This is a genomic window from Nocardia sp. NBC_00511 (assembly GCF_045161165.1).
Classification (GTDB): domain Bacteria; phylum Actinomycetota; class Actinomycetes; order Mycobacteriales; family Mycobacteriaceae; genus Nocardia.
Genome location: NZ_CP107849.1, coordinates 170953 through 228344, shown reverse-complemented (window position 1 = coordinate 228344; position 57392 = coordinate 170953). Strand labels below are relative to the sequence as shown.

Genomic DNA, 57392 nt, shown 5'->3' with positions numbered 1-57392 from the left:
TGGCCGACCGGCGAAATCGGCGGCATGGGCCTGGAAGGCGCGGTGCGCCTTGGCTTCGCGAAGGAACTCGCCGCCATCGAGGACCCCGAACACCGGCAAGCCGCCTTCGACCACCTGGTCAAGGCCGCCTACGACGCGGGCAAAGCCCTCACCGCCGCAACGGTTCTCGAACTCGACGACGTCATCGATCCCGCCGACACCCGCCGCTGGCTGCGGACCCTGTGCTGAAACGCTGAGCTACCCCCGGTAACTCAGCGCTCCCGCATCTTCCGGTAGGCGGCCCACGCCAGGGTCAGCACCGCCACCCCGCCCAGGGAACCGCCGGCGCTCAGATAGCGCAGGGGGTGGCGGCGCTTGCGGCCCGCCCGCTCCCGCACCCGCAGCCGCTCCTCGGTGAGATCGCAGTAGCGGCTGGGCAGGAAGGTGTCGAAGTACTCGGACAGGAAATTGTCGGTGCGCCGCACCGGCAATCCCATGTCCCCCATCAGCTCGTCGATGTGATGGGAGAGGTAGGGGCCGACGTAGTAGCCCTCCGGGCGGCCGGGCATCACCTCGGCCACCCATTTGCCGACGCGGGTGATCTCCGCCTGCATGGCATCGGGTGACGGCAGGTCCAACTCACCCCGGAACTGCTGGGCCAGCCAGTGCGCCGACACCTCGGCCGTGAGCTGGCAGGCGGTGGACGCCCCGTAGCCGATGAACCCCAGCCGCGGCAGGCTCGGCGGCAGGATGTGCCGGTAGAGCCGGAACCGGCCCTCCTCGAGCACGGCCGCGCGCAGCTCCGGACTCAAGAAGGTCAGCGACTGCCGCCAACCAGTCGCGAACACCACGACATCCGCGGCAATCCGGTCACCGCTGTGCAATTCGAGCTGTGCCTCCCCCGAACACGAGGCGATACTGCCGCGCCGCAATCGGATCGCGCCGCGGCGCGCGCTGCGATAGAAGTCCTCGCACAGCCCGGCGTGCTCGACGCCGTTGGGCAGCGGTTCATCGGGGACCATGACCTTCGGCATCCGCAGCGACAGCCGCATCCCGGCGCCCACCGTGCGCCAGAACCGGTCCCGGATCGGCGCACCGGACCCGTGCAGGAACCGTTCGACCCGATTGAGCCGGTGATAGCGGAAGAACGCCTCGTAGAACCGATTCTGCGTGTACTGATCCGACGGGACCCCGAAGATGTAGCGCGGCATCATCGGATACGGCTTGCGGAACACCAGCGTGCAGTCACGCGCGTGCTCACCCGCGTAGTCGGCGCAGTCCAGCGCGGATTTACCCGCGCCGACCACCACGACTCGCTTACCGGTGAACAACTCCGGATCGGTGGCCTGGCTGGAATGCAGCAGCTTGCCACCGAAACGCTCACTGCCCTTGATGAACGGAATGTTCGGTTCGGAGAAGGTGCCCGCGCACACCACCAGGAAGTCGACCCGCTCGGTCCCGACCCCCTCCGGACCACTGACCTGCAACTCGAACCCGTTGTCCGCCTCGGAAACCCGCAGGATCTCGGTCGACAGTCGCAGATACGGGGTCAAACCGAACCTGTCGATATAGGACGAAAGGTATTCCCGTACCTGCCCTGCCGTTGGAAACACGTCCGCCGACTCCGCGTACGGATGATCGGAGAAGGCGTACGTGTCCCGGGAGTTGTTGGTGCGCAGACCCGGATACGTGCGCGACTCGATCCAGACGCCGCCCGGGGCGGCCTCCTTCTCGAACACCACGACCCGAAACCCGTCGTCGCGCAACACCTTCGCGGTCACCAGCCCCGCGATTCCGGCCCCGATGACCCCGACCAGATTCCCGCGTTCAGCCGTCACGTCAGCTCTACCCCTCTGCGACCTGCGTGTTTTCGCACCGAACGGTACGGCAGGGGCAGTGGTCCGGGGTGAACATTCGATCAACTTCACAGGCCCCGGACCGGAGTGTCGCTACGGCGTTTCTAAACGGCGGGCAGCTCCGGGATCCGGGTGGCGCGCGCGTACACGGTCTCGCCCTCGGCCAGATGCAGCGCCTCGGCGTCACCTCGGGTCACCTGAGCGGTGAAAAGGTCACCGGTCGCGGCATTGCGGAGCTCGACGCGAACCTCGAAACCCAGATGCACGATGCGCTCCACCGTGGCCCGGGTGACACCCGCGGACTGCGCGGTGCCCTCGTGCTTGGCCAGCGCCATGCTCGGATCGCGGCCGACGCGAATATCGTGCGGGCGCACCAAATGTCCGTTCAGCTTGGCGACCGCGCCCAGGAACGACATCACGAACTCGTTGGCGGGCTTGTCGTACACGTCCGACGGGCTGCCGACCTGCTCGATGCGACCCTTGTTCATCACCGCGATCCGGTCGGCCACGTCGAGGGCCTCCTCCTGGTCATGGGTGACCAGAACGGTGGTGACGTGCACCTCCTCGTGCAGGCGGCGCAGCCAGGTGCGCAGGTCCGCACGGACCTTCGCGTCCAGCGCGCCGAACGGCTCGTCCAGCAGCAGCACCTGCGGATCCACCGCGAGCGCGCGAGCCAGCGCCATGCGCTGGCGCTGACCACCGGAAAGCTGTGCGGGATAACGGTGCTGGAAACCGTCCAGGCCGACGATCTCGAGCAGGTCGTCGACCTTCTTCTTGATCTCCGGCTTGGGCCGCTTGCGGATCTTCAACCCGAAGGCCACATTGTCGCGCACGGTCATGTGCTTGAACGCCGCGTAATGCTGGAACACGAAACCGATATCGCGCTTCTGCGGCGACACATTGGTGACATCGCGCTCGGCGATGGTGACGATGCCGCTGTCGAGGGTCTCCAGACCCGCGATCGAACGCAGCAGCGTGGACTTGCCCGAACCCGACGGCCCCAGCAGCGCGGTCAGCTCACCGGACGGAATGTCCAGGCTGACATCGTCGAGGGCCGCGAAGGTGCCGTAGCGCTTGTTCGCGTTGGTCACGGTGATCATTTGGCAGTGCCCCGTTTGCGTTCGAGGAGGGTCATCAACAGGAGTACAACGATGGCGATGCCCATCAGCAGGGTCGCCGCGCAGTAAGCGCCGAAGGTGTTGTGGTCGTTCACGTACCGCCCGTTCACGAGCAGCGTCAGCGTCTGCGACTTACCGGGCAGACCCGTGGACACCATGATCACCGCGCCGAACTCGCCCAGCGAGCGGGCCACCGTCAGCACCACGCCGTAGGTCAGGCCCCAGCGGATGGCGGGCAGCGTGATCCGCCAGAACGTCTGCCACCGGGACGCGCCCAGGGTGGCCGCGGCCTGCTCCTGATCGTCGCCGATCTCGTGCAGCACCGGCTCCACCTCGCGCACCACGAACGGCAGCGTCACGAAGATGGTGGCCAGCACCATGCCCGGCAGATTGAAGATCACCTTCAGGCCGTGATGCTCCAGCCCGCCGAACCAGCCGTTCACACCCCACAGCAGGATCAGCGAAACACCCACCACCACAGGCGAAATCGCGAACGGCAGATCCACCAGACCCTGAAGCAGGTTGCGGCCGGGGAACTTTCCGCGCACCAGCGCCAGCGCCGTCATGACACCGAAGACGACGTTCACCGGTACCACGATCGCCACGATCAGCATCGTCAGCTGGAACGCCGACTGCGCCGCGGGCGTGCTGATCGAATCGAAGAACTCGCCGATCCCCTGCCCGAAGGTGCGCCACAGGATGATGCCCAGCGGCAGCAGCAACAGGATGAACAGGTACGCCAGCGCGATGGTGCGCAGCGAAATCCGGGTTCCCGCAGAGAGTTTCATCGTGACTCCTGTTCCCGGCGCGCGGTGCGGTCGGCGAAGATCCGCAGCACCAGCAGGGTCAGGAACGAGATCACCAGCAGCGCCACCGACACCGCGGCCGCGTTCACCGGACGATCCACCTCGATCTGCTGCTGAATGTACTGCGAGGCCATCTGCGTCTTCTTCGGGATGCCGCCACCGATCAGCACCACCGAACCGTATTCACCGATGGCGCGGGCGAACGCGAGCCCCGCGCCGCTGATGATGGCCGGACCCAGCGTCGGCAACAGGATGGTGCGGAAGGTGGTCCAGTTGTCGGCGCCCAGTGACGCGGCCGCCTGCTCCACCTCCCGGTCCACCTCGATCAGCACCGGCTGCACCGAACGCACCACGAACGGCAGCGTCACGAACGCCAGCGCCACCACCAGACCCGGCTGGGTGGCATTGAGGTGGATGCCGATCGGCGACTCCGGTCCGTAGAGGGCCAGCAGCACGATCGAGGCCACGATGGTGGGCAGCGCGAACGGCAGATCGATCAGCGCGTTCACGAAACCCTTGCCCGGGAACTCGTCTCGCACCAGCACCCAGGCCACCAGGGTGCCCATCACCACGTTGATCAGCGTGACCACGATCGAGACCAGCACGGTCACCTTCAGCGAATCCAGCGCCGAGGGCGCGGTCACCGCGTCCCAGAAACCGGACCAGCCGTTCTCGAAGGATTTCACTGTCAACGCCGCCAAGGGCAGCAGCACGATGAGGCTGAGCCACAACACGGCGGTACCGATGCCGAGCGGACCCACCGAGCCGGTCACGCGCAGCCAGGACCGGGCCCGGCTCGCGCGCGGCGGCTGGCGCGGTTTGTCGTCTATCGAAACGCCGGGACCGTCTCCGGTCCCGGCGTCCGAGATGCTGTCACTCACAGGTCTGAGTATCGCTTGTGTCGCAGGTCACCCGACTACTTGGTGGCCTTGTCGTACAGCTGCGCGACCGCACCGGTGTTCGGGGTGAACAGGTCCTTGTCCACGGTCTTCCAGCCACCCAGGTCATTGATGGTGTACAGCTTGGCCGGGGTCGGGAAGTCCTTGCTGTAGTTCGCGGCGACCTTCGGGTCGACCGGACGGAAACCGGCGTCCGCGAACGCCTTCTGGCCGTCGGCGGTGTAGAGGAAGTCGCGGAAAGCGGTGGCCTGCTTCAGGTTCTTGGCGTTCTTGAGCACCGCGACCGGGTTGTCGATGCGGAAGGTGGTGTCCGGGACGAAGTGCTCGATCGGGTCGCCCTTGCGCTCCGAGAAGATGGCCTCGTTCTCGTAGCTGATCAGCACGTCACCGGTGCCCTGCAGGAAGGTGTCGGTGGCCTCACGGCCCGACTTGGGCTGCACGTGCACGTGGGTCAGCAGCTGGCCCAGGTAGTCGAGCCCGGCCTGCGGGTTCTTGCCACCCTCGCTCTTGGCGGCGTACGGCGCCAACAGGTTCCACTTGGCCGAACCCGAGGAGAACGGGTTGGGGGTGACGACCTCGATGCCCGGCTTGAGCAGGTCGTCCCAGGTCTTGATGCCCTTCGGGTTGCCCTTGCGGACCGCGATGGCCACCACGGAACCGAACGGGACACCCTTGTTGGCGTCGGAGTTCCAGCTCGGGTCGATCTGGCCGGAATCCACCAGGCGGGTGATGTCGGGCTCGACGGAGAAGCTCACGAAGTCGGCGTCCGCGCCGTCCTTCACCTTGCGGGACTGATCGCCCGACGGGCCGTAGGAGGCCTGGAACTGCACGCCCTTACCGGCGTCGGTCTTGTTGAAGACCGGGGTCACCTGGTCGTAGGCGGCCTTGGCGACGGAGTAGCCGTACAGGTTGACGGTGCCGCCACCGCTCGCGGCCGGGCCGCTGTCCTTGGTGTCGCTCGAGCCACCGCTGCAGGCGGTGAGCACGACAGCGGTCACCGCGGTGAGCGCGACGGCGAACGTAGATCGGCGGGAGAGGCGGAAAGACATCGGCGTGGACCTTTCAGAAGATCCGCCGGAGGGGACGTCATTCCGGCGGAAACAGCAACTGCCGTAGACCCGTCACGAAGATTTTTCGGGACGGTGGCGCTCCGGCCCGAAGGCCGCCGGGGGGACGAACACGAACTGCGAAAGATAACGCGCGCCAAGTCTACTCAGACGTGCAGCAGTGCCCGATCAGCGATCAGCGACAGTGAATGTCAGCGACCACGAGGCAGCCCACCGCGATCAACGCCAATTCATGGCGGACCTGGGGCACAACACTCGACGACACGGGGCAAACTGTAACAGAGCGTCACAGAACCGGACTAATCACCGAAAAAGTCCACGTCAGCAATCACCTATGGGGGAAAACCATGACCACACCCGCTCGTCTGCGCCGGGAATTTCCGGGCATCTCCACCCGAGCCTGGGAACACCCCGCCGACCGCACCGCCCTGGTCGGCCTGCGTCAGCTCAGCGGATTCGACACCCTGCTGCGGGCGCTGTCGGGTCTGCTGCAGGAACGCCAGCACCGGCTGATGTACCTCGCCACCTCGGTTCGGGTGGACGACAAGCAGTTCCGCGATATCCATCACCTGCGCGCGGACGCGGTGCGCATCCTCGACAGCCAGATCACCCCCGAGATGTTCGTGCTGCAGTCGCCCGGCGCGAACGCCTTCACCATCGGCATGGACCGGCCGTTCATCGTCCTCACCACCGGGCTGCTGGACCTGCTCGACCACGAGGAGCTGCGCTTCGTGGTCGGCCACGAACTCGGGCACGCACTGTCCGGGCACGCCGTCTACCGGACCATGCTCATGCACCTGATGCGGCTGGCCGCCAATATCGGCTGGATGCCGGTGGGCGGCTGGGCATTACGCGCGATCGTGGCCGCGCTGATGGAGTGGAGCCGCAAATCCGAACTCTCCGGCGACCGGGCCGGACTGCTGGTCGGCCAGGACGTGGACGCCTCGGTGCGGGTGCACATGAAGCTCGCGGGCGGCTCGCGCGTGGACGAGATGAGCCACGCGGCGTTCCTGGCCCAGGCCGACGACTACGACCGGGCGGGCGACCTGCGCGACGGGGTGCTCAAACTGCTGAACCTGGAACTGCAGACGCACCCGTTCTCGGTGCTGCGGGCCGCGGAACTGCGGCGCTGGATCGCCAGCGGGGAATACGACCGGGTGCTCGACGGGCAGTACCCGCGCCGGGATCAGGACCACACGGTGCGGATCAGCGACGAGGTCAAGAACGCGGCGCGCAGCTATCGGGAGAACTTCGATTCCTCCGAGGACCCCCTGATCCGCACCGTGCGCAACCTCGGCCGCGATGTCGGGGCCGCGGTCAGCACGGTGGGTCAGGAGGTCAGCGACACATTCTCCAAGCTGGGCAAGAGAATTCGCGGATCGGACGACTGAACCTACGGAACTGCTACTCGTCGCCTTCGACGACCGGCGGGGTTTCCAGGATGTCGAGGATCCACTCCTCGGTGGCCGACTCGGCATCCTCCTCGTCGGGGCGAATGCGGTTGCTCAGGCGCACGCCCAGGCCCAGCAGCTGCGCCGCCTTCACCATCTCGAGCGCCTCGTCGGGCCCGCACAGGTGCGTGGCGATAAGCCGGGGATCGTCCTCGAAGTCCTCTTCGGACAACAGGGTCTCCAGTTCCAAGCCTTCATCGGTTGACATGGTGCTGCACAGTACGCCCAGAATTCGCCGCAGCGGTACCGAACCCGCGCGTCCCCGATGAACTCCGCGAATCAGCGGGTGAACAACCAGGCCACGAGGACCAGCAGCAGCAGCGCGATCAGGGCGAGCTGCACCCGTGAGCGCGGCATCAGGCGGCTTCCTTGCGCACCCGGCGCGACTGCGCGGCCGGTGCGGCGACCTCCGCGGCGACCATCCGGTCGCGGCCCAGCGCCCGCAGCGCTACCCGCAGCGTCCGGTCGAGCAGGAACGCGATGGCCAGGCAGACCGGCACCATGGCGGCCAGCACCACCGCGAACTGGGGAACGAAGGGCAGCCCGGCTACCCACAGTTCGACGCCATCCCACCATCCAGCGATCGCATGCACGACACCAGCCTAGGCCGCGCACGCAATGGTGGACGATCCGGGCCGTTCGGACAGATCATGGTGGCATGGAGTCGTACGACGAACCGGAAAAATTCGACCGCCCGCTCGGGACCGGTCCCGAGGATTTCACCGAGGATCCCACCGGCCTGTACGACAGTCCGGTCGACAAGGCCGACAGCGAGCTCTCCGGCGACTATCTGCCGTCCCTCGGCGGCGGGACCCACAAATCGGTGTATCCGCCCATCGACGACTACGCCTTCCTGTCCGACTGCGAGACCAACTGCCTGATCGCCCGTGACGGCTCGGTGGAGTGGATGTGCGTGCCGCGCCCGGACTCTCCCAGCGTCTTCGGATCCATGCTGGACCGCAGCGCCGGGCACTTCCGCCTCGGACCCTACGGCCGCAAGGTGCCCGCCGCCCGCCGCTACCTGCCCGGCGGGCTCATCGTCGAAACCACCTGGCAGACCGAGACCGGCTGGATCATCGTGCGCGACGCCCTGGTGATGGGCCCCTGGCACAACAACCGCTCGCGCAGTCGGACCCACCGGCGCACCCCGATGGACTGGGACGCCGAACACATCCTGTTGCGCACCGTGAAATGCGTGAACGGCGTCGTCGAACTCGAGATGAGCTGCGAACCCGCCTTCGACTACCACCGCGGCGCGGCCAACTGGGTCTACAGCGGCGACGTCTACGAGCAGGCCACCGCCACCACCGAGATCGAGGGCTGCCCGGCCCTCACCATCACCACCAACCTGCGACTGGGCCTGGAGGGCCGGGAGGCCCGCACCCGCACCCGCATGAAGGAGGGCGACGAGGCGTTCGTGGCGCTGTCCTGGTCGGATCTGCCCGCACCGCGCACCTTCGAGGAGGCCGCGCAGAAGATGTGGCAGACCACCGAATGCTGGCGGCAGTGGATCACGCTGGGCCGCTTCCCCGATCACCCGTGGCGCGGCTATCTGCAGCGCAGCGCGCTCACCCTCAAGGGCCTCACCTACGCGCCCACCGGCGCGCTGCTCGCCGCCGCCACCACGTCGCTGCCGGAAACACCCGGCGGCGAACGCAATTGGGACTACCGCTACACCTGGGTGCGCGACTCCAGCTTCGCGCTGTGGGGCCTCTACACGCTCGGCCTGGACCGTGAGGCCGACGACTTCTTCGCCTTCCTGCACGACGTCGCCAGCGACGGCAACGGGAAAGCCGTTCCGCTGCAGGTGCTCTACGGCATCGGCGGCGAACGCGAGATCACCGAATCCGAACTGCCGCACCTGTCCGGCTACGACGGCGCGCAACCCGTGCGCATCGGCAACGGGGCCTACAACCAGGACCAGCACGATATCTGGGGCACCCTGCTGGATTCGGTGTACCTGCACGTGAAATCGCGCCAGCAGGTCCCGGAAACGTTGTGGCCCTTGCTCGAACGGCAGGTGCAGGCCGCGATCGACAACTGGCGCAACCCCGATCGCGGCATCTGGGAAGTGCGTGGCGAACCACAGCACTTCACCTCCTCCAAGGTGATGTGCTGGGTCGCTCTGGATCGTGGTGCGCGCCTGGCCGAACTGCACGGGGAATACGACTACGCCAAGAAGTGGCACGAGATCGCCGACGACATCCGCGCCGACATCCTCGATCACGGCGTCAACTCCGAGGGCGTGTTCACCCAGACCTACGGCGGCGACACCCTCGACGCCTCCCTGCTGCTGGTGGTGCTGCTGCGATTCCTGCCGCCCACCGACCACCGGGTGCGCGCCACCGTGCTCGCCATCGCCGACGATCTCACCGAGAACGGCCTGGTGCTGCGCTATCGCACCGACACCACCGACGACGGGCTGTCCGGCGCGGAGGGCTCGTTCACCATCTGCTCGTTCTGGCTGGTCTCCGCACTGGTCGAGATCGGCGAACTACAGCGCGGCCGCCAGCTGTGCGAGCGGCTGCTCGGCTTCGCCAGCCCGCTCAAGCTCTACGCCGAGGAGATCGACTCCACCACCGGACGGCATCTGGGCAACTTCCCGCAGGCGTTCACGCACCTGGCGCTCATCAACGCGGTCATGCACGTGATCCGCGCGGAGGAGAACCATCAGGCCGGAAACTTCCACCCGGCGCACATCGGTCGCTGAGCACCGTTCCGACGCAAGAGAATTCGCCGCCGCCCGGACCTGCGGGCGGCGGCGAATTGCTTGTTCGGGGACGAAACCCCGTCAGTACGAAGAGTTCTCGCCGATGGCGTCGGCCCGCTCACGCAGATCGCGCAGCCGCACCTGGGCGCGCTCGATCTCGGTGAGACGCGCCTCGCGGCCCGCACCGGAGTGCACGGCGGCGGCATCCTCGGCGGCACGCAGCGACGCGTCCACCGAACGCAGTGTGGCGGTGGCGATCTCGGTGAAATGGTCACGCAGGCTGCGCTGCACCGCGCGCAGGCGGTAGCGGGACTCCTTGCTCACCTGGAAGATCACATCGTCCATCAGGCGACCGACCGCCACCTTGCCCTCGGCCTGACGACGCTGCCGCCGCATGCGGCGGTCGTCCCACAGCGCGTTCACGCCCAGCAGCAGACCCGCGCCACCGGAGTACCAGTTGACCAGCGACATGCCCAGCAGGCTGGTCGCCAGACCGACCATCAGGATGCCGCCGTAGGAACCGCGCAGGGCGCTCAAAGCCTGTTGTGTGACACTGACTTTCGCGCTGTCGAGCGAGTCGAGCGCGGTCACCGGCTCCAGCACCTCGCCGACATCGCCCGGGTTGTCCAGCTTCAGATCGGGCGTCGGGATGCCGCTGTCGGGGAACTTGGCCGCCACCTGCTCGGCCAGCTCGACCGAACGGTAGTGGGCGATGACGAAGTTCTCCTCCACCGCCTCACAGATCTTGGCGTCCAGCTCCGCGCCGAACTCCGTCCAGCGCCGGGCCGGATCGCGCTTCATGATGTCGGCCTCGGCGTCGCGGATCAGGCTGCGCAGCCGGTGCCGCAGATCGTGTTCGGTGTCGGCCATCAGCTCGGCCGCGCCGTCGGCGAGGGTGACCTGCCAGTTGGCGCTGCGCTGACGCAGTTGCTCGGCGTCCTCGCGGGTGCGGCGCAGCTGCTCGGTGATCACGGTGTAGCGGCGCGGATCCCGCAGCGTCTCCGCCTCACTGCGCAGCGCCAGCCCCAGATGGTCGGTGATGAGCCGGACATCGCGGACCGCGGCCTCGGCGGCCACCGCGTCCGCGCGACCCAGCACGTAGGCGCGCAGATGGTCGAGTAGTTGCGGCACACCGGATTCCAGATCCAGCTGCTGATCGCCGGTGGAGACGGCGTGCTCGTGCAGTCGCGCCGAGGCGGGGGCCACCGCGAAGGCCAGTCCGGCCTCGTCGAGCAGTCGCCGGTCGTGCTGCTGCACCTGCGGCCAGTGCCCGTACTGGTCGATCTTGTTGAGCACGCAGATCACCGTCGGGCAGACCTGCCGGATGCGCTGCAGCTGTTCGATCTGCGCCGGGGTGAACGGCGCGGCCGCGTCGGCCACGTAGAGCACGGCGTCGGCGGCGGCGATCAGCGACCAGGTGGCCGGGGTCTCGGCGGGCGAACCGGGCGCGTCCAGCACCACGAAACCCTCCGCCAGCAACGGCGAGGGCTGGGTGAATTCGGCGCGGATCACGCTGCCCGACACCAGTTCCGACACCGCCAGCTGCGGATCCACCGAGGTGCGCTCGGCGGCGCCGCCGGCGTTCATGGTCACCAGCGTCGCGGTGGCCTGCGGGCCGTACTCGGCGATGACCGGCACGCTGGGCTGCCCGTCGGTGGCGCTGACCGCGGCCCCGACCAGGCTGTTGACCAGCGAGCTCATCCCGCTCTTGGATTCGCCCACCACCACCAGGCGCACCCGCGGATCGGCGATCCGAGCGCGCGCGATGCCCAGCCGGCCCGCCAGGTCGGCGCGACCGGCGGCATGGGTCAGGTCGAGCAGCTGGTCGAGCAGCTCGAGCAGCGGACCCATCGCATCCGGGTTCTTCACCACGATCCGGGAATCCGTCGCGGTCACAGCATCAGCATGTGATCGCCCGAAATGTGCACGGGGGTATGGGAATCGGCGAATCCGTGATCCGGCAGCAGGCTCGGCATCAGACCACCGTCGTGCAGCAGCAGCCCGGCATCGTGCGCCAGCAGCGGGTGCAGTGCCGAATCATCGGTGATCGGCAGCAGGTGGTTGCTCGAATCATAGTGATCGGCAATGGGTTTCGCCTGCTGCGGCGGGCTGGCCTGCGGCACCGGCACGATCGTCGTCGGCGCGACGGGCACCGGCGGCTGGGTCGTCAGCGGAACCGTGGGCTGCTGGTTGCCGTGCGGCAGATCCGGCTGCGTCGGCGCGACCGTGGGGACGGGCACGTCCGGCTGATGCGTGGGCACGGTCGGATGGGTCGGCTCGGTCTCGTCGGTCGGCGGGGCGATGGTGACACCGCCGTGGGTGTCGCCGTCGTCGCTCGGCGTGTGCGGCCGGGTGGTGGGCACCGGGGCCGTGGTGCCGGGCACGGTGGTCACCGGGACCTTGGTGAGATCGGTGTCCGAGTTCGGCACCTTCACCGGCGGCACCGTCGGCACCACGGTGAGCGTGGGCATCGGAGCGATGGTGGTCGGCACGCTGATCTGCGGAGCCGTGGTCGGGATGGCGGTCGACGGCAGCGGCTTGTCCACCAGCGTCGGGTGCTCGGGCGGGTTGGGGTGACCGGTGGCCAGCGCGGGCTGCCGGGCGTGGTCGAACAGCACCGGCGCGGCCGCGGCGGGCACGGTCAGCGGCGAGGGACCACCGTGCGTGGACAGCAGGTTCGCGATCGGCTGGTTGGCGGCATCGGGCTGAATGGTGGTCTGCAACGGCGTGGCCACCACCGGCTGCGCCACCGCGACGGGGGCGACGGGCGCGGGAATACTGGGCGGAGCCACGGCGGCGACAACCGGCGAGATCGACACCGGCGCAACCGCGGTCGTGGGAACGGCGCCCAAAGTCGGTGCGGCGGTACCGACCGGCGAGGGCAGACCGCTCACCGGCGACGCCGCGCCACCGACCGGAGACCCGGACGCGCCCGCGGGCGAACCCGAGGTACCCGCCGGAGCACCGGTCGCGCCCGGTGCGCCGGGCAGCGTCATGGCACCCGGCAAGCCTTCTGCGCCAACGGCATTGCCCGCCGGGCCGGCAGCGGCATGCCCGTTGGGATCCAGCGAGATCGGGTTACCGGTGCTCGGCGCGGGCGGGCCCGGAATATGCGAGATCCCTTGTCCCAGTTGCTGGTTGTAGGCATCGAGCTCATTGCCGACATGACCGGCGGCGACGTTCACCGAGAGGTTGGAGTGGAACCACACGCCGTCCAGGCCGATATGCGCGTCGGCCGACCAGCTGGTCCCGACGAACAGACCGGTGCCGCCCGAGTCGACCGCGCCCGGATCGAATCCGTGGCCCGCCTCCGGCCCGAACCCGTGGCCCGCGCCGACGCCGTCGAAGAAGTTGTGGTTCAGGTTGGACAGGTCCACGCCGGAACCGAAGCCGCCACCCGGCAGCCCGCCACCCAGACCGGGCAGATGGAAGCCGTCGAGGCCGGGCAGGTGGAAGCCGGGCACGCCGGTGCCGTCGGGCGCGGTGGGGATGCTGAACTGCGGGTCCGGCGCGGGAGCGGGCACGGACGGCTGACCGGGTGCGGGCTGCGCGTCGTCGGTGTCGAGCGGGAGTCCCCAGCCGGGTTGCGGCCCGTAGTGGTTCGACAGCACGGGGGCGGTGGTGTCGGGCAGGCCGATGCCCTGGAAGCCGGACGGCGAATCGTGCTGCGGTCCACCGTCGTAGGAGTTGGGGAACATGCCCGCGTCGGTGCCGTGCCAGTCGGCGCCGGGACCGAACAGCGGCGCGCCGACCGGCGAGATGCCCGGTGCGCTGAAGTGCTGCGGCGTCGCTTCGGTGAGATCGGGGAAGGTGACGGTGGGGCTGGGCACGTCCGGCTGCGGATCGTTCTGCGACCAGCCGACATTCTTGCTGTCGTGGGTGATCGCGGGAGCGTTGCCGCCACGGTTGGCGCTGCCTGCGATGAGCGCGCCGCCGGTGACATACGCCCCTGCCCGCGCTACGCGCGCGACACCGTTGGCAACGCGATACGCGGCGTCTCCGCTGGTCTCGTCGGCATCGGAGTCGTCGAAGGGCAGATCACGTGTCATACAGGCTCCGCTCTCAGGGCTTCGCGCGGCCGTTGTTCACGGTCGCGCGAACCAAACTCATTTCACACCCTATTTCCGGATAACCGGTCTGTCACATCCACCAGGTAGGCGGCAGTGTGCACAAAGGTGCGTCACATAGCTTGACACCCGGCATATCAGGACGGAAGCCCCATTTTCCGCCTGCATAACGAACCCCGCGCCCGACCGGCCGGACGCCCCACCGCGAAGCTCGAACTCTAACCCCACCACCCCGAACACACCACCCACCCGACCAGAGCGGACCCGCCCGCAGTCGACGTCGGCTACACCGACCCTCCCCTATTCAGCACCGTGCCCCGCTGCCACAGGCAGCGGGGCACGGGAACCCGAAGAGTTCGTCCTACTTCTTTTTTTCGGTGCCCGAGTCCGTCGACAGCGCGGCCACGAAGGCTTCCTGCGGGACCTCGACGCGGCCGATGGTCTTCATCCGCTTCTTGCCTTCCTTCTGCTTCTCGAGCAGCTTGCGCTTACGGCTGATGTCACCGCCGTAGCACTTGGCCAGCACGTCCTTGCGGATCGCCCGAATGTTCTCGCGCGCAATGACTCTGGAGCCGATGGCGGCCTGGATCGGCACCTCGAACTGCTGACGCGGGATGAGCTCGCGCAGCTTGACGGTCATCTTGTTGCCGTAGGCCTGGGCGGCGTCCTTGTGCACGATGGCCGAGAACGCGTCGACGGCCTCGCCCTGCAGCAGGATGTCGACCTTGACCAGCTCGGACTGCTGTTCGCCGACCTCCTCGTAATCGAGGGAGGCGTAGCCGCGGGTGCGCGACTTCAGCGAGTCGAAGAAGTCGAAGATGATCTCCGCCATGGGCAGCGTGTACCGCATCTCCACGCGGGTCTCCGACAGATAGTCCATGCCGAGCAGTTCACCGCGACGCGACTGGCACAGCTCCATGATGGTGCCGATGAATTCGCTCGGCGCGATCACGGTGCACTTGGTGATCGGCTCGAAGATCTGGCGGACCTTGCCCTCGGGCCAGAACGACGGGTTGGTGACGACGTGCTCGGTGGCGTCCTCCATGACGACGCGGTAGATCACGTTGGGTGCGGTGGAGATCAGGTCGAGCCCGAACTCACGCTCCAGGCGCTCACGGGTGATCTCCATGTGCAGCAGTCCGAGGAAGCCGCAGCGGAAGCCGAAGCCAAGGGCCACAGACGTTTCCGGCACATAGGTGAGCGCCGCGTCGTTGAGCTGGAGCTTGTCGAGGGCGTCGCGCAGGTTCGGGTAGTCCGAACCGTCGACGGGGTAGAGGCCGGAGTAGACCATGGGCCGCGGCTCGCGGTATCCGGTCAGCGCCTCGGTCGCGCCGTCGCGGGCGCTGGTGATGGTGTCACCGACCTTGGACTGCCGCACGTCCTTCACACCGGTGATGAGGTAGCCGACCTCGCCGACGCCCAGGCCCTGGGTGGGCTTGGGTTCGGGCGACACGATGCCGATCTCGAGCAGTTCGTGGGTCGCGCCGGTGGACATCATCTTGATCTTCTGGCGCGGGGTGAGCTTGCCGTCCACCACACGCACGTAGGTGACGACGCCGCGGTAGGTGTCGTACACCGAGTCGAAGATCATGGCGCGCGCGGGCGCGTCGGCGTCACCGACGGGTGCCGGGACCACGCGGACCGCCTCGTTGAGCAGTTCGGCCACGCCGACGCCGGTCTTGCCGGAGACCCGCAGCACGTCCTCGGGCTCGCAGCCCACGATGTGCGCGATCTCGGCGGCGTAGCGGTCCGGGTCGGCGGCCGGGAGGTCGATCTTGTTGAGGACCGGAATGATGGTCAGGTCCTTCTCGAGCGCCAGGTACAGGTTGGCCAGCGTCTGCGCCTCGATGCCCTGCGCGGCGTCGACCAGCAGGATCGCGCCCTCGCAGGCTTCCAGCGCGCGCGACACCTCGTAGGTGAAGTCGACGTGGCCGGGGGTGTCGATCAGGTGCAGGACGTAGTCCACCCCGTCGACCTGCCACGGCAGCCGCACGTTCTGCGCCTTGATGGTGATGCCGCGTTCCCGCTCGATATCCATGCGGTCCAGGTACTGGGCGCGCATGGCCCGCTCCTCGACCACTCCGGTGAGTTGCAGCATACGGTCGGCCAGGGTCGATTTCCCGTGGTCGATGTGCGCGATGATGCAGAAGTTCCTGATCTTGCTGGGATCGGTGAACGTCTTGTCGGCGAAGCTGCTAATCGGAGTCTCTCCTCGGGCACGGCGAAACAGCGGCGTGTCTTCTGTGGACGCTGCCTTGGTGGACGCTGCAACCCGCGAGTCTACGGTGTCGCGACGCAGCTCCTCGCCCCGGCGCACCCCAGCGACCAACGCCCCATCGGCACAGGCGAATCCGGCCCGGATGAGATTCCGCGGCCGCGCCGTTAGGCTGCCGACATGGCAGGCAGGTGGAACGCGCTGGGGAAGCAGTTGGGGCTCGTGGCCAAGGAGCAGGGATCTCACCTGGTCAAGGATCAGGCGCCGAAACTGATCGGGCGGGTACAGCAGTCGTCGCTGTGGGATCGGGCGCTGCGCGCGGTGGGGACGCCGCGGCCGGGGCCGGGCGTCAACGTACGGCCCACGTCCTCGGCGGGGGTGCCCTCGCACGAGCGGGCGCGGCTCATCGTCTACAGCCCGCAGTTGGACGGGCGTGCCGATCCGGGCGAGATCGTCTGGACCTGGGTGCCCTACGAGGAGGATCCGGACAACGGCAAGGACCGCCCGGTGCTGGTGGTCGGCCGCGAGGGCCCGACGCTGCTCGGGTTGATGCTGTCGTCGAATGTCGAACACGCGCACCACCACAACTGGGTTGGCATCGGCTCGGGACCCTGGGATCACGCGGGCCGCGACAGCTGGGTGCGATTGGATCGGGTGCTCGACGTGCCCGAGATGGGCATCCGGCGCGAGGGCGCGATCCTGGAGCGCAAGACCTTCGATCGGGTGGCGCACCGGCTGTGCGCCGAATACCACTGGCACTGAACGAGACCGGCCCCCGCTCCGGATCGGAACGGGGGCCGGGTCGCAGGCACGCTCAGCTGATCATGTTGCGCGAGCGCCCGAACATCATTCCGTAGACCAGGGATCCGAGCACGCCGCCGATCAGCGGGAACACGATGAACACCCACAGCTGCGGGCCCGCGCCGTTCTGATAGAACGCCACCGCCAGGCTGCGCGCCGGGTTCACCGAGGTGTTGTCGACCGGGATCGAGATGAGGTGGATTACGGTCAGCGTGAAGCCGATCGACAGCCCCGCCAGCGGCACATCCGAGAGCTGGTCGGTGGAGGCCAGCACCACGAACACCAGCAGCGCGGTCAGGATCACCTCGACCGTGATGGCCGCGGCCAGCCCGTACCCGTTGGTGGTGACATCACCGAGCGCGACCGCGGACGGGCTGTGGGCACCCCAACCGTTCGCACCCAGACCGTCTTTCGCGCGGTCGTAGGAGGGCAGGTTCTTGGCGACCGCGTAGATCACCGCGCCGCCGGCCAGGCCGCCGATCACCTGCGCCACCCAGTAGGCGGCCGCGGTCACGATGTTCACCCGGCCCAGCAGCAGCTGACCGACGGTCACGGCGGGATTCACATGGCAGCCGGAGATCGGCCCGATCGAGTACACCAGGAACAGCAGGGTGAGGCCGAAGGCCAGCGCGACGCCCAGTGCGCCGACCCGGCTGCCCGCCAGCACCGCGGTGCCGACACCGCCGAGTACCAGTACGAAGGTGCCGAGTGCCTCGGCGAAGACCTTGCGGCCCAGGGTGGGCGGTTGTAGGTCGGTGAGATCTTCGGCGACTTCCTGAGCTGTGGGTGACATCGGTAACCTTCCGCTGGCTTGGCGCACGCACCGTCGAGGACCCGGCCCGAGCCGCTCACGCGAGGCGCGTAACCTCCACCACCACCTCGAGATCGGTCGAGCCGCTTCCGCTGAAGATACCTTTCAGGGGCGGCACATCCGCGTAATCACGTCCGACTCCGACGGATACGTGTTGCTCGGTGATCGGGATGTTGTTGGTCGGGTCGTAGCCCCACCATTCGCCGGTCCAGGCCTCCACCCAGGCGTGCATCTGACCGGCCACGGTCTTGCCGACCTCGGCGGCCGGGTCCGGGTGCAGATAGCCGGAGACGTAGCGGCTGGGAATTCCCATGCCGCGCAACAGCAGCAGTGTCAGATGCGCGTAATCCTGGCAGACGCCCTGCCGTTCGGCGAAGGCCTGCACCGCGGAGGTGTGCACGGACGTGGTCCCGGCCAGGTAGCTCATTTCGCGATGCACCCATTCCGCGCCCCGCACAACGGCTTTCGCGGGTGGCACGCCCCGGGCCAGCTGCCGGGCGATGGTGGCCAGCCGGCGTTCGCGCGGCACGTAGTCGGTGGGTTGCAGCAGTTCGTCGAAGCGATCGGCGATCCGGTCGCTGCGCAGTTCCTCCCACGACAGCTCCTCGGCGGGGGCCGAGAACGGTTCGGTCTCCACCACCGACGCGCTGGTGACCTCCAATTCGGTGTGCGGAGCGTGCAGGTCGAAGGCCGTGACCGCGGTGCCCCAGTAGTCGGTATAGCGGAACGACCGTGTGGAGGGCACGGTGTCGACCCGGTTGAGAATCACGTTCTGCCTGCTGTCGGCGCACGGCGTGAGCCGGGCCTCGTTGAACGACCGGGTGACCGGCGCGTCGTACACATATCCGGTGGTGTGCACCACCCGCATCCGCCAACTCACGCTGTGATCTCCTCGACCGTCAGACTGTCGCGGCCGTGCAGACCGGTCCAGGCCACCCAGGATTCGGCGTGGAAATACTGCAGCGCCACCGCCTCCCCCACTTCCCGGCAGGTCTGCTGCAACCACAGCAGCCGCGCCGGCAGATCCTCTAGCAGCACCGCCGACGGCAGGAACTCCAGTTCGCTGCGCGCCCGGCCCAGCAGCCGGTGCGCCTCGTGCCGGGCCGCGAACCGGCTGTTGGGGCGCTGATCCAATTCCTGCAGGCAGGCCTCGGCGACCCGCAGCGAATGGAACACCGATCGCGGGAAGAGCCGGTCCAGCAGGATGAAGTCGGCGATCTGATTGGCGTCGAGCACCCCGCGGTGGGTGCGCAGATACGGATCGTGCGCACCCGCGGAACGCAGCACGGTCACCCACGCCGGGGACGAGGTGCGATCCCCGGCACGGGAATGCAGTAGTCGCACAGTCATATCGATGCGTTCGATGGATTTTCCGAGCAGCAGGAACCGATAACCGTCGTCGCGGCTCAGGGTGGAATCCGAGAGTCCGGCGAACATGGCCGCCCGGTCGGTGATGTAGTGGCAGAACTCGTGCGGCCCCAGCGCCCGCGCCGCCCGTTCGGCCGCGGCCAAACCGTTGTAGGTGGAATTGAGGCACTCCCACATTTCGGTGGAGGTGACTTCCCTTGCCCCGCGCGCGTTTTCACGCGCCCGCCCGATGGAATCGACGATGGACCCGCCACGCTCGGGGCTGAACGCCACCAGCTCGGTCACCGACCAGACATCCAATTCTTCTTCCGGTGGCTCGATTCCGAGCACCAGCAGCAGCACCCGGGATGTTCGATCGGAATCCACCGTCGCGTCCTCGAGCAATTGGTGAACCGCGACATCGAGGATGCGCGCCGTGTACTCGGCGCGTTCCACGTAACGTCCGATCCAGAAAAGGGATTCGGCATTGCGCGCCAACATGATGCTCTGCCTATCTGCCTCCGCTTCGCTCCGGCGGGTTCACGGCCCCGAAGGTCCCGTTCTTCCCTCCTCCACTCCTCCGCTTCGCTCCCCCGTTCAAGGCGGAGGCCTATCAAGCCTCAGTCCAGAACGGGACGGGCCGCGAACCACAAGAGTTGAGCCAGTTGGGGGCTGTTGTATCTATTGCTGTTGTTGGTTGGCCCGCTTCGATGAGGGTTCTCGAGACTGGTCCATTTCCGATGTAATCTGCAGCTCGCTGACCAGTTGCGAGCCCGACAATTCCCGCTGTGCCGCAGAGGTTCTCGCGGCCAGCACCCAGGTGTCCTTGCTGCCGCCGCCCTGACTGGAGTTGACCACCAGCGAGTCTTTCGGCAGCGCCACCCGCGTCAATCCGCCCGGCAGCACCCAGATGTCGTCGCCGTCGTTGACCGCGAACGGGCGCAGGTCGACATGGCGTGGTGCGAGGAAGCCGTCGATCTTGCTGGGCACGGTGGACAGTTGCACCACCGGCTGACCGATCCAGCCGCGCGGATCGGCCCGCACCTTGCGCCGAATCGATTCCAGCTCACGGGGACTCGCGTCCGGGCCGATCACGATGCCGTACCCGCCGGAGCCCTCCACCGGTTTCACCACCAGTTCGGCGACCCGGTCGAGCACCTCGTCGCGTTCGTCGCGCTCCCAGCAGCGGAACGAATCCACGTTCGGCAGAATCGGTTTCTCGCCCAGGTAGTACTCGATGAAGGCCGGTACATAGGTGTAGACCAGCTTGTCGTCGCCGACCCCGTTGCCGACCGCGTTGGCCAGCACCACCGAACCCGAGCGGGCCGCGTTCAGCAGTCCGGCCACGCCCAGCATCGAATCCGGCCGGAACTGCATGGGATCGAGGAAGGTGTCGTCGATGCGGCGGTAGATGACGTCCACCTGCCGCTCCCCCGCGGTGGTGAGCATGTAGACGACGTTGTCGCGGCAGAACAGATCGCGGCCCTCGACGAGTTCGACGCCCATCTGCCGAGCCAGCAGGGAATGTTCGAAGTAGGCGGAGTTGTAGACGCCCGGGGTGAGCACCACCACGGTCGGGTCGGCCTCGTTCGGGGCGGCCGCGGCGCGCAGGGCGCGCAGCAGGTTGGTCGGATAGTCGCCGACCGCCCGCACCCGATGCGAGGCGAACAGGTCCGGGAACACCCGGGCCATGGTGCGGCGGTTCTCCATCACATAGGAGACGCCGGACGGCGATCGCAGATTGTCCTCGAGGACCCGGAAGTCCCCGTGCTCGTCGCGCACCAGGTCGATGCCCGCGACATGGATGCGCACCCCGTTGGGCGGCACCAGGCCGCAGGCCTCGCGATGGAAGTGCGCGCACGAGGTGACCAGGCGACGGGGTATCACCCCGTCACGCAGGATGGTCTGTTCGCCGTAGACGTCGGCGAGGAACGCCTCGAGGGCGCGCACCCGCTGTTTGATGCCGCGTTCGAGTTTGGCCCATTCGGTGGCGGCGATCACCCTGGGCACCAGGTCGAGCGGGAAGGGCCGCTCCTGCCCGGACAGTGAGAAGGTAATGCCCTGATCGACGAAGGCGCGGTCCAGCGCTTCGGCGCGGGCGGCCAGGTCGGAGGCGTCGATGGCGGCCAGAGCGTTGAAGATTCCGCGGTACGGTGCACGTGCCCGTCCCGCCGGATCGAACATCTCGTCATATGCCCGGTCGTAGCGACCCGGGCGGTAGCCGGCGAAGACGCCCGTTTTATCCGGTGCGGTTGCGGCGGGGGTCATCACAAAATAGTCCATCACGCAGGGGCAACACGCAGTTGGACGCGGATAAATTTCTGGTTTCAGCCATGTAGCGGACAGGGCCGATTTCATACCCCGGTACGTTGCCTGGTAGCCTCGAACCTCGGTGCTGCGCTACGGCTTCCTGTAGTGCGCGCCCCGAAGACTTTTGCATCCCGCATACACCACCAGCGAAGGAACACGAGGAAACAGGCGTGGCCAACATCAAGTCCCAGATGAAGCGGATTCGCACCAACGAGCTTGCGCGTCAGCGTAACCAGTCGGTGAAGTCCTCGCTGCGCACCTCGATCCGCAAGTTCCGCGAGGCTGCTGCGGCGGGCGAGAAGGACAAGGCGCTCGAGCTGCTGCAGTCGGCGAGCAAGGGCCTGGACAAGGCCGCCTCGAAGGGTGTCATCCACCTGAACCAGGCCGCCAACAAGAAGTCGGCGCTGTCGCTGGCTTTCAACAAGCTCGGCTGATCAACCCCGGTAGACATACCGGCACTATGCGTTTCACAGCCGCCGTGGCCACGACGACCACGGCGGTTTTTGTCGTACCCGGACAGTGATGTCCGCCTCACGAAACAGCTTGGCGCGGCGAGGATCACGCGGCCGGTTCCTATGAATCTGGCCAGGGTTCCGCGTTCGGACTTGCCGCGCGGCTGGGTTCGCAGCAATATGGCTGCGGAAATATGTCGGGGCCACCGTTCACCGACTGCATTGGGAGTTCTCTTGGCATCGTTGCGTCGTAACAATCGTTCGTTCTGGACTCGCGGGTCGCTGGCCGTAGGCGTGGCCGCGCTCGCGGTGAGTGCCGGGGTCGGCGTCGCGGCGGCGCGGCCGATCGGCCCGTTCGATGTGGGCGGCGCGATCGAGGCCGAGTACGACCGGGCCGGTGGCGGGGACTTCTTCGGAGACCCGACCACGCCCGAGACCGATGCGGCCGGTGGCGGCAAGAAGCAGGACTTCGTCAACAACGTCTCGATCTACTGGACCGCGGCGACCGACGCGCACGGCATCGGCGGGGCGATCCGCGACAAGTGGCGCGGGGCCGGTTCGGAGTCCGGGACGCTGAAGTACCCGGTCACCGACGAGGGCCAGACCGGAAAGCCGGGGCGGTTCCAGCACTTCCAGGGCGGCTCGATCTACTGGTCACTGGGCGCGGGCACACACCTGCTGACCGGGGTGGTTCGCGACAAGTACGCGTCGGTCGGCTGGGAGAACAGCCCGCTGGGCTTCCCCATCGCCGATGAGGACAAGAACGGCACCGCCGGCACCCACACCCAGTTGTTCGAGGGCGGGGCCATCTACTCGACCCAGCGCGGCGGCACCCGCATCGTGTGGGGCGCGATCCGCGACACCTGGGTGCGCAACGGCGCGGAGAACGGCAAGTACGGCTACCCGACCGGCGACGAGTACGACTACCAGGGCGGCAAGGCCCAGGACTTCCAGGGCGGCAAGATCATCTGGAAGCCTGAGTCCTAGAACGGTTTTCGCGGATCGGTTCCGCTACGAGACGCTGTCGCGCAGGGCCAGAATGCGCGACAGTGCGTGCTCGAGCGCGTAATCGGTATCGGCCGCCTGGCCTTTCACGTCGGCGTTGAGGGCGGCCACCACCTGCAGCGCCGCGCCGATCGTGGTGGGCGTCCAGCCGCGCACCTGCGCCTGCGCCTTCTTCACCTTCCAGGGCGGCATGCCCAGGTCACCGGCCAGCTTGAACGGGTCGCCGCGTCCGGCGGAGCCGACCCGGGCGATGGTGTGCACGGAGTCGGCGAGGGCGTCGGCGAGCAGCACGGCGGGGACGCCACGGTCGGTGGCCCAGCGCAGCGCCTCCATGGCGGCCGCGCGATCACCGGATACCGCGAGGTCGGCGACGTCGAAGCCGGTGACCTCGGCCTTGCCCGAGTAGTACTGGCGCACCGCGGCGAGATCCACCTTGCCGCCGGTGTCGGCCGCCAACTGTGAAGCGGCGGCGGCCAATTCACGCAGGTCCGAGCCGATGGCCTCGATCATGGCCTGCACCACGTCGGCGGAGACGCGGACGTTCGCGGCCCGGAACTCGTTGCGCACGAACTCGACCCGCTCCCCGCCCTTGGCGAGCTTCGCGGCGTTGTGCACCACCGCGCCGAGCTTCTGCAGTGCGGGCGCGAGCGCCTTGGCCCGGCCGCCGCCGGTGTGCAGGATCACCAGCACCGCGCCGTCGGGCGGTGCGGCCGCCGCGTCGGTGATCACCGCGACGGCGTCCTTGCCCGCCTCGGCCGCCGACTCCAGCACGATCACCCGGTCCTCGGAGAACAGCGAAGGGCTCAGCAGCTCGGCCAGTTCCGGGGTGCTCGCGTCGCCCGCGCGCAACCGGTCCACCGGCATGGAGTCCGGATCGTTGGTGGTGGCCCGGGCCTGCGCGGTCACCGCCGCCACCGCCCGCTCGATGAGCAGTTCCTCTTCCCCGAGCACGAGATGCAGTGGCGCCGGTCGCTGATTCACGCCCCCGATCCTACGAGTCCGCTCCGACAGCCCCGGCACCCGCACGGCTCGGGCCACCGTGGGTGCGGGCGGGATGCAGTGCGATGAGGACCAGCGCACAGATCACCGCGGTGACGAGGCCGGAGCGCAGTCCGGTCGGCAGCGCGATCGAAGCCCCCAGTGCGGCCGCGTGATCGGAGACGGTCAGCAGCCACCACAGCGGTGGCGAGGTGCAGTGCAGGATCGGTACCGACAGCGGCGCGTACAGACAGGCGAGGATCGCGCCGATCGCGCCGAGGACGGTGATGGGCGCTATCACCGGTTCGACCATCATGTTCACAGCGATAGCGACCATGCTCAGGTGCCCAGTCATGGCGATGACCAGCGGCGTGGTGACCACGAAGGCCGCCGCGGCGACCGCGAACGCGTCCGCCGGAATCCGCCACCAGCCGTGTGCGCGCAGCCAATCCGACCAGCCCGGCGCGATCACGATCAGCCCCGCCGTGGCCAGCACCGACAGCGCGAACCCCGCGTCCACCGCCAGTCCCGGCGACCAGCCCAGCAGCACGATCACCGCGGCGCACAACGCCGGTAGCGCCTGTTTGCGCCGACCGGTACACAGACTCAGCAGCGCGATCGCACCCATGACGGCCGCGCGCAGCACGCTGGGCGAGGGACGAGCCAGCACCACGAACATCACGAGCGCCGCACCCGCCGCCACCGCCGCGACCCGAGGGTCGACGGTGAGCGTCCGCATCGAAACCAGCACGGTCGCCAGCAGAATCGTCACGTTCGCACCCGAGACGGCCGTCAGATGCGTGAGGTCGCACTCCCGAAAGCTCTCCTGCACATGATCGGTCAGCGCCGACGTATCGCCGATCACCAGCCCCGGTAGCAGCCCCGCCGCATCCGCACCGAGCACCCGATGCGCCGACCCCGCGAAGTCCCCGCGCACCCGCCCCGCGATCCGCTGCCACCACGGCGCGATTCCCACTGCGGTGGGCGCGGATTCGGCCCGCAACACCGCCACCGTCAGATCCGGCCGCCACGGCCGATCCACCCTCGCCCAGAACTCCACGGTCTGCCCCGGCAACAGCGTCCGCCACCCGCCCGCCGGAGCCAGCACCACCACCTCCCCACCCGCCCGAATCACCTTCCCGCCCAGCCGATACTCCACCAACTCGGCCCGCACCATCACCTTCGGCCCACCGAACGGCCTGCCTGCCACCCGCTTCGGATCATCACCGAGCACCGCCACCGCCACCATCCGCTGCCCCTTCCGCACCCCGTGCAGCGGATGCCCCTCCACCCGATACGCATGCCACGCCCCCGCCACCCCGAACCCCACCCCGATCACCAACGCCCCCAGCACAATCCGCGCCACCGTCCCCCAAACCCGACGCCGCCCCATCCACCCCACCACCGACAACCCCGCCACCCCACACCCCACCGCCACCCAGATCCCGGCCCGCCACCCGACCGTCAGCGCCAATGCGGTGACACCCCACCCACACACCGCCGCAGGCACCAACCGCGCATCCAGCACCTCGGACTCCACCGCCGAATCGCCCGATCGCTCCGATTCGTCGACCCGCACCCCACCGCTCATCTCACGCCTCCACTCTCGAAAAGCGTCCCTTGTCAATCATTTCCGTAGACGGCGCGGACCCGGCCCGTCGCGGCCGTCAGATCGTGACGCGGGCTCTGAGTCGCTCCAGGCGGGAGTGACCAATGCCCTGGATTTCGGAGAGTTGGTCGATGGAGGTGAAGCGGCCGTGGGCGGAGCGCCAGGCGAGGATGGCTCGGGCGGTGACCTGGCCGACGCCGGGGAGGGTGTCGAGTTCGGCTTCGGTGGCGGTGTTGAGGTTGATCTTGGCCGGAGGGGTTGCCGGGCGGGAGGATCCGGGTGGCGGGCTGCCCGAATCCTGGGCTGGGCGAGTGGAGTTCACGACCGTGCTGCCGCCGCGCTGGGTGGTGGGCTGGGTCGCGGTGCGGCCGATGATGATCTGGTCGCCGTCGGTGAGGTGCTGGGCGAGGTTGAGGCCGGAGAGGTCTGCCTCGGGGCGGGGGCCCGCAACGCGGATGGCGTCGGCTACGCGGGCACCGACTCGGAAGCGGCAGAGGCCGCCGTGTTCGACCAGGCCGACGACGGAGACCACCAGGTCTGGTGCCGGGCCGGAGGAACCGGTGGGGACGGGGGTCGGCGCGCCGATCGAGCTCGGCGCCAGCGGGTTTCGCGCGCCGGGGGCCGCCGCGGTCTTCGAAGTCACAGCGACGCCTCCGACAGGCTCGCCGCTGTCGGCGCCCACCGGTGTGCCCTCCGCCTCGGCGGGCGCGGTGTCACTGAGGGCCGCGATGGGCGGAACCGGCTGTGCCACGGGCTCTTCGCGCAGTGCGACCATTCCGGCCAGCACGATCGCGAGAATGCCGATGACGGCGATGATCAGCACGCCACGCGGACCCGGATCCCAGCGGGTACTCCGGAACCGTTCGGGCACCAGCCGCTCGTGCCAGAGGGACACGCTCCCGCAAGGTTCGGAAAGCCATGCGGGAGTGCCGGGTTCGCCCACGATCGGCTGCTCTCCGGCACTGCGGGATCGCTGACGTTCACCACGTCGGGGTTCCTCCCCGCCACCTCGCGGCGCGCATTCGTCCGGGTCGAGCGTCTCTTCGTCCCAGCGCGCAGCGTGTGGCTGGTCGGGGGTGAATTCCCCCGGCCCGGACCGTGATTCGCCCTCGCTGGTCCGGGACAGGCGATGCAGTGGTGAACGTTCGTCGATTCGTGGCATGGGGCTCACGGTAGGAGCCGCGACTGTTGCACCCGCCGCCGCGACCTGCGGTTTCACCGCGCCTGTGGATGAATGCCGCCCTGTGGACAACCGGCGGCCCGCCCGGTCGGCGCGGCGAGTCGATCCGGCCCGAACTAGCCGCAGCCGCCCGGAACCACCAGCGCGCCAACGGCTCCCAGCCCCAGGTGCACACCCAGCGCGGGACCGAATTCGGCGACGATGATCTCCCGGATGTCCGGGATCAGATCGCGGAGCTGACCGGCGAGCGTGTTGGCGGCTTCCGCCGCCCCCAGGTGCTGGACGGCGATGGCCGCGCCTTCGTCCCCGGCCGCGTCGACCGCGGCGGCAACGAGTTTGGTGAAGGCCTTGGACCGGGTGCGGGCCTTCTCCCGCAGCTCCAGCTTGCCGTCGACGATCTGCAGGATCGGCTTGGTGACCAGCTCACTGCCGAAGAACGCCGCCGCCGTGCTCAATCGCCCACCGCGGCGCAACTGTTCGGTGCGGTTGACCACGATGAACGTCCGCCCCCGACTGGCGGCCGCGACGGCGGAGTCGTAGACGACATCGAGGGGTTCCCCCGCACGGGCCCGGCGCGCGGCGGCCAGCACGGGCAGCCCCGTCCCGAGCCCGGCGCTGAGCGAGTCGACCAGCCGGACCCGGTGCGCGGCATCCATATCGCGCACCGCCTGCCGCCCGGCCTCCCACGTCCCGGAGAGTTTCCGCGAGATGTGCACGGCCACCACGCCGTCGCCGTCGCTGAGTTCCAGTGCGCGCTCGTACACTTCGCGCAGGTCACCCGGTGACGCGGCGGAGGTGGTGACCGTCGAGGACCCGTAGTCGATCTCCCCGAATTCGTCGAGCCCTTCCCGGAATTCGCGATCGTCGACGAGTATGTGCAGCGGCACCGACAGCACGCCCAGGTCGGTGGCGAGTGCGGCGGGCAGGCTGGCCGAGGAGTCGGTGACCACCACCACGGTCATGCGGTGACCCTCACGATCATCAGGGGCGGACCTCGTCGGCGGTCGCCTCGGAGAGCACCTTCACCATCGCCCGCGCGACCGCGCTGTGACCTTCCCAGCCCCAGTGGATGCCGTCCGGATTGGCGGGGCCGTTGAACACGTTGTCGCGCACGGCTTCTCCGAGATCCACCAGCGGCACCGACTTCTCCGCGGCCCAGGCCCGCACCGCCCGCACCATGGGTTCGCGGCCGGTGTGCACCCGCGCGTACGCGTCGCACTGGTGCACCGACGGCAGCACCGCGATGAACGGCACCTCGGGCCGCAACCCGGCCAACGACTCGCGCGACTGCTCGAGGTAGTCGACGCTCACCGCGGGCGGCAACGCGACGGGCCAGCCCAGCGGGGACAGTCGCGGCTGCAGCCAGCCGTAGGTGTCGCGGACCCGGCGCCGCAGTTCGGCCGGGCGCACGTAGCGAATGAGTTCGCGCAGCGCGGTGGGCAGCGGCGAGGGCAGCGAGTCCATGCCGCCGGTGGCGAACACGACCGCTCCCGCGCGCGGCACGGCCGCCCACACCCGCGGGTCGCCGATCAGCGCCCAGTAGCCGTCGCGGCAGGTCCAGCCGATCCGAGCCACCAGTTCGACGTCCCAGTCCAGTTCGGCCGCAACCAGATTCGGCCAGATCCGGGGATGGTTGGCGGCGAGTCCGCCCTTGGGGCCGAAGTAGGACAGCGAGTCGGCGATGACGATCAGTGTCTTACGTTCGCCGGCCGGGTTCTCGCCGGCAGGACTATCAGAGGACATCAGGGGCTACCTTCGCGACCGCGTTCCATACATCCAGGCGCCAGCCGGGCTGTTCGATGCTCGGCCCGTGACTGGTGAGCTGTACCCAGCTGGTGTTGGCGAGCCCGCCCAGGATCGGCCAGTTGCCTTCGGGCAGTTCCAGTAGCGCCGCGGTGAGCGCCGCGATGAGCCCGCCGTGGGCGACGAGCATGATGGTACGGCCGGGCCAGTCCTCGCGCTCGGCGAGCAGTTCGTGCACCACGGGCAGGGCCCGCGCGCCGACCTGGAGTTTGGATTCGCCGCCGGGCGGGGTGAATTCGGGGTTGAGCCGCCACGCCTTGCGCGCGCCCGGGTAGAGGGAGTCGACCTCGGTGTGGTTCATGCCTTCCCACTCGCCGAGGTCGGTTTCGCGCAGCCGCGGCTCGAGGGCGACGGGCAGGGCGGCGCAGTCGGCGACCGCGAGCGCGGTGTCGTGGGCGCGCTTGAGATCGGAGGAGATGATGGCGATCAGGTCGCGGGTGGCCATGTCCGGCGCACACGTCTTGGCCTGACGCCGGCCGACATCACTGAGTTCGGTGTCGATCTGGCCCTGCATGCGGTCACCGGCGTTCCAGTCGGTCTGCCCGTGCCGCAACAGAATCAGCCGGCGTACACCGGCCATCTTGCTCACTCGTCGTCCCCGGCCTCGTCGCTCGTCGTCACATCCGCGGCGGCGGGGCGCGGGTCGCCCAGCCCTTCGATGGTCACCTGCGGGCAGTCCTTCCACAGGCGCTCGAGGCCGTAGAAGTCGCGCTCGTCCTCGTGCTGGACGTGGATCACGATCTCGACGTAGTCGAGCAGGGCCCAGCGGCCCTCGCGGGTGCCCTCGCGGCGGACCGGCTTGTATCCGGCGTCGCGCAGCTTGTCTTCGATGTTGTCGACGATCGCGTTGACCTGGCGCTCGTTGGGCGCGGACGCGATGACGAAGCAGTCGGTGATGACCAGCTGCTCGGAGACGTCGAGCACGACCACGTCCACGGCGAGTTTCTCGTCCGCGGCCAGCGCCGCCACCGTCGCCATCTTCACCGCTTCGACTGTTGCAGTCACCCTGCTACCTCTTCCCTCTGCGTTCTTCGCACGTTCACGATGCACTCACAGTGCACTGTCCTGCGGCACGTACAGGTGCCGTTTCGAGATGTATTGAACGACCCCGTCCGGGACGAGGTACCACACCGGCCGTCCCTGCTCCGCGCGTCGCCGGCATTCTGTCGACGAGATGGCCAGGGCCGGAATCTCGACCATGGTCACCGTGTCGCCGGGGTAGGCGCGCAGGTGGTCGGCCAGGTGGTCGATGTTCAATTCGAACCCGGGCCGGCTCACACCGACGAATTTCGCCAGCTCGAACAGTTCGGACCAATCCTGCCATGTGAGGATGCTGGCCAGCGCGTCCGCTCCGGTGATGAAGTACAGATCGGCGTCGGGATGCTGTTGCGCCAGGTCACGCAGGGTGTCGACGGTGTAGGTCTCCTTGCCGCGGTCGACGTCGACGCGGCTGACGGAGAAGCGCGGGTTGGACGCGGTGGCGATGACCGTCATCAGATAGCGGTCCTCGGCGGCGCTGACGTACTTGTCGTTCTTCTGCCAGGGCTGACCGGTCGGTACGAAGATCACTTCGTCCAGGTCGAACCGGTACGCGACCTCACTGGCCGCCACCAGGTGCCCGTGGTGGATGGGGTCGAAAGTGCCGCCCATCACGCCCAGCTTGCGGCGACCGTTCGTATGCACGAAAAGCGAGCTTACCGGGGGCGTTTGCCGAGTCCGCGCAATGGCCGGGTCGGTCCGGGCCCGGCGGCATTGCGATCAGGCTGACCTCAATAGGAGACATTGCCGCCGACTCGAGTTGCCATGGGTGTGCTATCCGCCGGTTCGGAGTATGCCGACAGCGCATCAATCAAGATCAACCAAAGGGAACTCGTCATGGGGCGGAACGCTCATCGGTTTGCCGCGGCACTCGCCGCGCTGGGAATCACGGCCCTGGCCGCGCCTGCCGCGCAGGCCGATCCGGTCGCCCTCAACGGTCTGTTCGCACTGTCCCCCGGCGTGTGCGCGAACGGGGTGGTGACCGGAAGCTTCTTCCGGATGATCCTGCCCACCGGCGACGCCAACGGCCCGTTCCTGGCCAACAGCGATTCGCACTGCAGCGATCAGACCGTCACGACGTTGTCGGCGGGCAGCGACGGCGGCCTGGTGAGCGGCAGCTATCAGCCGCAGCCCGCCGCCGCTTTCGACGGCGCGGGCAACGCGCAGTCCGGCCGGGTGACCACGCCGGTGCGGTTCTACGGCGTCGACTTCGCGACCGCGACCAACCCGACCGACCCGCAGACCGGCGGCGGCACCGGCGTCCCGCAGCTGTTCGACAACGGCGGGCAGCTGTCGGGTGATCTGAGCAGCCTCGGCGTCACCTGGAACAACCAGGTCTTCAACCAGGGCTCACCCAAGCCCGGCGGCGGCCTGCCCGGCAAGACCAGTGGAATCAGCGGAACCATCGACGGCGCGGGCAATTTCGTCATCGAGTGGACGAGCCAGATCGTGGGCGGCCCGTTCAACAACTTCACCGGACTCTGGCATCTGGCCGGGCAGTACCGGGGCGCGCTGCCGCAGGCCGCACCCGCCGCGGCCCCGATCGCACCGCAGGCCCCGGCCGCTCCCGCAGCGCCCGCCGCCACCGGGACTTCGATTGCCGCGCCGGGTGTTCCGGCCGACGCGCCCGCCCCGGTCCAGCCCGTCGCCCCGAGCGCCGCCACACCCGCCGCACCTCCCGCCGTCGCCCCGGCCGCCGCGCCCGCCGGTTCGGCCACCGTGCAGGCCGACCCCGCCCTGGCCACCAAAACGGTGGATCTGCCGCGCGGACAACGCTATCCGTGGCTGGTCCCCGCCCTGGTGGTGGCAGCCGTCGTCGGCACCGGAGTCTTCTTCCGCGCCGACCGCTTAGCCCGGATCCGTCGATGACCTCCGTTCCGGCCTCCACCGGCCTGCCCGCCTACTCCGATTTCGTCTCGCACATCGAACGCGCACCCGTCCGGGTGACGGCGCGCTGGCCCTTCGCGGTCCTCGCCGCACTGGGCGTGCTGCTGGTGGCCGCGCCACTGATCACCGGCATGTTCCCGCGAGCGGTCAAGGGCCAGGCCATGATCGACGGTTTCGCACCCTATGTGAGCACGCAGAGCATCGACGGCTACCGCGACGATCTACACGTCCTCGACGATGCCCGCGCGAATGTCGTGACCTTGCAGGCGAATTCCGCACCGGCCGGCACGTACCCGCAGGTCGACGAGTTCGTGCGGGACTACCCCGGGATCCGCGCCGACATGTCCGGGATGCTCGACGCGATCGACGCCGATCGCGGCAACTACCGGGCGCTGTCGGACACCGTGCCGTTCGGCGCGCTGCCGTGGCTGCTCGCACTGCCCGGCCTGGTGTTGATCCTGGCGGGCGTCTTCGGTTTTCGCGCGGCCGCCGAGGGCAAGCGGGGCACCGCGTGGCGCGTGGTGGCCGCGCTGGCCGGCCTGGGACTGCTGGTGACCCCGGTGGCGGGTGGGCTGTTCGCGGCCGCACCGGCCGCGCAGCCGCTGCTCGACGGCTTCCGCCCGATCCTCACCACCGAGGAGGTGCATCGGGTGCAGGGCTACTTCGTCACCCTGGTCGCCGCGGACGGCGAACTCAACAGCCGCTACGTCGGCGCGGTGCGCACGGCGCACCCCGACGCGGACCTCGGCGGCGTCCTCACCCTGGAAAGCCGTTGGCAGCCCATGACTTCCCGTTTCGCGTCGCTGGTGGGCGCGATGAACGACAACATCGTCAACTACGACGCCGTGGTGGCGTTGAACGACACCACCCGCCCACTCGGCTTCACCGCGTTCCGCGGACTGGCCTGGGGCTTCGCGATTCCCGGCGTCCTGGTGCTCGGCGTCGCGCTGGCCGATCCGCGCCTGTTCCGCCGTACCGCTTCCACCGCAGGAGACCCGAAATGATCCGCGCGCCCAAATACATTCGAGGCGGCGTCACCGCCGTGCTGCTCGCGGCCACGGTCTTCTCGGCTGCCGCCTGTGGTGGTCAGGACGCGGCGCAGCCCGCGAACGGCCCGCAGCAGTTGACCGGTCTGCTGAAACTGACCGCCGGTGCGGTGGAGGGAAACTCCGTGAAGGGCACCTGGTTCCGCATGGTCCAGCCCGGCGGCACTCCCGACAACGGTCCCTACATGCCCAACGGCGATTCCCCCGCCCAGGGCGGTTCCACCACCCTGCTCTCCCCCGGCACGGCGGGTGGCCTGCGGGTCGGCGGCTACCAGAGCGAGCCCAAACCCGGTTTCGCCCAGGGCAATTCGCTGTCCGGTTCGATCACGGCGCCCACCAAGTTCTTCGCGGTCGAATTCGGCATCTCCACCAACCCGCTGGACCCGCAGACCCAGCGCGACGTCCCGCCCCCGACCGTCACCAACGACAACGGCAAGCTGACCGCCGACCTGTCCTCCTGGGCGGCCTCGTGGAACGACCAGGAGTTCAACCAGGGCGCACCGAAGCCGCCGGAGAAGCAGGGCGCGCAGGTGGCCGGTTCCGAACAGCTCCAGAAGGTCTGGGACTGGGTCGGCCACCAGTGGTTCGACCGCCCCAAAGCCGATGCCGCCCAAGGCCCCTCGGCCACCGGCAGCTACGACCCGAAGACCCGCGCCTTCACCCTGCAGTGGACCAGCCTCATCGTCGGCGGGCCGTTCAACGGCTTCACCGGCGTCTGGCACCTGGAAGGCACCTACGAACCGGAAGCCGCCGCTCCGGCGAATTCGCCTGCCACCCCGGTCACCTCACCGCCCCGCTAGCTCTCCACACCGCTCCGCCCCGTCGCTATCCCAGGAGTCGACTCTCATGACCACCGCCCACCCGACCTCGCGCCCCGCGCTGGTCGCCGCCATCCGCGCCGTAGCCGCTCTCACCGTCGTGGCCAGTGGCGCGGCGGCCACCACACTGACCGTGCGCGCCCAAGAGCGCGTGCCCACCATCGTCACCGTCGCCGAACAGGCGGTGGCGGCGAAACCGGCGGCACCGCAACAGGTGACAGTCGCCCCCGCCCCGATCCCGGCCGGACCCGCGGCGATTGCGCCGGGTGCTCGAGCCCCGGGCGCGCCCGCCGCCACGCCGGTCGCCGGTGGCCCTGCGGCCGCGGTCGCACTGGGTGGCAGCCCGGGCGCGACGGTGACGCTCGGCGCGGGCGGTGCTCCGGCCGCGTCCACGCCGATCACTCCGGGTACCGCGCCCGGCGCCTCGACGCTCCTCACCCCCGGCGGCACCCCGGATGCCGCCGTCCAACTTGGTGCCGGTAGCCCGTTCGCGACGGTGCCGGTGAACACCCAGCCCGCCTGCCCGCTGGGCTGGCCCGCGCCGAAGCAGCAGGGCGGCTTGGCTTCCTTGATCGGCCTGGCTCCACTGGCGGGCCCGTTCTCGTCCGAGGCCTTCGCGCTGGGTTCGGTGTATCAGCCGATCCTGCAGCTGGCCGGACCCCTGCTGGCGCAGATCGCGCCGGTGATCACCCAGTATCAGCCGCTGATCGACCCGATCATCAATCAGGTGCAGGGCGTGGAAGCCGTTGTACTACAGGCGATCCTGCCCTACTACGGCCCCTACCGCAGCCAGCTGATCGCCGCCGAGGGCGATTTCGCGAAGGCCATCGCGCCGATCCTGAACAACGTCTACAACAGCGAGGCCGCCTCCTGCTTCGTCGCCTGGCAGGGTCAGATCATCGATCAGGCCCAGGGCGGTCGCATCACTGTCGCCTCGCTCGCCCATCCCGGCACCACCGTGGAATTGGGGCCGGAGCAGAACTGATCGCGATAGTAAGAATGCGAACAACTATCGGATAGACCTGCGAAGCAGGCGTATCCGATATTCGCCGGGAATTCCACGATCACTTAGTGCCCAATTCCCGAAAGACCCATTGACTGGTTTGTCGACCTCGTGAATGCTTCTGCGGTGCAAGCGGATAGCGCAGTAGCGGAGGATCGCATCCATGACGTCAATTTCCTTCGTCGGCACCGGCGGGCGGCCCCTCACCCTGATGTCCCCGAGCGCCTTCGTGCGGCGGCCCCATCGCTGGCTGAAGGAATTGCACGCGACCGACGAGGATGACGAAGTCTTCTCGGCGGCAACGAATTTCGCCTACGGGCCGGCGGGCGACGCCGTGAAACCCTGCTACGGAACGGCGGAGGCAACAGTATTCGTCTCGGCCCCGCTGGCCGCGAGCCCCGCCGAAATCGAATACGTCGATCGGGATCAGCTCGGCGACGGCCGTTTGGTCCGGGTGCTTATCGATGCCGAATCCGCTGTCGCCCAGGTCAGTTGCGGATATATGGCCCGTTCACAATGGGCGGCGATCGTCAATCCGGATACCGGCGCCGAGCGACCCGACGGCACGGTCGGCGAAATCTGGCCGCACGGCGACAATATCGGCAGCGGATATCGGAATCGCCCGGAGGAATCGGCCCGCACATTCGGCAACACGCTCACCGCGGCATTGCCCCGGGAGAGCGCCGCCGAGGGTGTTCCCCCGCATGGAACATGGCCGCGGACAAGTGATTTCGGCGGCACCCTCACCCGGACGCCGGTCACCCGGGAATCCGCTACGGCCCAGCTTTGTCGGTAGTGCGCACGGCGGCGACCGAGCCGATGCCGGTCCGCAACACCTCGAGTCCTTCCCCGGCCGGTAGCGGTGGCAGCGCTCGCCGACCGGAGGGCGCGAGTGCGTCGAGGAACAGGACCAGATACCGGTGTCGCAGTTGCGAATCGCAGCCGGGCGTCGACAGCCCGGCGATCAGCATGATCAGCAGCTGCGGGATGTCCTGCGGTTGCAGATCCAGCCGGAACTCACCGATCCGCTGGCCGTGGGCGAGCAGTTCGGCGAAGGGCGCGGTGAAGCGCCGCAGATGCTCGTCGGTCAGCGCCGTGAAGTTCGCGGCGGAGCTGACCAGCGCGGGCTCGTGGTCGACCAGATCCAGCACCAGCTGGGCGACTGCCACCAGGGTGTCCGCGGCGGAATCGGATTCCCGGCTGATCAGCGGCAGCACCTCGGTGTCGAAGAGCCGGGTCACCACGGCCGCCACCAGATCGTCCCGGGTCGGGTAGTGCCGGTACAGCGTCGCGATCCCCACCCCGGCGGTCTCGGCTATCCGATCCAGGGTCTGCGGGCCCGAACCACGGAAGACCTGCCGCGCGGCATCGGCGATCCGCTGGGCGTTGGCCGCCGCGTCGGTGCGGCGGGAACGTGTCCGGGTCGGCGGGCTGGTCACTCTGCTCACTTCCGATCCACGTTCACTACATCCGAATCCGCTGTCGCCGCTAAACGATAGTCCACTATCGTTTAGCCGTTTTCGAAGGGCCACTCGTGTCTACGCTGCTGTATCGCCTCGGAATGCTCGCGTTCCGACGGCCGTGGTGGTTCATCGGCGGCTGGGCCGTCCTGGTCGCCGTGATCGCCGGATTGCTCATCGCCGCACCGCCGACGCTGTCGACTCAGATCCGGATCGACGGCACCCCCGCCCAGCAGGCCATCGACACCCTGGCCGCCGAACTCCCGCAGGCCTCGGGCGGCCAGGGATCACTGGTGTTCACGGCCCCGCGCGGCGACCGAGTCGACACACCTCCCGTCGCGGCCGCGATCGGTGCGGCGGTCGACGCGGTACTGACCTCCCCGCACGTCATCGACCCGCGAGCGCTCGCGACAGTCGACACCGCAGCCCCGCACGCCCTGATCGCCAACGGCCACCCGGTCCCCGGCGGCCTGGTCTCACCCGACGGCCGAGTCGCCTTACTGCAATTCCAGTTCGACGTGCAGACCTTCGAACTGCCCAGCGGCACAGTCGATCACGTCCTGGCCGCCGCCCGCGCGCCACTGCGCACGACCGCGATCGAGGTGCTACCCGGCTCGACCCTGGTGACCGTCCCCGAGATCTTCGGCCCCGGCGAGATCGCCGGCGTCGGTATCGCCGCCGTGGTCCTGATCATCACCCTCGGATCCCTGATCGCCGCCGGACTCCCCCTGGCCACGGCGCTGATCGGCGTCGCCGTCGGTGTGGGCGGCGCGTTCATACTGTCGAACCTCTTCGAAATGCCCTCGATCTCACTGATGCTCGCGCTCATGCTGGGCCTCGCGGTCGGCATCGACTACTCGCTGTTCATCGTCAACCGCCAACGCCGCCTGATCATCGACCACTACCTGCCCGCCGACGAGGCCGCGGCCCGTGCGGTCGGCACCGCGGGCAGCGCGGTCTTCTTCGCCGGGGCCACCGTCGTGATCGCCCTGTCCGCGATGCTGGTCGTCGGCATCTCGATGCTGACCAAGATGGCGTTGATCGGTGCCGGAACCGTCGCGGTGGCGGTGGCCGTGGCCCTCACGGCGCTCCCCGCACTGCTCGGCGTGATCGGAGAACGGATCTGCAGCCTGAAGGCCCGCTCAGACCGGCCAGCCGACCCCGACGGCCGTCGCGGCCCGATCGCCACCGGGTACGCGAACCTGTTGGTCCGCAACAGACTTGCCGTCATCGCGGCCATCATCGGCGCGGGAGTCCTGCTGGCGTGGCCGATCAGCGATATGCAACTCGGACTGCCGTCCGGAGCAAGCTACAACACCGGTACCGAACAGCGCCGCAGCTACGACGCGGTGGCGCAGGGCTTCGGCGCGGGCTACAACGGCCCGCTGCTGATCGTCGCCGAATCGGCCCGCGCGACAACACCATTGAGTCCGCACGCGCTCACGGCGCTGACCGCCGAACTGGCGACGCTGCCAGATGTCGCGGCGGCCGCACCCGCGGGCATGTCGAAGGACGGCTCGACCGCGGTGCTGTCGATCGTTCCGGGCAGCGGCCCCAACGACCGTGCGACCCGACAGCTGGTCGACGACATCCGTTCCCGGGCAGCCGAACTCACCGACCGGTACGGCATCACCGTCGGTGTCACCGGATTCACCGCCCTGGGCATCGACGTGTCCGACCGCCTCTTCGAGGTGATGCCGCTCTACCTGATCGTCGTCGTGGGCCTGTCGCTGATCATCCTGCTGGCCGTCTTCCGCTCCCTCGTGGTCCCGATCAAAGCCGCCCTCGGTTTCCTGCTCAGCGTCCTGGGCACCTTCGGCGCGACCACGGCGGTCTTCCAGTGGGGTTGGCTCGACGCGGTGATCGGCCTCGACGCGACCGCGCCGGTGATCTGCATTCTGCCGATCCTGGTCACCGGCGTATTGTTCGGCCTTGCAATGGATTACGAGGTATTCCTGGTCTCGTCGATCCGCGACAAGCACGTGCACGGCGGTGGTGACACCGTGGTTCGCGGCTACGCCGACGCCGCCCGCATCGTCGTCGCGGCTGCGGTCATCATGATCAGCGTCTTCACCGGCTTCGTCTTCAACACCGATCCCATGGTCAAGCAGCTCGGCTTCACCCTGGCCGCCGGTGTCGCCATCGACGCCTTCCTGGTCCGGCTCACCCTCGTCCCCGCGGTGCTGGCGCTGTTCGGGGACAGGGCCTGGGCGCTCCCGTCGTGGCTGGACCGCATCCTCCCGGACCTAGACGTCGAGGGCAGCCGACTGCTAAACCGGTAGCAGCCGCGCGACGACACTGGTGAGCTGCCGCGCGTTGCGGCACTCGTGCATCTCGATGATGTCGGCATACCGGTTGGCGGCGGAATCGCCGGTGCCCCACATCTTCTCGGCCTCGGGGTTGAGCCAGTAGGCGTGTTTGGCGGTGTCCACCAGGTCGCGCAGGGTGTCGAGGGCCGGGTCCCGGTAGTTGGTGCGGGCGTCGCCGAGAATGAGCAGCGAGGTGCGGCTGGTGACGGCGTCGGGGAAGTTCTCGGCGAGTCCCTCCAGCGCGGAACCGTAGTCGGAGTGTCCCTCGATCCCGACCACCTTGGATTCGGTGAATATGCGCCGGGTCAGCTGATCGAGCGGGGTGGCGGAGTCGAAAAGCTGTGTCACCTCGTCGGTCTGGTCGACGAAGGCGAAGATCCGCACCCGCGAGAACTGTTCGCGCAGCGCGTTCACCAGCAGCATGGTGAAGCTGGAGAATCCGGCGACCGAGCCCGAGATATCGCACAGCAGTACGAGATCCGGCCGCCCGGGACGCGGTTTGCGGGTCACCAGGTTGACCGGAACACCGCCGGTGGACATGGATTTGCGCATGGTCTTGCGCAGATCGATCTCCCCGCGCCGCGACCGTCGCCGCCGCGCGGCCAGCCGGGAAGCCAGCACCCGCGCCAAACGTTGACTGCTGCGCCGCAATTCGTCGAGTTCGGTCTGCGAGATGCGCAGGAAGTCGGCGTCCTCGGCCTGCCGCGCGACACCGTAGGTGGCGACCCGGTCGCGCCCGATCCGCTCGGCCACCCGGCGACGCGTCTCGGCCTCGACGGTCCCCCGGAAGCCCTTGATGCGCTGCCGCGCGGTGCGCCGCGCCACCTCGTTGTCGAATCCGGCGTCGTCCATGCCCTGGGCCAGCCCGGCCAGGATCTTGCTGACCAGCAGTTCGGGTTGCAGGTCCTTGAGCGTCTGATACGCGGAGAACGACGGCCCACCGGCCGACTGATACTGCCCCATCTGCTCGACCATCTGCGCGGCGAGCGCCTGCAACTGCTGAGCCTGCTCGCCGGAGGGGTCCTGCATCAGCAACTCCGCCAACATCTTCCGCAGCTGGATGATGTCGACCTCGCCGTCGGGTTTGCGCGGGATCTCGACCTCGTCGGACCCGAAGCGTTCACCGAGCGCCGCCGGGAACCACAGGTCGAACATGCCGTCGTAGGTGGCACGCTGGGTGGTGCGCCGCAGCAGCGCGCACGCCAGCCCTTCGCGCAGCGCCTCCCGGTCCATCAGATCCAGCACGGTGAGAACCTGTCCGGCGTCCACGGTTTCGGACGGCCCGACCGGAATTCCCCTGCGCCGCAAGGCCTCCACGAACCCGACCAGGTGCCCCTGGATCCCATGTTCGGCGGTGGGCCCGGGAATCGGTGCGGATTTGGTCGCGGGTGTGCCACCCGAAATGGCCCGCATGGCAGCGGAAACCAGGCTGCGGTTCGGTCCTCCGCCCGCCATGGCTCAGGCCAGCTTCAGTTCGGACTGGGCCCGCACGTGGTCGGCCTGATGCTTGAGCACCACGCCGAGGGTCGCGCGCACGGTCTTGTCGTCGAGGTCCTTGGCCCCCAGCGCCAGCAATGTCCGTGCCCAGTCGATGGATTCGGCGACCGACGGCAGCTTCTTCAACTGCATACCGCGCAGCACGTGCACGATCCGCACCAGCTGCGCGGCGACGGCGGGCTTGAGTTCCGGCACCCGGCTGGCCAGGATGCGGCGCTCGAGCTCCTCGTCGGGGAAGTCGATGTGCAGGTACAGGCAGCGGCGCTTCAACGCCTCCGACAGTTCCCGTGTCGCGTTGGAGGTGAGCACCACGAACGGCTTGCGGGTGGCGCTGATGGTGCCCAGTTCCGGCACGGTGACCGAGAAGTCGCTGAGCACCTCGAGCAGCAGGCCCTCGATCTCGACGTCGGCCTTGTCGGTCTCGTCGATGAGCAGCACGGTCGGCTCACTGCGCCGGATGGCGGTCAGCAGCGGGCGTTCCAGCAGGAATTCCTCGGTGAAGACGTCGGCTTTGGTCGAGGCCCAGTCGTTCTCGCTGGCGGCCTGGATGCGCAGGATCTGCTTGGCGTGGTTCCACTCGTAGAGCGCGCGCGCTTCGTCGACGCCCTCGTAGCATTGCAGCCGCACCAGTTCCGCGCCCGCGACCTGCGCCACGGCCTTGGACAGTTCGGTCTTGCCGACGCCCGCCGGTCCCTCGATGAGCAGCGGCTTGCCGAGCCGGTCGGCGAGGAATACCGAAGTGGCGGTGGCCTTGTCGGCCAGGTACCCGGTACCGGCGAGGCGCTCGAGCACATCGTCGACCGAGGAGAAGATCGGCTCCTGGTTCGGTGCGGAGGTCGCAGCCACGGACTGTCCTTCTTTCATCAGTACAACAGCGTCACAACAAACAGCTACACGGGCCGAATCTGGCCGTCGCCCCACACGATCCATTTGGTGGAGGTCAGTTCCGGCAGCCCCATGGGACCGCGAGCATGCAGTTTCTGGGTGGAGATGCCGATCTCCGCACCGAAGCCGAACTGCTCGCCGTCGGTGAAGGCGGTGGAGGCGTTGACCATGACGGCCGCGGCGTCCACCCGATTGGTGAATTCGCGCGCCGCCTTCAGGTCGGCGGTGACGATGGCCTCGGTGTGCCCGGTGCCCCACCGGTTGATGTGCTCGACGGCCGCGTCCAGGTCGTCGACGACCTTCAGCGCGATATCGAGGGAGAGGTACTCGTCGGCCCAGTCCTCGTCGGTGGCGGGCACCAGACCGGGCAGGTCACCGTGGATGGTGACGCCCTTGTCCTCGAGCGCCTTGATCAGCCGCGGCACCGCGACCTCGGCGACGGCCCGGTCCACCAGCACCGTCTCGGCGGTGTTGCAGACGCTGGGACGGCGGGTCTTGGCATTGATCAGGATCGACTCGGCCATATCGAGATCGGCGTCGCGATGCACGAAGACGTGGCAGTTGCCGGTGCCGGTCTCGATGGTCGGCACCTGCGCGTCGCGCACGACGGCGTTGATCAGGCCCGCGCCACCGCGTGGGATCACCACGTCGACCAGCCCGCGTGCCTGGATCAGATGCGTCACGCTGGAGCGGTCCTCCGACGGCAGCAGCTGCACCGCGTCGGCCGGAATCCCTTGCGCGTCAAGCGCTTCCCGCAGCACCACGACCAGTGCCGCGTTCGAGCGAGCCGCCGAGGACGAACCGCGCAGCAGCGCCGCGTTTCCCGACTTCAACGCCAGCCCGAAGGCATCCACGGTCACGTTCGGCCGCGCCTCGTAGACCATGCCGACCACGCCCAGCGGCACCCGCACCTGACGGATCTCGAGCCCGTTGGGCAGCGTCTTTCCGCGCACCACATCCCCGACGGGGTCCGGGAGTCCGGCCACCTGCCGCAGCCCGGCGGCGATGCCGTCGATCCGCGCGTCGCTCAAGCGCAACCGGTCCAGCAGCGATTCCCCGGTGCCCGCGGCCCGCGCGATCTCGATGTCCTCGGCATTGGCGCCGAGCAGCGTGTCCTTGGCGGCGAGCAGGGCGTCGGCGGCGGCGTGCAGCGCGGCGTCCTTCTCGGCGGTGGTGAGCTGGGCGAGCGTCCGCGACGCCACCCGGGCCCGGCGCGCCGCGTCGTGCACCGCCTCGCGGACAACATCCCGGTCGGCGGTCGTGGGAGCAGTCATGACAACAGATTACTGATGAGCTCGCGCCGCCGGTCGGCGGCTGCGGCTAGGTTGGTCACATGACCGCGAGCATTCGGTTGTCCTCGGCCACCGGTCGCTGGGTTCTGCTGGCGACCGTCCTGGGTTCCGGGATGGCCATGCTGGACTCCACCGTCGTGAACGTGGCGCTACCCCGCATCGGTGACGAGTTCGGCGCGAGCATGGCGGGCCTGCAGTGGACGGTCAACGCGTACACGCTGACCCTGGCCGGGTTGATCCTGCTGGGCGGCTCACTGGGTGACCGCTACGGGCGGCGGCGGGTATTCCTCATCGGCGTGGTGTGGTTCGCGATCGCGTCCGCGCTCTGCGGTGCCGCGCAGGACATTTCGATGCTGATCGCGGCGCGGGCGCTGCAGGGTGTCGGCGGCGCGCTGCTGACCCCGGGTTCGCTGGCCATCATCCAGGCGTCGTTCCGCCCCGAGGAACGGGCTCGCGCGGTCGGCGCCTGGTCCGGGCTGGGGGGCGTGGCCGGTGCGATCGGCCCGTTCCTGGGCGGCTGGCTGGTCGAGGCGGCCGGGTGGCGCTGGGTGTTCCTGCTCAATATTCCTTTGGCCGCGCTGGTGCTCGCGGTGACGGCCCGGCATGTGCCGGAATCCCATGACGCACAGGCGCACGGCAGGTTCGACGTGGCGGGCGCGGTGCTGGCGGCCCTGTGCCTGGCCGGAATCACCTACGCGCTCACCATGGCTCCTGAACACGACACCAATCGAATCCTGGTGTGGGGCAGCGCGATCGCGGGCATCGCGGCGGGCGCGGCGTTCGTGATCGTGGAGCGGCGGCGTTCGCATCGCACCGACGGCCCGCAGGCCATGCTGCCGGTGGACGTGTTCGCGTCCCGCCAGTTCACCGCCATCAACGTGGTCACCTTCGTCATGTACGGGGCGATGAGCGTCGTGTTCTTCCTGCTGGTGCTCACCTTGCAGGTGGCGGCGGGCTTCAACCCGATCGCGGCGGGCACCGCCATGCTCCCGGTGACCGTGCTGATGCTGCTGTTCTCGGCCCGCTCGGGTGCGCTGGCCCAGCGCATCGGCCCGCGCTGGCCCATCACCATCGGTGTGGTGCTGGCCGGCCTCGGCATGCTGCTGATGACCCGGATCGGCGTCCACACCTCGTATCTGCGCGATGTGCTGCCCGCCGCACTGGTTTTCGGCGCGGGCCTGACCCTGGCGGTGGCTCCGCTGACCGCGACCGTGCTGGCCACCGCCGACGAACGGCACGCGGGCGTCGCCAGCGGCGTCAACAACGCGGTCGCCCGGGCGGCGGGTCTGCTTGCGGTGGCGGCGATTCCGCCGCTGGCCGGACTGACCGGCGCGGCCTACACCAACCCGCCGGACTTCGCGCACGGCTTCCGCCTCGCCCTGATCTCCTGCGTGGTCCTCATGGCGGCCGCGGCCGCCCTGGCCTTCTTCACCGTCCGCGACGACGCCCTGCGCACCGCCGCACCGACCGCGGAACCCGAATGCCGCACCTTCTCCGCCGTGGCCAGCCCGCCGCTGGAACCGGCACACCGTGATTCACCGACCGGAAGCGAGACACCATGACCGAGCCGGAATCCACCACCACCCCGGAACCCACCATCAACAAGAGCGCCGACACGGTGCCGCAGTACTTCGAGATCCTGATCGGTGACGCGCGCGCCGGACTCACCGCCTACATCGACACCGGGTTGCAGCGCATCTTCTTCCACACCGAGATCGGCGACGCCTACGCCGGTCAGGGCCTGGCCAGCCGCCTGATCCGGGCCGCCCTCGAGGACACCCGGGCCGCGGGCGAGCGCATCGTCCCGATCTGCCCGTTCGTGAAGGCGTTCGTCGAGAAGCACCACGACTTCGACGACCTGCTCGACCCGGTGACACCCCAGGCCAAGGCCACGGTGGAATCCGCGCTCGGCTGACCGCGATGGCACGAATCGTGGTGGTGGGCAGCATCAATATGGATCTGGTGACCACCGTCGGGCACCGCCCGGAACCGGGCCAGACCGTATCCGGTGAAAGCTTCGCGCTGGTACCCGGCGGCAAGGGCTCCAATCAGGCCATCGCCGCCCAGCGGGCCGGTGCCACGGTCGATTTCGTCGGCGCGGTCGGCTCCGACGTCTTCGCCGACGCCCTGCGCGGCGTACTTCACGATGCGGGCGTGGGGGTTTCGCGCCTGCGCACCGCGAACGGCCCCAGCGGTATCGCCACGATCGTGGTGGACGGCGACGGCGAGAACACCATCATCGTGGTGGCGGGCGCGAACGGCCGGCTGACCGACCTCGACACCGCCGACCTGGACGCCATCGCCAGCGCCGATATCCTGATGTGCCAGTTGGAGATTCCGATCCCGACAGTGCTCGCAGCCGCCCGTCACGCCCGCGCGCACCACACCACCGTGATCCTGAATCCCTCACCGGTGCAGCACCTTCCGGCCGACCTGTGGGCGGAGATCGACGTCGCCGTCGTCAACGAGGGCGAAGCCGAACAACTGGCCACCCCGCTCGCGGCCGTACCCCACGTGATCACCACCCTGGGCGCACACGGCGCGTCCTATCGCGGCCCGGACGCCCGCCTGTCCCACCCCGGCGTCCCCGTCGAGGTCGTCGACACCACCGGCGCGGGCGACACCTTCACCGGAGCCCTCGCCGCCCACTGGCACCAGGGCCCCGCCACCGCCCTGGCCTGGGCCTGCACCGCGGGCGCCCTGGCCACCACGAAACTCGGTGCCAGCGCCTCGATTCCACACCGCACCGACATCGAACAGGCACTCGCCGCCGCAACCGCGCACTGGCTGGGCGGGATGACGGCGGATGCCGGATCATGACCGTGTCGAACACGGGAGCAGGAGATAGCCGATGGACTTGGGTCTCACGGGGCGGACAGCGCTGATCACAGGCGCGTCGGCGGGCATCGGCGCGGAGATCGCCCGGGTACTGGCCGAGGAAGGGTGCGAGGTGCACCTGGCCGCACGCAGCAAGGACCGGCTGGAGGAACTCGCCGAGCAACTGCGCGCGGAGTACGGCGTGCGCGCACATGCCCACGCGGTCGATCTGCGATCCGCTGAGGAGCTCGCCGGATTGTCGGAAGCCGTTGGCGCGCCGGACATTCTGGTCAACAACGCCGGGGACGTCCCCGCCGGAACGCTCGACGTCGTCGACGAGGACCTCTGGCGGCACGCCTGGGAGCTGAAGGTGTTCGGGTACATCAACCTGACCCGGCTCACCTATGCCCGCATGCGCGAGCGCGGCCACGGGGTGATCGTGAACGTGATCGGCCAGGCGGGTGAGCGGCCGACCGCCGACTACATCGCGGGCGGCACCGGCAATGCGGCGCTGATGGCGTTCACCCGTGCCCTCGGCGGCCGCAGCTGGCGCGACGGCATCCGGGTGGTCGGCATCAATCCGGGTCCGGTGGCGACCGCGCGCATCACCGCCATGATCGAGGCCAGCGACCGCTTCCGCGAGATGGCCGGGGACATGCCGTTCGGCCGCCCCGCGCACCCGCGCGAAATCGCCGATATGGCAGCGTTTCTCGCCTCGGACCGGTCGGCCTATACGACCGGCACGGTGGTGACGATCGACGGCGGTGTCAGCGTCGGCTGAATACCGGTGTCCGGGAAGCCGTTCAGGCCACGTTGCTGCGCTTGCCGGTGTGCAGTGCCACCAGTTCGGCGAGCTGCTTCCCGGCCCGCTCCAGTGGCGCGGTGGTCCGGGTCGCCAGCGACATGACGACCGCACCTTCGACGGCCGCCACGATGGTGGTGGCCAACGATCGCGCGGTCTCGGGCGCGACCTGTTCGGCTTCCAGGCGTTCGGCCAGGATGCCTTCCCATTCGACGAAGGTCTCCCCCGCCACGTCGGCGGCCTCCGGGGATTCCGAACGGCCCAGTGCCGCGGCCACGATCGGGCAGCCCGCGGTGAAGTCGCTCGATACCAGAACCTCACGCCACATGCCCGGGAAGGCGGCGATGGCGCTGGCCAGGTCGGTGCCACCGGTGATGGTGCGCATCAGCGCGCTGGAGGCCTGCCCGGCGGTGCGGGTGGCCTCGGCGACGAGTTCGGATTTGCCGCCGGGGAAGTTCAGATAGATGGACCGGCGCGAGATGCCGCTGTGGTCGAGCAGCTGAGCGATTCCGGTTCCGGCGATGCCATTGCAGCGCATGAGAGCGATGGCGCTGTCGATGAGGCGGTCGCGGGCACCCATGGTCGGTTCCTCCTTGCTGTATACCGATCGGTGTACTACCGTTTCGGATATACCGATTGGTCTACCATAGCGTAGACCTCCGCTCACTCCTTCGACGAGGAATTCGGGGCCACAGATGACGACCCTCCACGATCCCCTGCCGCTGGCCAGCGGCCAGGTACTACCCAACCGCATTATGAAATCCGCGCTCAGCGAGGGTTTGGCGAACGGCGACAATGCCCCCGATGTCCGCCTGGAACGGCTCTACGGCCGCTGGGCCGAGGGCGGTTACGGTCTCATCGTCACCGGCAATGTCATGGTCGATCGCCGCCACTGCGGTGAGCCCGGCAATGTGGCCATGGAGGACGAGCGCCACCTCGACGCGCTGACCCGCTGGGCCAAGATCGCCAAGGACGGCGGCGCGAAGGTCTGGGTGCAGCTCAATCACCCCGGCCGCCAAGCCAATCCGATCGTCACCCGCACCCGCGCCGTCGCGCCCTCGCCGATCGCCATGGGCATCCCCGGCGTCCCCGCCCCGCGGGAGCTGACCGAGGCCGAGATCCTCGACATCATCGCCCGCTTCGGCCGCGCCGCCCGGGTCGCGGAGGCCGCCGGTTTCGACGGTGTGCAGATCCACGGCGCGCACGGCTACCTCGTCTCCCAGTTCCTTTCTCCGCGTTCGAATCAGCGCACCGACGCCTGGGGTGGCGACGCCGAGCGGCGACGTCAGTTCGTGGTGGAGGTGGCGCGCAGCATTCGCGCGGCGGTGAGCCCCGGTTTCGGGCTGGGCATCAAGCTCAACTCCGCCGACTTCCAGCGCGGTGGCTTCACCGAGGACGAGTCCCGCGCGGTGATCGAGGAACTGTCCGCCGAACAGGTCGACCTGTTCGAGATCAGCGGCGGCACTTACGAATCCCCCGCCATGATGGGCCGCTCCGACGCCAAGTCGGCCAGCACCCGCGCCCGCGGAGCCTACTTCCTCGACTACGCCGAAACCGCCCGCGCCGCAGCCGGTTCGGTGCCGATCGTGGTCACCGGCGGTTTCCGCTCCCGCGCCGCCATGACCGAGGCCGTCTCCGGCGGCACCTGCGACATGGTCGGCCTGGGCCGCCCCACGGTCCTGTTCCCCACCGCCGCAGGCGATCTGCTCGCCGCGCGCACCGAGGTGCTGCCCCAGCCCGACATCAGCCTCAACCTGCCGCAGCGGCTGAAGTCGAACGCCAACCTGAAGTCGATGGACGGCGCGCTCGACCTGCAGTGGCACACCGACCAGATCCACCTGATCGGCGCGGGCAAGGACCCCGATCTGGAGCGCTCGCCCTGGCGCACCGCCGCGACCATGCTGCGCCGCAACGGTTTCGACGCCTTCCGCAGCAAGCGCACCGGCACCCCGCGTTCGACCACCGACAAGGCCGCCCGCAAGTTCCGGATGGAACGCACCATGGGCCGCTACGTCGTGAACCCGACCGTGCGCGCCCTGGACAAGGTGGGCATCCGCACCGCCTTCGCCAGCGAGATCGAAACCGTCGGCCGCAAATCTGGGCAGCCGCGCCGGGTCCCTGTCTCGCTGCTCTTCGACGCCGATGGCGCGTACGCCATCTGCCAGCACGGCCTGCGCTCCGGCTGGGGTCTCAATATCTCCGCGAACCCGAAGGTCCGTGTCCGCCAGGGCGACAGCTGGCGCACCGGTACCGCCGTCCTGCTCCCCGACGACGACGTGATCGCCCGCAGCCGCACCTTCGCCCCGCACCCGGCCCTGGCCCCGTTCACCCGCAGCGTGTTCGCGGCCCTGGAAAGCGACCCGGTAACCGTCCGAATCACTTTCACCGACTGAGGCGGCCTTACCTGTTCGGACGGACCAGGATCTGAATGTGGTCGTCCGGATTGCGGAGGGATTCGATGGCGTCGGCGACGCCGTCGAGTCCCACCTCATCGGTGATCAGCGAGGCGGCGTCGACGGTGCCGTCGGCGATGCGGCGCAACGTCTTCGCGTATTCCTCGTGCGGATAGACCATGCACATCTGCAACGAGATGTCCTTGTAGATGCCGACGATCGGTCGAATGATGTCGTCGGTCATCACCGCGCCGATCTGCAGAATCGAGGTCTCGCGCGGCACCTTGTACATCAGATCGTTGAGCAGTCCCGGAACCGAGGCGCACACCCAGACGTGAAGCTTCTGACCGGGAGCGGCGAGTTCCTGCCACACCTCCACCGGATCCTCGACGCCCGGATCGACCACCCGGTGCGCACCGAGCCGCAGCGCCGCCGCGCGACGCAACGCCGAGGGATCCGATGCCACGATCGGCGCGACCCCACGCTCGGCCAGCGCCGCGACCGCTCCCAAACCCACCGGCCCGCAACCGATCACGATCCCGGTGCCGTCCGGCCCGATGCCGGTGCGCGCCACGTTCCCGAAGCCGACGGCCAGGGGTTCGGTGAGCGCGGCCACCTGCGGTGGCACATGCTCGGGAATGGGTTCGAGTGCCATGGCCTGCAACACCATTCGCTCGCCGTACCCGCCGGGAAACTCGTTGGAGTACCCGACACCGTGGATGCCGCCGGCCTTGTCGAGGGCCCACGGCAGCGCGACCACGTTCTGCCCCTCCACGAACGGAGTGTCGGGTCCCGCGCCGATGACGCGCGCCGCCAGCTCGTGCCCCATCACCATGTCGCGGTGCGGGTCGAACAGGAAGGTCGGCACCCCGCTGTCGCGTGAGGCCTGTAGGAACTCGTCGGTGTGGTCGAGTGCCTGTTTGTCCGAGCCGCAGATGCCGCAGGCGATGGTCTCGACCAGCACCTGTCCGGGTCCGGGTACCGGTTCGGGGATCTCGTCCACTACGAGTTTCCGATTCCGCATCACGACCGCGCGCATGCCAAGTCCTTCGTGTTCGGAGAGGTGCGGAAGGTCAGCCGCGGGCCCATTCGTGGCCCCAGTAGCTGTCGGCGGTCATCTCCTCGGCGACGTAGTCGTCGCCGACCAACGATCCCTCACAGCCGAATTCGAGATCCCAGCCGCCCGGGGTGCGGACGTAGAAGGAGATCATCTTGTCGTTGGTGTGGCGGCCCAGCGTCGAGGACAGGTGGTAGCCCGCCTTGTTGACGCGGTCCAGCGCCCGGCCGACATCGTCGAGCGCGTCGACCTCGACCATGATGTGCACGATGCCGGGGCCGTCGGACCGGCTGCCCGGGATCAGCGCGAGGCTGTGGTGGCGCGGGTTGACGCCCATGAAACGGATCCAGATCGGATGCTCCGGCGGCCCGACCCGGAAGGAGCCGCGCGAGGCGAATCCCAGGATGTCGGTGTAGAACTGGCGCGCCTCCTCGATGTCGCGCACCGGCAGCACCACGTGCCCGAGGCCGAGATCGCCGGTGACGAACCGGTTTCCGAACTTCCCGACGACCGGGCTGTGGTCCAGCAGCGGCCCGTGGAACACCTCGATGGTGAACCCGGACGGGTCGACGAAGGCGATGGCCTCCTCGACGTGCCGGGCGACGGCCTCGGCGGTGCTCAGCGTGCTGACCGCGATCCCCGCCTTCTCCAGCGTCTCGCGCACCAGTTGCAGCGAGCGGCGGTCGGCGACCTGCCAGCCGACGGCGATGACCTCATCGCGGTCGCCGGGCACCAGTTCGAGGCGATAGGTGTGCTCGTCGACGCGCAGGTAGAGCGAATCGGCGTTGGGCCCACTGCCTTCGGCGAAACCGATGGTGTCGAAGGCGAAGGCGCGCCAGGCGTCGACGTCGGCGATGCGAGCCCGGACGTATCCGAGTGAGGCGAACGCGGCCATGGGAATCTCCTATGGGTAGAAAAGAAACTCAGGAATAGGTGACGGTGACGTCGTCGGTGACCGGAACGGCCTGGCAGGCGAGCACATAGCCGTCGGCGAGGTCGTCCTCCTCGAGGATCTCGTTGCGCCGCATGCTCACCTCACCGGTCACCACCCGGCACACGCAGGCACTGCACGCGCCTTCCTTGCAGGAGTAGGGCGCGTCGAGCCCCTTGGCGAGCATGGCGTCGAGCAGCGTCTGCTGCCGCGGCCAGGTGACCTCGTGGTTCTCCCCGTCGAGCTCGACCCGCGCGACAGCGGCATCGGTGGTGTCGATGTCGGCTGCGGCAGTGTCGGTTTCGAACGGATTGCCCGACAGCGATACGAACTTCTCGATGTGCACGAGCTTGCGATCCGCACCGAGGTCGGCCATGGCGGCGGCGACCGCGTCCATGAACGGCCCGGGACCGCAGACGAAAACCTCCCGGCCCGCCCACGGACGAGCCAGCGCGGCCAACTGGGCCACACTCGGCAGACCTTGAACCGACTGCAACCAGTGCAGCACCAGCAGCCGATCCGGGTGAGCGGCAACCAGTTCCGCGAGCTCCCCGGCGAAGATGACCGAATTCTCGTGCTGGTTGGCGTAGACCAGCGTGCAGTGCCCGGTCCCCTGGGCCAGCACGGATTTCAGGATCGACAGCACCGGTGTGATCCCGCTGCCACCCGCGAACAGCAGCAGGTCGTTGTCCAGCGAACCGGGCGTGAACAGCCCGGCGGGCGGCAGCACGTCCAGCCGCATGCCCTCGGCGGCGTTGTCGCACAGCCAGTTCGAGCCGTAGCCCTCGGCGGTGCGCTTCACGGTCACCTTGAGCGGCCCGTCCTCGTGCGGCGCGCTGGACAGCGAATAACAGCGGCTCACCGATCCGGTGCGGTCACTGGGGATGCGCAGGGTCAGGAACTGGCCGGGCCGGTAGTCGAACTTCCCGGCCTGCTCGGTGTCGGGGGCGAGTTCCAGTGATATCGCGTCCGAGGTCTCGCGCACCACGCGCACGATCCGCACGGCGGCGATCCCGTTCGCCTGCGCGGTCTCCACCACCGCGTCCACCTCGAAGTCCACCACTGTCATCGGTCCCTCAGTTCCATTCCTGTGCTCTGTTTCTCGATCCGTTCCGACCCATTTCCCGATCCCGCGTTTCGATCCCGTGAAGACCGGGTAACCGCAGATGGAGGCCGACCGTCAACGGTGCCGATCGGCCCACCTGGAATTCAGGCCAGGGTCCGGCCTCGGGTGCGTACGTCCACGTCACGCGTGCTGACGCTCAACGCACCCGAGGTGACCGCCTCGTCGATGCTGGCGCGCAGCGCCCCGCAGGTGTGTGACCGCAGACCCGCGCTAGCCAGCTCCGTGCAGTCCGCGGTCGCCGTCTTGTTCCACTGCACGCTGGTGTGCTGGTCGCTGTACTTCTCCACCAGCACGCACGTCCCGCAGGATCGGCACGAAACCTTCTCCATGGCAATGCCTCTCAGGCGTGGGCCGCGGTGTGCGGGTCGCTGTCGGCGGCGCGCTTGGCCAGGTTGTCGGCGACCTCGGCCTCCCACGCGGTGACGGCGCGGGTGGTGTCCACCTCGTATTCGAAGCGGTCGGTCATCTCGTCCTTGATGTCGGCGACATCGGTGTAGAACTGCTCGTACCAGCGACGCAGCTGGTAGACCGGCCCGTCCTCCTCGCACAGCAGCGGATTGTTGATGCGCGACTTGCGCTTCCAGATCGCGACGTCCTGCTCGAAGCCCCGGCCCAGTCCGCTCACGAACTTGGTCGCGATCTCGTCGGCCTGTTCGGCGGGCATCCCGGTGGGCTTCTTGGCGATCGCGCCGTACATCAGCACGAACTGGTTCTCGCTGATCGGGTAGTGGCAGTTGATCAGGTAACCCTCAACGGTCAGGCCGCTGGGGCTCTTGCTCTCCAGGTAATCGATCATGTACGAGGGGCCGTAGTAGGAGGCCGCGGACTCCAGAACGTTCTTGCCGCCCAAGGCCTTAGCGGTCGCGCCCATGGTGTCCTCGCGGGAAACGTTGGTCATGATCTGGGTGGCGGTGTGGCCCTCGAAGACGTTCTTGAAGAAGGTCGGGAAGCCGTAGTGCACGTAGAAGAAGTGCGCCATGTCCACCACGTTGTCGACGACCTCGCGGCAGTTGGCGTCGACGACCATGGAGTTCCAGGTCCAGTCGGTCCACTCGTCGCTGAAGGCCGCGTCGATGCGCGGAATGGCGAGCTCGGCCGGGGGCTGCTTGCCCTCCGGGTCGTTCCAGACGAACAGCATCCGGTTCTCGACCATGGTCGGCCACGCCTTGGTGCGGGCCAGCGGCGGCACCCGGCGGGCATAGGGAATGCCGGTGCACTTGCCCTTGCCGTTCCAGCGCCAGTCGTGGAACGGGCAGGCGATGGAGTCGCCCTTGACGGTGCCGTCGGCCAGGTTGCCGCCCATGTGCGGGCAGTAGGCGTTGAGCACGTTGAGCGCCCCGTCCTCGGCCGCGAACACCACGATCTCGGTGCCGAAAGCCTTGACGGTGTGCGGCTTTCCGTCCCGGAAGGAGTCGGCCAGGCCCAAACAGTGCCAGCCGCGCGCGAATCGGGTGGGCGGTGCGCCCGCGTCGATCACTCGCACTTCGCTCTCCGCGCTGGTCATGTGAATTCCTCTCCCTTGCCTTGCTTCGATGGTTGCCGTCGATGTGACGGCCGCGACAGTGCAGTCCCACTGGACGGGCTGTGCCGTTTGGTCTGCGAGACGCGAGTCAGAGCCGAAAGCTATTGCTCACCGAGCCGGTTGAACGCCGCGCGGTAGAACAGCAGCGGCCGCGCCTCGGAGTGCTCGGTCAATCCGGTCACCCGCGCGATGACGATGGTGTGGTCGCCGCCGTCCACCTCGTCGTAGAGGTAGCAGTCGATGGACGCCATGGCCCCGGTCAGCAGCGGAGAACCGTTACCGGAGCGGGTCCACTCGACACCGGTGAACTTGTCCGGGCCGGGACGTCCGAGCTGGCGGCACATGTCGGTCTGATCGTCGGCGAGGATATTGACGCAGAACCGTCCGACCTCGCGAATCCGCGGCCAGGTGCTCGAGGTCCGCGCCGGGAAGAAACTCACCAGCGGCGGGTCGATGGACAGCGATGCGAACGACTGGCACGCGAAGCCGATGGGCTCGCCCTCGTCAAGGGCGGTGATCACGGTGACTCCCGAGGCGAAGCGCCCCAGAACGGTCTTGAATGCCGTCGCGTCGATGGTCGGGACCTGATCCAGGACCGGATCCACGGCGCCTCCTTATTTCGATCCGAAATATAGCTAGGAGTCATGACAGCAGGTCGCGGCCAGATGGCGTCAACATCGTGGTTCGGTCATCGGGACACGTATCCGTAGGTTTTACGTAGTTCTCCCGATTCCCCAGGTTGTGGCGCAGGGCACTGTGATGGGTAGCACAAGGTCCGACACAGGTACATGCCTAATCGGAATACCCCTAGACTGGATATGAACCAACGGAGGTACATATGTCCGTCACCATGCTCCCTCCGGCGGAGACACGACACCCGCACAATCCCATGCGCGCCAAGGACACTCGCGCCGCTGCCGAGGTCCCGGTCTCGATGATCGAGCGAATGACCTTGATCCTGGACGCATTCGACGCTTCCACCCCCACCCTCACGCTGCTCGGTCTGGTCGAGCGCACCGGACTGCCGCGCTCGACCGTGCACCGGATCCTCGATCAGATGATCAAGCTGCGCTGGCTGGCCCACACCTCGGGCGGCTACCGCCTGGGCATGCGAGCTCTCGAGCTCGGCGGACTCACCGCTGATCACAATGAGATTCGCGACGCCGTCAGCCCGCTGCTGCACGAGCTGAGCCAGCGCACCGGCATGGTCGGTCACCTCGCCGTCCTCGACGGGCGCGACGTGGTCTACCTGGACAAGGCCGGCGGCCGCTTCGCCGCCAGCCTGCCCACCCGCCTGGGTGGCCGGATGCCCGCGCACGCAACGGCTCTCGGCAAGGCCATGCTGGCCTGTCTGGAACCGAACATCGCCGAGGCCGCGCTGCGCACCCGGCTGCCGAAGCTCACCCCGCGCACCATCTGCGAGCCCGAGGCGCTCTCGCGTGAACTCGCGCAGATCCGGCTGCGGCAGGGCGTCGCCATCGACCGCGAAGAGGCCGTCGCCGGAATCGCCTGTGTCGCCGCACCGTTGCGGGGCCGTGGCACCGCGCCCGCCGCGCTGTCGCTGTCGGGTCGCGCCGACGGCATGAGCTACGACCGGCTGGCCCGCGTCGTGCTCGAGGTCGCGCACGAGGCCGGTCGCACCCTGTTCCCGCGTCGCGCACACTGGCGTTGAGCGGAGTGCCGGCATGCGGGGGCGATACAGTTCGATGATGGCCGATGGCATGGCGCGCGCCGCTCATTCCGAAGCGCAGCAGCCGATTCCGGAACTGCCCACGACGGCGTGGGCGGTTCTCGGAATGCTGTCGCACGCCGAAGAACTCTCCGGGTACGACCTGAAGAAGTGGGCGGACTGGAGTCTGCAGTTCTTCTATTGGAGTCCGTCGTTCAGCCAGATCTACGCGGAGCTCAAACGCCTGGAGAAGCACGGCTATGCCACCTCGCGCACCGTGGTGTCGGAGGACGGGATGCGCGGCAAGCGCATGTACGCCATCACCGACAGCGGGCGGGAGGCGGCGTCGAACTGGGTCAACAACTCCCCCGTCGAAGCGCCCGTGCTCAAACACAGTGTGATGCTGCGGGCTTGGCTGGGACATCTGGCCGAACCCGATCGGATGCGCGAGATCCTCACGCAGCACATCGAATACACCGAGACCATGCGCCGCCGGGCGCAGGCCGACGCCGACGGCGCGGAGGTCAATCCGGACTGGGCCTACCCGAGCGCGGTACTGCGCTGGTGTGTACGCCATTACGAGGCCGAGAAGGAATTCGCGCAGGATCTGCTGGCCGATCTCGACAAGCTGGCCAGGCAGCGTAGCCGCCGCAAGCCTGCGAAGAAACAAAATTCCGGCGATTCCCACTGAACGGACTTGCTCATAGTCGGCGCTGGGTGCGCGTGACACGGTTCACATCATCGTGTTACCTACCCACCCAAGAGGACGCAATATGTCCACCTCCGTCGACACCGCGGTGCCCCCGAGCTCCGCGCCTGACGATTCCGGCCGCCTCGACGGCGCGTCGAAGCTGAGGATCTACTCGGTTCTCGCGATCATCGTGCTGTTCACCGAAGTTTCTCCGATGCAGTACGTCATGGTCTCGTCGGCGCTGCGGCAGATCGCTCCCACCTTCCCGAACGAGGGCGCGAACCTCAACTGGGCCATCATCATCTTCGGCGTCTTCGGTGCCGCCGTGTCGCCGCTGATCGGCAAGCTCAGCGACATCTACGGCAAGAAGAAGATGTTCCTGGTCTGTGGCGTGCTGTTCCTGATCGGCACCGCCATGTGCGCCATCACCAGCAACTGGGCGGTGTTCCTGGTCGGCCGTGCGCTCGAAGCGTCGGCCATCGCCACCACCGTGGTGTCCTACGGTCTGATCCGGGACCTGATGCCGCGCAAGCTCGTTCCCATCGGCCTGGGCATCGCCTCGACCGGTCTGGGCGTCTCCGCGCTGGCCGGGCCGCTGATCGGCGGCTACATCACCGATCACACCAGCTGGCGTGGACTGTTCTGGTTCCTGTTCATCTTCACCGTGATCATGATTCCGCTGCTGATCATCGTGGTGCCGGAATCGAAGCTGCGCACTCCGCAGCGCCTGGACGTCATCGGCGCGGCACTGCTCGGCGCCGGCGCCACCCTGACCCTGGTGTACCTGGACAAGGGCCAGGACTGGGGTTGGACCAAGCCCTCCACGTTGGCGTGGCTGATCGGCGGCCTGGTGCTGCTGGCGGTGTTCCCGATCGTGGAAATGCGGGCCAAGCAGCCGATCATGGATATGAAGCTGCTGTTCACCCCCAAGGTGAGCGTGGTGCTTTTCATCGGTCTGCTCGCCTCGTTCATCATCGGATACCAGTCCTACGCAACGGGTTACATGACCCAGTCGCCGCCCGCCTCCGAGGTGGTGTCGCAGGTCAAGGACGCCACCTGGGATCAGGTGAAGCAGGGTGCGCTCGCTCAGGCCCAGGCCCAGGCGCTCACCCAGGCACGGGCCCAGGGGCTCGCCGCCGCCGAGGCGCAGGCCAAGGCCGCGATGCCGCCGGGCATGGACCTGCCGCCCGCCGTCGTCAAGCAGTTGACCGACACCGTGAACGCGCAGGTGACCCCCGAGGTCGTGAACGCGCAGGTGCCACCGGAAGCCGTGTACCAGCATCTGCCACCCGACATGGTGAAGGTGGATCTGGATCCGAGTTACAGCTACGGCAACAACTTCACGCTGCTGAAGTACGCCACCCACGTCACCCTGGCGCAGTCGTTGATCGCCATGCTGTTCGGTTTCCTCGGCGGTCTGTGGATCCGGCGCTCCGGCGCTCGCTGGCCACTGGTCACGGCGCTGGTCATCTTCACCGGCAGCGGTCTGGCCTACGCGGCTCTCTCACACGGCTGGCAGACGCAGGCACTGATCAGCGTGGTGTACGGCATCGCGTTCGCGCTGTACTACGCCTCCACACCGAACCTGATCGTGGAAGCCGTTCCGGCACAACAGCAGGGCATCAGTGCGGGCATGCTGGGCGTCATGCAGGCCATGGGCGCGGGCATCGGTCTCGCGGTGGCGACGGCGTTCCTCGCCGCCAACCCGGTGAAGGCGGTCGTGAACGTCGCGGGTGCGCCACCGGTCACCAAGGAGATTCCGCTGCTGTACGCCGACAAGGGGTACGAGATCAGTTTCTACTTCGTCGCGATCTCCGCGGCGGTGGCGCTGGTCGGTGCGCTCATCATGAAGCACGGCCGCACCGCGGCCACCGGCGGCGAGGCGGCCTGACAGTCCTCGTCACCGCGTGAGTGACCAACGGCCCGGAGGCTTCTCGCCTCCGGGCCGTTCGCTGTATCCACCGCGGAGTGGACCGGTGACTGGGACCTGACCTCGATGTTCTCGGCTCGGCATATTTCTATTGGAAATAGGCCGACGTCCCGAGCGGCCCGGAGGAGGTGGTCGACGATGACCGGTGAACTCGACGACATCGCTGCGGCTGTGGCCGCTGTCGCCGCGGGCGGCATGGTGCTCGTGGTGGACGACGAGGACCGCGAGAACGAGGGCGACCTGATCCTCGCCGCGCAGCACGCGACCGCCGCGAACATCGCATTCCTGGTGCGGCACACCAGCGGTGTCCTGTGCGTCCCCATGACGGGCGAGGACTGCGACCGGCTGCGGTTGCCGCCGATGACCTCGATCAATCAGGATCCGAAGGGCACCGCCTACACCGTCTCCGTCGACGCGGTCGCCGGTGTCAGCACCGGTATTTCGGCCGCCGACCGCGCCCACACCATGCGCCTGCTCGCCGACCCCGCCACCACTCCCGGCCAGCTCTCACGCCCCGGCCATGTCTTCCCGCTGCGCGCGGATTCCCGTGGTGTGCTGGGTCGTCCGGGCCACACCGAGGCCGCCGTCGACCTGATGCGATTGGCCGGACTGCACCCCGCCGGTGTCATCGCCGAGGTGGTGAACGACGACGGCACCATGGCTCGGCTACCCGAACTGCTGGTCCTGGCCCGTGCCTGGAATATCCCGATCGTGTCCATCGCCGATCTGATCGCGCATCGAAAGCGACTGGAGCA

At 68.4% G+C, this 57392-nt stretch carries 55 protein-coding genes (2 of these 55 only partly in view); 21 read left to right on the top strand and 34 right to left on the bottom strand.

Annotated elements, in window-relative coordinates; translation table 11 throughout:
• Positions 1-228 carry the final stretch of a carboxyl transferase domain-containing protein gene (locus OG300_RS01090; protein WP_405491167.1) on the top strand. Its footprint begins 2949 nt before the window's first position, so 228 of the gene's 3177 nt are visible here — the last part of the coding sequence; the start codon falls outside the window, past its left edge; it ends in the stop codon at positions 226-228.
• Positions 229-251: 23 nt separating this feature from the next.
• Here OG300_RS01090 and OG300_RS01085 read toward each other — a convergent pair whose 3' ends face one another.
• The 6 genes from OG300_RS01085 to OG300_RS01060 all read right to left on the bottom strand — a co-directional run bounded on the left by OG300_RS01085 (position 252) and on the right by OG300_RS01060 (position 5990).
• A complete protein-coding gene (locus OG300_RS01085) occupies positions 252-1817 on the bottom strand; it encodes a flavin-containing monooxygenase (RefSeq protein WP_405491165.1) in 1566 nt (521 codons plus the stop codon).
• Between the two features lie 122 nt (positions 1818-1939).
• Positions 1940-2935 carry a sulfate/molybdate ABC transporter ATP-binding protein gene (locus OG300_RS01080; RefSeq protein WP_405491163.1) on the bottom strand — a complete coding sequence of 332 codons (996 nt, stop codon included), beginning with the start codon at positions 2933-2935 and terminating at the stop codon, positions 1940-1942.
• On the bottom strand, positions 2932-3741 hold the full coding sequence (gene cysW / locus OG300_RS01075) for a sulfate ABC transporter permease subunit CysW (RefSeq protein WP_405491161.1): 810 nt from the start codon (positions 3739-3741) through the stop codon (positions 2932-2934). Before cysW ends, OG300_RS01080 begins: the two co-directional genes overlap by 4 nt.
• Positions 3738-4589, bottom strand: coding sequence for a sulfate ABC transporter permease subunit CysT (gene cysT / locus OG300_RS01070; protein WP_405498869.1), 852 nt, complete (start codon positions 4587-4589; stop codon positions 3738-3740). Before cysT ends, cysW begins: the two co-directional genes overlap by 4 nt.
• A gap of 86 nt (positions 4590-4675) precedes the next feature.
• On the bottom strand, positions 4676-5707 hold the full coding sequence (locus OG300_RS01065; protein WP_405491159.1) for a sulfate ABC transporter substrate-binding protein: 1032 nt from the start codon (positions 5705-5707) through the stop codon (positions 4676-4678).
• A gap of 193 nt (positions 5708-5900) precedes the next feature.
• Entirely contained in the window at positions 5901-5990 is a 90-nt protein-coding gene (locus tag OG300_RS01060) for an Ms4533A family Cys-rich leader peptide (RefSeq protein WP_324192512.1), read from the bottom strand.
• Positions 5991-6072: 82 nt separating this feature from the next.
• Here OG300_RS01060 and OG300_RS01055 point away from each other — a divergent pair, with 82 nt between their 5' ends.
• A complete protein-coding gene (locus tag OG300_RS01055) occupies positions 6073-7116 on the top strand; it encodes a M48 family metallopeptidase (RefSeq protein WP_405491156.1) in 1044 nt (347 codons plus the stop codon).
• Between the two features lie 13 nt (positions 7117-7129).
• Here OG300_RS01055 and OG300_RS01050 read toward each other — a convergent pair whose 3' ends face one another.
• Together OG300_RS01050 and OG300_RS01045 are read right to left on the bottom strand one after the other, a co-directional pair.
• Positions 7130-7384, bottom strand: a complete 255-nt coding sequence (locus OG300_RS01050) for a hypothetical protein (RefSeq protein ID WP_405491154.1) — start codon at positions 7382-7384, stop codon at positions 7130-7132.
• Between the two features lie 148 nt (positions 7385-7532).
• Positions 7533-7769, bottom strand: a complete 237-nt coding sequence (locus OG300_RS01045; protein WP_405491152.1) for a hypothetical protein — start codon at positions 7767-7769, stop codon at positions 7533-7535.
• Positions 7770-7834: 65 nt separating this feature from the next.
• On the opposite strand from OG300_RS01045, the gene OG300_RS01040 reads away from it, so the two are divergent.
• On the top strand, positions 7835-9886 hold the full coding sequence (locus OG300_RS01040) for a glycoside hydrolase family 15 protein (RefSeq protein WP_405491150.1): 2052 nt from the start codon (positions 7835-7837) through the stop codon (positions 9884-9886).
• A gap of 81 nt (positions 9887-9967) precedes the next feature.
• On the opposite strand, the gene OG300_RS01035 is transcribed toward OG300_RS01040, so the two are convergent.
• The 3 genes from OG300_RS01035 to lepA form a co-directional block, all read right to left on the bottom strand.
• Entirely contained in the window at positions 9968-11782 is a 1815-nt protein-coding gene (locus OG300_RS01035; protein ID WP_405491148.1) for a hypothetical protein, read from the bottom strand.
• Complete coding sequence (locus tag OG300_RS01030; RefSeq protein ID WP_405491146.1) at positions 11779-13935, bottom strand: hypothetical protein; 2157 nt, start codon at positions 13933-13935, stop codon at positions 11779-11781. The genes OG300_RS01035 and OG300_RS01030 overlap by 4 nt, the downstream gene beginning before the upstream one ends.
• Positions 13936-14314: 379 nt before the next feature.
• Positions 14315-16270, bottom strand: coding sequence for a translation elongation factor 4 (gene lepA, locus OG300_RS01025; protein ID WP_405498868.1), 1956 nt, complete (start codon positions 16268-16270; stop codon positions 14315-14317).
• A 78-nt stretch (positions 16271-16348) separates the two neighbouring features.
• Here lepA and OG300_RS01020 point away from each other — a divergent pair, with 78 nt between their 5' ends.
• Entirely contained in the window at positions 16349-16930 is a 582-nt protein-coding gene (locus OG300_RS01020; protein ID WP_405491144.1) for a type II toxin-antitoxin system PemK/MazF family toxin, read from the top strand.
• A 52-nt stretch (positions 16931-16982) separates the two neighbouring features.
• On the opposite strand, the gene OG300_RS01015 is transcribed toward OG300_RS01020, so the two are convergent.
• From OG300_RS01015 to OG300_RS01000, 4 genes are all read right to left on the bottom strand, one after another.
• On the bottom strand, positions 16983-17762 hold the full coding sequence (locus OG300_RS01015) for an aquaporin (protein WP_405491142.1): 780 nt from the start codon (positions 17760-17762) through the stop codon (positions 16983-16985).
• Between the two features lie 55 nt (positions 17763-17817).
• Entirely contained in the window at positions 17818-18660 is an 843-nt protein-coding gene (locus OG300_RS01010) for a transglutaminase domain-containing protein (protein WP_405491140.1), read from the bottom strand.
• Positions 18657-19628 (bottom strand): alpha-E domain-containing protein, encoded by a 972-nt coding sequence (locus tag OG300_RS01005; protein ID WP_405491138.1) that lies wholly within the window; start codon positions 19626-19628, stop codon positions 18657-18659. The genes OG300_RS01010 and OG300_RS01005 overlap by 4 nt, the downstream gene beginning before the upstream one ends.
• Before the next feature lie 180 nt (positions 19629-19808).
• On the bottom strand, positions 19809-21395 hold the full coding sequence (locus OG300_RS01000; protein WP_405491136.1) for a circularly permuted type 2 ATP-grasp protein: 1587 nt from the start codon (positions 21393-21395) through the stop codon (positions 19809-19811).
• A gap of 212 nt (positions 21396-21607) precedes the next feature.
• Between OG300_RS01000 and rpsT the strand changes: the two genes are divergently transcribed.
• Positions 21608-21871 carry a 30S ribosomal protein S20 gene (rpsT, locus tag OG300_RS00995; protein WP_405491135.1) on the top strand — a complete coding sequence of 88 codons (264 nt, stop codon included), beginning with the start codon at positions 21608-21610 and terminating at the stop codon, positions 21869-21871.
• Positions 21872-22123: 252 nt separating this feature from the next.
• Positions 22124-22876 (top strand): LGFP repeat-containing protein, encoded by a 753-nt coding sequence (locus OG300_RS00990; protein WP_405491133.1) that lies wholly within the window; start codon positions 22124-22126, stop codon positions 22874-22876.
• Positions 22877-22900: 24 nt separating this feature from the next.
• On the opposite strand, the gene holA is transcribed toward OG300_RS00990, so the two are convergent.
• The 8 genes from holA to nadD form a co-directional block, all read right to left on the bottom strand.
• The gene (gene holA, locus OG300_RS00985; protein WP_405491131.1) at positions 22901-23875 is read right to left on the bottom strand and encodes a DNA polymerase III subunit delta; all 975 of its coding nucleotides are present in this window, start codon (positions 23873-23875) and stop codon (positions 22901-22903) included.
• A gap of 10 nt (positions 23876-23885) precedes the next feature.
• Positions 23886-25463, bottom strand: coding sequence for a ComEC/Rec2 family competence protein (locus tag OG300_RS00980; protein WP_405491129.1), 1578 nt, complete (start codon positions 25461-25463; stop codon positions 23886-23888).
• Positions 25464-25539: 76 nt separating this feature from the next.
• Positions 25540-26643, bottom strand: coding sequence for a helix-hairpin-helix domain-containing protein (locus OG300_RS00975; protein WP_405491127.1), 1104 nt, complete (start codon positions 26641-26643; stop codon positions 25540-25542).
• 134 nt (positions 26644-26777) lie between these two features.
• Entirely contained in the window at positions 26778-27623 is an 846-nt protein-coding gene (locus tag OG300_RS00970) for a DegV family protein (RefSeq protein ID WP_405491125.1), read from the bottom strand.
• Between the two features lie 19 nt (positions 27624-27642).
• The gene (gene octT / locus OG300_RS00965; protein WP_405491123.1) at positions 27643-28404 is read right to left on the bottom strand and encodes a diglucosylglycerate octanoyltransferase; all 762 of its coding nucleotides are present in this window, start codon (positions 28402-28404) and stop codon (positions 27643-27645) included.
• The gene (locus tag OG300_RS00960; RefSeq protein WP_405491121.1) at positions 28394-29044 is read right to left on the bottom strand and encodes a histidine phosphatase family protein; all 651 of its coding nucleotides are present in this window, start codon (positions 29042-29044) and stop codon (positions 28394-28396) included. Before OG300_RS00960 ends, octT begins: the two co-directional genes overlap by 11 nt.
• 5 nt (positions 29045-29049) lie before the next feature.
• Positions 29050-29469 carry a ribosome silencing factor gene (gene rsfS, locus OG300_RS00955; RefSeq protein ID WP_405491119.1) on the bottom strand — a complete coding sequence of 140 codons (420 nt, stop codon included), beginning with the start codon at positions 29467-29469 and terminating at the stop codon, positions 29050-29052.
• Between the two features lie 45 nt (positions 29470-29514).
• Positions 29515-30147, bottom strand: a complete 633-nt coding sequence (nadD, locus tag OG300_RS00950) for a nicotinate-nucleotide adenylyltransferase (RefSeq protein ID WP_405491117.1) — start codon at positions 30145-30147, stop codon at positions 29515-29517.
• A 192-nt stretch (positions 30148-30339) separates the two neighbouring features.
• Between nadD and OG300_RS00945 the strand changes: the two genes are divergently transcribed.
• The 5 genes from OG300_RS00945 to OG300_RS00925 all read left to right on the top strand — a co-directional run bounded on the left by OG300_RS00945 (position 30340) and on the right by OG300_RS00925 (position 35052).
• A complete protein-coding gene (locus OG300_RS00945; RefSeq protein WP_405491115.1) occupies positions 30340-31371 on the top strand; it encodes a hypothetical protein in 1032 nt (343 codons plus the stop codon).
• Positions 31368-32393 carry a hypothetical protein gene (locus OG300_RS00940; protein WP_405491113.1) on the top strand — a complete coding sequence of 342 codons (1026 nt, stop codon included), beginning with the start codon at positions 31368-31370 and terminating at the stop codon, positions 32391-32393. The genes OG300_RS00945 and OG300_RS00940 overlap by 4 nt, the downstream gene beginning before the upstream one ends.
• Positions 32390-33235 carry a hypothetical protein gene (locus tag OG300_RS00935; RefSeq protein WP_405491111.1) on the top strand — a complete coding sequence of 282 codons (846 nt, stop codon included), beginning with the start codon at positions 32390-32392 and terminating at the stop codon, positions 33233-33235. Before OG300_RS00940 ends, OG300_RS00935 begins: the two co-directional genes overlap by 4 nt.
• A gap of 46 nt (positions 33236-33281) precedes the next feature.
• Positions 33282-34238, top strand: a complete 957-nt coding sequence (locus tag OG300_RS00930) for a hypothetical protein (RefSeq protein ID WP_405491109.1) — start codon at positions 33282-33284, stop codon at positions 34236-34238.
• 181 nt (positions 34239-34419) lie between these two features.
• Positions 34420-35052: a hypothetical protein gene (locus OG300_RS00925; protein ID WP_405491107.1), complete on the top strand. Its 633-nt coding sequence runs from the start codon at positions 34420-34422 to the stop codon at positions 35050-35052.
• On the opposite strand, the gene OG300_RS00920 is transcribed toward OG300_RS00925, so the two are convergent.
• Complete coding sequence (locus tag OG300_RS00920; protein WP_405491105.1) at positions 35030-35704, bottom strand: TetR/AcrR family transcriptional regulator; 675 nt, start codon at positions 35702-35704, stop codon at positions 35030-35032. The two genes, OG300_RS00925 and OG300_RS00920, sit on opposite strands and share 23 nt — an antisense overlap.
• 86 nt (positions 35705-35790) lie before the next feature.
• Between OG300_RS00920 and OG300_RS00915 the strand changes: the two genes are divergently transcribed.
• Positions 35791-37998 carry an MMPL family transporter gene (locus OG300_RS00915; protein ID WP_405491103.1) on the top strand — a complete coding sequence of 736 codons (2208 nt, stop codon included), beginning with the start codon at positions 35791-35793 and terminating at the stop codon, positions 37996-37998.
• Here OG300_RS00915 and OG300_RS00910 read toward each other — a convergent pair.
• The 3 genes from OG300_RS00910 to OG300_RS00900 are packed head-to-tail and all read right to left on the bottom strand — an operon-like array spanning position 37987 to position 41681.
• Complete coding sequence (locus tag OG300_RS00910) at positions 37987-39438, bottom strand: vWA domain-containing protein (protein WP_405498867.1); 1452 nt, start codon at positions 39436-39438, stop codon at positions 37987-37989. The two genes, OG300_RS00915 and OG300_RS00910, sit on opposite strands and share 12 nt — an antisense overlap.
• 45 nt (positions 39439-39483) lie before the next feature.
• Positions 39484-40368: an AAA family ATPase gene (locus OG300_RS00905; RefSeq protein ID WP_405491101.1), complete on the bottom strand. Its 885-nt coding sequence runs from the start codon at positions 40366-40368 to the stop codon at positions 39484-39486.
• 44 nt (positions 40369-40412) lie between these two features.
• Positions 40413-41681: a glutamate-5-semialdehyde dehydrogenase gene (locus OG300_RS00900; protein WP_405491099.1), complete on the bottom strand. Its 1269-nt coding sequence runs from the start codon at positions 41679-41681 to the stop codon at positions 40413-40415.
• Positions 41682-41740: 59 nt separating this feature from the next.
• On the opposite strand from OG300_RS00900, the gene OG300_RS00895 reads away from it, so the two are divergent.
• Genes OG300_RS00895 through OG300_RS00880 form a run of 4 tightly spaced genes read left to right on the top strand, consistent with a single transcriptional unit; the run spans position 41741 to position 45297 of the window.
• Entirely contained in the window at positions 41741-43261 is a 1521-nt protein-coding gene (locus OG300_RS00895) for an MFS transporter (RefSeq protein WP_405491097.1), read from the top strand.
• Positions 43258-43614, top strand: coding sequence for a GNAT family N-acetyltransferase (locus tag OG300_RS00890; protein ID WP_405491095.1), 357 nt, complete (start codon positions 43258-43260; stop codon positions 43612-43614). The genes OG300_RS00895 and OG300_RS00890 overlap by 4 nt, the downstream gene beginning before the upstream one ends.
• Positions 43615-43619: 5 nt before the next feature.
• Positions 43620-44519 carry a ribokinase gene (locus OG300_RS00885; protein ID WP_405491093.1) on the top strand — a complete coding sequence of 300 codons (900 nt, stop codon included), beginning with the start codon at positions 43620-43622 and terminating at the stop codon, positions 44517-44519.
• Positions 44520-44550: 31 nt separating this feature from the next.
• A complete protein-coding gene (locus OG300_RS00880) occupies positions 44551-45297 on the top strand; it encodes a short-chain dehydrogenase/reductase (RefSeq protein WP_405491091.1) in 747 nt (248 codons plus the stop codon).
• Between the two features lie 22 nt (positions 45298-45319).
• Here OG300_RS00880 and OG300_RS00875 read toward each other — a convergent pair whose 3' ends face one another.
• The gene (locus OG300_RS00875; protein WP_405491089.1) at positions 45320-45898 is read right to left on the bottom strand and encodes a TetR/AcrR family transcriptional regulator; all 579 of its coding nucleotides are present in this window, start codon (positions 45896-45898) and stop codon (positions 45320-45322) included.
• Positions 45899-46013: 115 nt separating this feature from the next.
• Here OG300_RS00875 and OG300_RS00870 point away from each other — a divergent pair, with 115 nt between their 5' ends.
• On the top strand, positions 46014-47711 hold the full coding sequence (locus OG300_RS00870; RefSeq protein ID WP_405491087.1) for a nitroreductase family deazaflavin-dependent oxidoreductase: 1698 nt from the start codon (positions 46014-46016) through the stop codon (positions 47709-47711).
• Between the two features lie 7 nt (positions 47712-47718).
• Here the strand turns inward: OG300_RS00870 and OG300_RS00865 are convergent, their stop codons facing one another.
• The 6 genes from OG300_RS00865 to OG300_RS00840 form a co-directional block, all read right to left on the bottom strand.
• Positions 47719-48750 (bottom strand): zinc-binding dehydrogenase, encoded by a 1032-nt coding sequence (locus OG300_RS00865; protein WP_405491085.1) that lies wholly within the window; start codon positions 48748-48750, stop codon positions 47719-47721.
• Between the two features lie 34 nt (positions 48751-48784).
• Positions 48785-49663: a VOC family protein gene (locus tag OG300_RS00860; protein ID WP_405491083.1), complete on the bottom strand. Its 879-nt coding sequence runs from the start codon at positions 49661-49663 to the stop codon at positions 48785-48787.
• Positions 49664-49691: 28 nt separating this feature from the next.
• Entirely contained in the window at positions 49692-50738 is a 1047-nt protein-coding gene (locus tag OG300_RS00855; protein ID WP_405498866.1) for a 2Fe-2S iron-sulfur cluster-binding protein, read from the bottom strand.
• Positions 50739-50908: 170 nt separating this feature from the next.
• A complete protein-coding gene (locus tag OG300_RS00850; protein ID WP_405491081.1) occupies positions 50909-51154 on the bottom strand; it encodes a hypothetical protein in 246 nt (81 codons plus the stop codon).
• An 11-nt stretch (positions 51155-51165) separates the two neighbouring features.
• Positions 51166-52329 (bottom strand): Rieske 2Fe-2S domain-containing protein, encoded by a 1164-nt coding sequence (locus OG300_RS00845; RefSeq protein ID WP_405491079.1) that lies wholly within the window; start codon positions 52327-52329, stop codon positions 51166-51168.
• Positions 52330-52448: 119 nt separating this feature from the next.
• The gene (locus tag OG300_RS00840; RefSeq protein WP_405491077.1) at positions 52449-52952 is read right to left on the bottom strand and encodes a flavin reductase family protein; all 504 of its coding nucleotides are present in this window, start codon (positions 52950-52952) and stop codon (positions 52449-52451) included.
• Positions 52953-53185: 233 nt separating this feature from the next.
• Between OG300_RS00840 and OG300_RS00835 the strand changes: the two genes are divergently transcribed.
• The 4 genes from OG300_RS00835 to OG300_RS00820 all read left to right on the top strand — a co-directional run.
• The gene (locus tag OG300_RS00835; protein WP_405491075.1) at positions 53186-54019 is read left to right on the top strand and encodes an IclR family transcriptional regulator; all 834 of its coding nucleotides are present in this window, start codon (positions 53186-53188) and stop codon (positions 54017-54019) included.
• 37 nt (positions 54020-54056) lie between these two features.
• Entirely contained in the window at positions 54057-54707 is a 651-nt protein-coding gene (locus OG300_RS00830; RefSeq protein ID WP_405491073.1) for a PadR family transcriptional regulator, read from the top strand.
• An 82-nt stretch (positions 54708-54789) separates the two neighbouring features.
• Entirely contained in the window at positions 54790-56598 is a 1809-nt protein-coding gene (locus OG300_RS00825) for an MFS transporter (RefSeq protein WP_405491071.1), read from the top strand.
• Positions 56599-56775: 177 nt separating this feature from the next.
• Positions 56776-57392 carry the 5' portion of a bifunctional 3,4-dihydroxy-2-butanone-4-phosphate synthase/GTP cyclohydrolase II gene (locus OG300_RS00820; RefSeq protein ID WP_405491069.1) on the top strand. It continues 610 nt past the right edge of the window, so the window shows 617 of its 1227 coding nt (coding positions 1-617); it begins with the start codon at positions 56776-56778; its stop codon lies beyond the right edge, outside the window.

Bases quoted from the DNA above. Each gene is read 5' to 3' on its own strand.
- OG300_RS01030 (WP_405491146.1), bottom strand. From the start codon at position 13,935: ATGACACGTGATCTGCCCTTCGACGACTCCGATGCCGACGAGACCAGC.
- OG300_RS00845 (WP_405491079.1), bottom strand. From the start codon at position 52,329: ATGACCAGCGCGGAGAGCGAAGTGCGAGTGATCGACGCGGGCGCACCG.
- OG300_RS00945 (WP_405491115.1), top strand. From the start codon at position 30,340: ATGGGGCGGAACGCTCATCGGTTTGCCGCGGCACTCGCCGCGCTGGGA.
- OG300_RS01000 (WP_405491136.1), bottom strand. From the start codon at position 21,395: ATGACCCCCGCCGCAACCGCACCGGATAAAACGGGCGTCTTCGCCGGC.
- OG300_RS00830 (WP_405491073.1), top strand. From the start codon at position 54,057: ATGGCCGATGGCATGGCGCGCGCCGCTCATTCCGAAGCGCAGCAGCCG.
- OG300_RS00935 (WP_405491111.1), top strand. From the start codon at position 32,390: ATGATCCGCGCGCCCAAATACATTCGAGGCGGCGTCACCGCCGTGCTG.
- OG300_RS01005 (WP_405491138.1), bottom strand. From the start codon at position 19,628: ATGTTGGCGCGCAATGCCGAATCCCTTTTCTGGATCGGACGTTACGTG.
- OG300_RS01040 (WP_405491150.1), top strand. From the start codon at position 7,835: ATGGAGTCGTACGACGAACCGGAAAAATTCGACCGCCCGCTCGGGACC.
- OG300_RS00885 (WP_405491093.1), top strand. From the start codon at position 43,620: ATGGCACGAATCGTGGTGGTGGGCAGCATCAATATGGATCTGGTGACC.
- OG300_RS00895 (WP_405491097.1), top strand. From the start codon at position 41,741: ATGACCGCGAGCATTCGGTTGTCCTCGGCCACCGGTCGCTGGGTTCTG.
- OG300_RS00850 (WP_405491081.1), bottom strand. From the start codon at position 51,154: ATGGAGAAGGTTTCGTGCCGATCCTGCGGGACGTGCGTGCTGGTGGAG.
- OG300_RS00910 (WP_405498867.1), bottom strand. From the start codon at position 39,438: ATGCGGGCCATTTCGGGTGGCACACCCGCGACCAAATCCGCACCGATT.
- octT (WP_405491123.1), bottom strand. From the start codon at position 28,404: ATGTCCTCTGATAGTCCTGCCGGCGAGAACCCGGCCGGCGAACGTAAG.
- OG300_RS01080 (WP_405491163.1), bottom strand. From the start codon at position 2,935: ATGATCACCGTGACCAACGCGAACAAGCGCTACGGCACCTTCGCGGCC.
- OG300_RS01020 (WP_405491144.1), top strand. From the start codon at position 16,349: ATGGCAGGCAGGTGGAACGCGCTGGGGAAGCAGTTGGGGCTCGTGGCC.
- OG300_RS01015 (WP_405491142.1), bottom strand. From the start codon at position 17,762: ATGTCACCCACAGCTCAGGAAGTCGCCGAAGATCTCACCGACCTACAA.
- OG300_RS01055 (WP_405491156.1), top strand. From the start codon at position 6,073: ATGACCACACCCGCTCGTCTGCGCCGGGAATTTCCGGGCATCTCCACC.
- OG300_RS01050 (WP_405491154.1), bottom strand. From the start codon at position 7,384: ATGTCAACCGATGAAGGCTTGGAACTGGAGACCCTGTTGTCCGAAGAG.
- OG300_RS00890 (WP_405491095.1), top strand. From the start codon at position 43,258: ATGACCGAGCCGGAATCCACCACCACCCCGGAACCCACCATCAACAAG.
- OG300_RS00875 (WP_405491089.1), bottom strand. From the start codon at position 45,898: ATGGGTGCCCGCGACCGCCTCATCGACAGCGCCATCGCTCTCATGCGC.
- OG300_RS00865 (WP_405491085.1), bottom strand. From the start codon at position 48,750: ATGCGCGCGGTCGTGATGCGGAATCGGAAACTCGTAGTGGACGAGATC.
- OG300_RS00930 (WP_405491109.1), top strand. From the start codon at position 33,282: ATGACCACCGCCCACCCGACCTCGCGCCCCGCGCTGGTCGCCGCCATC.
- OG300_RS00835 (WP_405491075.1), top strand. From the start codon at position 53,186: ATGTCCGTCACCATGCTCCCTCCGGCGGAGACACGACACCCGCACAAT.
- OG300_RS00870 (WP_405491087.1), top strand. From the start codon at position 46,014: ATGACGACCCTCCACGATCCCCTGCCGCTGGCCAGCGGCCAGGTACTA.
- OG300_RS00860 (WP_405491083.1), bottom strand. From the start codon at position 49,663: ATGGCCGCGTTCGCCTCACTCGGATACGTCCGGGCTCGCATCGCCGAC.
- OG300_RS00880 (WP_405491091.1), top strand. From the start codon at position 44,551: ATGGACTTGGGTCTCACGGGGCGGACAGCGCTGATCACAGGCGCGTCG.
- OG300_RS00975 (WP_405491127.1), bottom strand. From the start codon at position 26,643: ATGCCACGAATCGACGAACGTTCACCACTGCATCGCCTGTCCCGGACC.
- cysW (WP_405491161.1), bottom strand. From the start codon at position 3,741: ATGAAACTCTCTGCGGGAACCCGGATTTCGCTGCGCACCATCGCGCTG.
- OG300_RS00940 (WP_405491113.1), top strand. From the start codon at position 31,368: ATGACCTCCGTTCCGGCCTCCACCGGCCTGCCCGCCTACTCCGATTTC.
- OG300_RS00980 (WP_405491129.1), bottom strand. From the start codon at position 25,463: ATGAGCGGTGGGGTGCGGGTCGACGAATCGGAGCGATCGGGCGATTCG.
- OG300_RS00825 (WP_405491071.1), top strand. From the start codon at position 54,790: ATGTCCACCTCCGTCGACACCGCGGTGCCCCCGAGCTCCGCGCCTGAC.
- OG300_RS01065 (WP_405491159.1), bottom strand. From the start codon at position 5,707: ATGTCTTTCCGCCTCTCCCGCCGATCTACGTTCGCCGTCGCGCTCACC.
- OG300_RS00970 (WP_405491125.1), bottom strand. From the start codon at position 27,623: ATGACCGTGGTGGTGGTCACCGACTCCTCGGCCAGCCTGCCCGCCGCA.
- OG300_RS00960 (WP_405491121.1), bottom strand. From the start codon at position 29,044: ATGGCCGGTGTACGCCGGCTGATTCTGTTGCGGCACGGGCAGACCGAC.
- OG300_RS00925 (WP_405491107.1), top strand. From the start codon at position 34,420: ATGACGTCAATTTCCTTCGTCGGCACCGGCGGGCGGCCCCTCACCCTG.
- OG300_RS00900 (WP_405491099.1), bottom strand. From the start codon at position 41,681: ATGACTGCTCCCACGACCGCCGACCGGGATGTTGTCCGCGAGGCGGTG.